This window comes from Streptomyces tremellae, assembly GCF_039540215.1.
GTDB classification, from domain to species: Bacteria; Actinomycetota; Actinomycetes; order Streptomycetales; family Streptomycetaceae; genus Streptomyces; species Streptomyces tremellae.
Map to the genome: position 1 here is coordinate 1 of NZ_BAABEP010000035.1, position 56,722 is coordinate 56,722.

The 56,722-nt window shown below is 72.0% G+C and carries 49 protein-coding genes and 4 pseudogenes (1 of these 53 cut by a window edge); 27 read left to right on the forward strand and 26 right to left on the reverse strand.

Annotated features, from left to right (window positions below; genetic code table 11):
- Positions 1-131 precede the first annotated feature (131 nt).
- A complete protein-coding gene (ppgK, locus tag ABEA77_RS21975; RefSeq protein ID WP_345650294.1) occupies positions 132-872 on the forward strand; it encodes a polyphosphate--glucose phosphotransferase in 741 nt (246 codons plus the stop codon).
- 37 nt (positions 873-909) lie between these two features.
- On the opposite strand, the gene ABEA77_RS21980 is transcribed toward ppgK, so the two are convergent.
- Positions 910-1,527 (reverse strand): DUF6542 domain-containing protein, encoded by a 618-nt coding sequence (locus ABEA77_RS21980; RefSeq protein WP_425588358.1) that lies wholly within the window; start codon positions 1,525-1,527, stop codon positions 910-912.
- A 345-nt stretch (positions 1,528-1,872) separates the two neighbouring features.
- Between ABEA77_RS21980 and ychF the strand changes: the two genes are divergently transcribed.
- The 3 genes and pseudogenes from ychF (at position 1,873) to ABEA77_RS21995 (ending at position 4,920) form a co-directional block, all read left to right on the forward strand.
- Positions 1,873-2,961, forward strand: a complete 1,089-nt coding sequence (gene ychF / locus ABEA77_RS21985; protein ID WP_345650428.1) for a redox-regulated ATPase YchF — start codon at positions 1,873-1,875, stop codon at positions 2,959-2,961.
- A gap of 441 nt (positions 2,962-3,402) precedes the next feature.
- Positions 3,403-4,199: pseudogene (locus tag ABEA77_RS21990) on the forward strand (DUF5655 domain-containing protein).
- A gap of 385 nt (positions 4,200-4,584) precedes the next feature.
- Complete coding sequence (locus tag ABEA77_RS21995; protein WP_345650296.1) at positions 4,585-4,920, forward strand: hypothetical protein; 336 nt, start codon at positions 4,585-4,587, stop codon at positions 4,918-4,920.
- On the opposite strand, the gene ABEA77_RS22000 is transcribed toward ABEA77_RS21995, so the two are convergent.
- The 3 genes from ABEA77_RS22000 to ABEA77_RS22010 all read right to left on the reverse strand — a co-directional run bounded on the left by ABEA77_RS22000 (position 4,902) and on the right by ABEA77_RS22010 (position 7,139).
- Positions 4,902-5,405 (reverse strand): hypothetical protein, encoded by a 504-nt coding sequence (locus tag ABEA77_RS22000; protein WP_345650298.1) that lies wholly within the window; start codon positions 5,403-5,405, stop codon positions 4,902-4,904. The genes ABEA77_RS21995 and ABEA77_RS22000 overlap by 19 nt on opposite strands.
- A 157-nt stretch (positions 5,406-5,562) precedes the next feature.
- On the reverse strand, positions 5,563-6,528 hold the full coding sequence (gene pip, locus ABEA77_RS22005; RefSeq protein ID WP_345650301.1) for a prolyl aminopeptidase: 966 nt from the start codon (positions 6,526-6,528) through the stop codon (positions 5,563-5,565).
- 41 nt (positions 6,529-6,569) lie between these two features.
- Positions 6,570-7,139 carry a hypothetical protein gene (locus ABEA77_RS22010; RefSeq protein ID WP_345650304.1) on the reverse strand — a complete coding sequence of 190 codons (570 nt, stop codon included), beginning with the start codon at positions 7,137-7,139 and terminating at the stop codon, positions 6,570-6,572.
- Between the two features lie 38 nt (positions 7,140-7,177).
- On the opposite strand from ABEA77_RS22010, the gene ABEA77_RS22015 reads away from it, so the two are divergent.
- A protein-coding gene (locus tag ABEA77_RS22015) for an IS3 family transposase (RefSeq protein ID WP_425588359.1) occupies positions 7,178-8,382 on the forward strand; the annotation gives its coding sequence in 2 pieces (ribosomal slippage) (positions 7,178-7,469 and positions 7,469-8,382; 1,206 coding nt in all).
- A gap of 203 nt (positions 8,383-8,585) precedes the next feature.
- On the opposite strand, the gene ABEA77_RS22020 is transcribed toward ABEA77_RS22015, so the two are convergent.
- On the reverse strand, positions 8,586-8,972 hold the full coding sequence (locus ABEA77_RS22020; RefSeq protein ID WP_345650307.1) for a hypothetical protein: 387 nt from the start codon (positions 8,970-8,972) through the stop codon (positions 8,586-8,588).
- 41 nt (positions 8,973-9,013) lie between these two features.
- Between ABEA77_RS22020 and ABEA77_RS22025 the strand changes: the two are divergent.
- Positions 9,014-9,827, forward strand: a pseudogene (locus ABEA77_RS22025) (IS5 family transposase).
- Between the two features lie 7 nt (positions 9,828-9,834).
- On the opposite strand, the pseudogene ABEA77_RS22030 reads toward ABEA77_RS22025, so the two are convergent.
- The 3 genes and pseudogenes from ABEA77_RS22030 to ABEA77_RS22040 all read right to left on the reverse strand — a co-directional run.
- Positions 9,835-10,587 (reverse strand): annotated as a pseudogene (locus ABEA77_RS22030) (amidase); the annotation flags it as partial.
- A 385-nt stretch (positions 10,588-10,972) separates the two neighbouring features.
- Positions 10,973-11,290, reverse strand: coding sequence for a hypothetical protein (locus ABEA77_RS22035; RefSeq protein WP_345650310.1), 318 nt, complete (start codon positions 11,288-11,290; stop codon positions 10,973-10,975).
- Between the two features lie 286 nt (positions 11,291-11,576).
- The gene (locus tag ABEA77_RS22040; RefSeq protein WP_345650313.1) at positions 11,577-11,975 is read right to left on the reverse strand and encodes a DUF5997 family protein; all 399 of its coding nucleotides are present in this window, start codon (positions 11,973-11,975) and stop codon (positions 11,577-11,579) included.
- 59 nt (positions 11,976-12,034) lie between these two features.
- Between ABEA77_RS22040 and ABEA77_RS22045 the strand changes: the two genes are divergently transcribed.
- Positions 12,035-12,796 carry a LysR family substrate-binding domain-containing protein gene (locus tag ABEA77_RS22045; RefSeq protein ID WP_345650316.1) on the forward strand — a complete coding sequence of 254 codons (762 nt, stop codon included), beginning with the start codon at positions 12,035-12,037 and terminating at the stop codon, positions 12,794-12,796.
- Between the two features lie 79 nt (positions 12,797-12,875).
- Here ABEA77_RS22045 and ABEA77_RS22050 read toward each other — a convergent pair whose 3' ends face one another.
- A complete protein-coding gene (locus tag ABEA77_RS22050) occupies positions 12,876-14,087 on the reverse strand; it encodes a serpin family protein (RefSeq protein WP_345650318.1) in 1,212 nt (403 codons plus the stop codon).
- Positions 14,088-14,360: 273 nt separating this feature from the next.
- On the opposite strand from ABEA77_RS22050, the gene ABEA77_RS22055 reads away from it, so the two are divergent.
- From ABEA77_RS22055 to ABEA77_RS22095, 9 genes are all read left to right on the forward strand, one after another.
- Complete coding sequence (locus ABEA77_RS22055; RefSeq protein WP_345650320.1) at positions 14,361-15,113, forward strand: GntR family transcriptional regulator; 753 nt, start codon at positions 14,361-14,363, stop codon at positions 15,111-15,113.
- Positions 15,114-15,420: 307 nt separating this feature from the next.
- Positions 15,421-15,603, forward strand: coding sequence for an SPOR domain-containing protein (locus ABEA77_RS22060; RefSeq protein ID WP_345650323.1), 183 nt, complete (start codon positions 15,421-15,423; stop codon positions 15,601-15,603).
- Positions 15,604-15,613: 10 nt separating this feature from the next.
- Complete coding sequence (locus ABEA77_RS22065; RefSeq protein ID WP_345650326.1) at positions 15,614-16,060, forward strand: (deoxy)nucleoside triphosphate pyrophosphohydrolase; 447 nt, start codon at positions 15,614-15,616, stop codon at positions 16,058-16,060.
- A 501-nt stretch (positions 16,061-16,561) separates the two neighbouring features.
- Entirely contained in the window at positions 16,562-16,981 is a 420-nt protein-coding gene (locus ABEA77_RS22070) for an ATP-binding protein (protein WP_345650434.1), read from the forward strand.
- A 171-nt stretch (positions 16,982-17,152) separates the two neighbouring features.
- Positions 17,153-19,720 (forward strand): SpoIIE family protein phosphatase, encoded by a 2,568-nt coding sequence (locus ABEA77_RS22075; protein ID WP_345650436.1) that lies wholly within the window; start codon positions 17,153-17,155, stop codon positions 19,718-19,720.
- Positions 19,721-19,913: 193 nt separating this feature from the next.
- On the forward strand, positions 19,914-20,933 hold the full coding sequence (locus ABEA77_RS22080) for a glycoside hydrolase family 18 protein (protein ID WP_345650438.1): 1,020 nt from the start codon (positions 19,914-19,916) through the stop codon (positions 20,931-20,933).
- A 113-nt stretch (positions 20,934-21,046) separates the two neighbouring features.
- The gene (locus ABEA77_RS22085) at positions 21,047-21,490 is read left to right on the forward strand and encodes a MarR family winged helix-turn-helix transcriptional regulator (protein ID WP_345650329.1); all 444 of its coding nucleotides are present in this window, start codon (positions 21,047-21,049) and stop codon (positions 21,488-21,490) included.
- Between the two features lie 242 nt (positions 21,491-21,732).
- Positions 21,733-23,106, forward strand: coding sequence for an MFS transporter (locus tag ABEA77_RS22090; protein WP_425588360.1), 1,374 nt, complete (start codon positions 21,733-21,735; stop codon positions 23,104-23,106).
- 82 nt (positions 23,107-23,188) lie between these two features.
- Positions 23,189-23,743 (forward strand): isochorismatase family protein, encoded by a 555-nt coding sequence (locus ABEA77_RS22095; RefSeq protein ID WP_345650335.1) that lies wholly within the window; start codon positions 23,189-23,191, stop codon positions 23,741-23,743.
- Positions 23,744-23,832: 89 nt separating this feature from the next.
- Here ABEA77_RS22095 and ABEA77_RS22100 read toward each other — a convergent pair whose 3' ends face one another.
- The gene (locus ABEA77_RS22100) at positions 23,833-24,060 is read right to left on the reverse strand and encodes a hypothetical protein (RefSeq protein ID WP_345650338.1); all 228 of its coding nucleotides are present in this window, start codon (positions 24,058-24,060) and stop codon (positions 23,833-23,835) included.
- A 290-nt stretch (positions 24,061-24,350) separates the two neighbouring features.
- Between ABEA77_RS22100 and ABEA77_RS22105 the strand changes: the two genes are divergently transcribed.
- From ABEA77_RS22105 to ABEA77_RS22145, 9 genes and pseudogenes are all read left to right on the forward strand, one after another.
- Positions 24,351-26,795, forward strand: coding sequence for an ABC transporter family substrate-binding protein (locus ABEA77_RS22105; protein ID WP_345650342.1), 2,445 nt, complete (start codon positions 24,351-24,353; stop codon positions 26,793-26,795).
- A gap of 480 nt (positions 26,796-27,275) precedes the next feature.
- Entirely contained in the window at positions 27,276-29,150 is a 1,875-nt protein-coding gene (gene typA, locus ABEA77_RS22110) for a translational GTPase TypA (RefSeq protein WP_345650345.1), read from the forward strand.
- Between the two features lie 542 nt (positions 29,151-29,692).
- The gene (locus ABEA77_RS22115; RefSeq protein WP_345650348.1) at positions 29,693-30,724 is read left to right on the forward strand and encodes an ABC transporter permease; all 1,032 of its coding nucleotides are present in this window, start codon (positions 29,693-29,695) and stop codon (positions 30,722-30,724) included.
- 109 nt (positions 30,725-30,833) lie between these two features.
- Complete coding sequence (locus tag ABEA77_RS22120; RefSeq protein WP_345650351.1) at positions 30,834-32,636, forward strand: ABC transporter substrate-binding protein; 1,803 nt, start codon at positions 30,834-30,836, stop codon at positions 32,634-32,636.
- A gap of 132 nt (positions 32,637-32,768) precedes the next feature.
- Positions 32,769-33,746, forward strand: coding sequence for an ABC transporter permease (locus ABEA77_RS22125; protein ID WP_345650354.1), 978 nt, complete (start codon positions 32,769-32,771; stop codon positions 33,744-33,746).
- 11 nt (positions 33,747-33,757) lie between these two features.
- Positions 33,758-34,819, forward strand: a complete 1,062-nt coding sequence (locus tag ABEA77_RS22130; protein WP_345650357.1) for an ABC transporter ATP-binding protein — start codon at positions 33,758-33,760, stop codon at positions 34,817-34,819.
- A gap of 25 nt (positions 34,820-34,844) precedes the next feature.
- A complete protein-coding gene (locus tag ABEA77_RS22135) occupies positions 34,845-35,966 on the forward strand; it encodes an ABC transporter ATP-binding protein (protein WP_345650360.1) in 1,122 nt (373 codons plus the stop codon).
- 160 nt (positions 35,967-36,126) lie between these two features.
- The gene (locus ABEA77_RS22140; protein ID WP_345650363.1) at positions 36,127-37,470 is read left to right on the forward strand and encodes an FAD-dependent oxidoreductase; all 1,344 of its coding nucleotides are present in this window, start codon (positions 36,127-36,129) and stop codon (positions 37,468-37,470) included.
- 105 nt (positions 37,471-37,575) lie between these two features.
- Positions 37,576-37,770 (forward strand): annotated as a pseudogene (locus tag ABEA77_RS22145) (TetR/AcrR family transcriptional regulator); the annotation flags it as partial.
- Positions 37,771-38,090: 320 nt separating this feature from the next.
- Here ABEA77_RS22145 and ABEA77_RS22150 read toward each other — a convergent pair.
- Together ABEA77_RS22150 and ABEA77_RS22155 are read right to left on the reverse strand one after the other, a co-directional pair.
- Complete coding sequence (locus tag ABEA77_RS22150; RefSeq protein WP_345650366.1) at positions 38,091-39,041, reverse strand: SDR family oxidoreductase; 951 nt, start codon at positions 39,039-39,041, stop codon at positions 38,091-38,093.
- On the reverse strand, positions 39,038-39,280 hold the full coding sequence (locus ABEA77_RS22155) for a hypothetical protein (protein ID WP_345650368.1): 243 nt from the start codon (positions 39,278-39,280) through the stop codon (positions 39,038-39,040). Before ABEA77_RS22155 ends, ABEA77_RS22150 begins: the two co-directional genes overlap by 4 nt.
- Positions 39,281-39,681: 401 nt before the next feature.
- Here ABEA77_RS22155 and ABEA77_RS22160 point away from each other — a divergent pair, with 401 nt between their 5' ends.
- Complete coding sequence (locus tag ABEA77_RS22160) at positions 39,682-40,356, forward strand: Sua5/YciO/YrdC/YwlC family protein (protein WP_345650371.1); 675 nt, start codon at positions 39,682-39,684, stop codon at positions 40,354-40,356.
- 144 nt (positions 40,357-40,500) lie between these two features.
- On the opposite strand, the gene ABEA77_RS22165 is transcribed toward ABEA77_RS22160, so the two are convergent.
- From ABEA77_RS22165 to ABEA77_RS22205, 9 genes are all read right to left on the reverse strand, one after another.
- Positions 40,501-41,115 carry a response regulator transcription factor gene (locus tag ABEA77_RS22165; protein ID WP_345650374.1) on the reverse strand — a complete coding sequence of 205 codons (615 nt, stop codon included), beginning with the start codon at positions 41,113-41,115 and terminating at the stop codon, positions 40,501-40,503.
- A gap of 13 nt (positions 41,116-41,128) precedes the next feature.
- Positions 41,129-42,232, reverse strand: a complete 1,104-nt coding sequence (locus ABEA77_RS22170) for a sensor histidine kinase (RefSeq protein ID WP_345650441.1) — start codon at positions 42,230-42,232, stop codon at positions 41,129-41,131.
- 98 nt (positions 42,233-42,330) lie between these two features.
- Complete coding sequence (locus ABEA77_RS22175; protein WP_345650376.1) at positions 42,331-43,086, reverse strand: ABC transporter permease; 756 nt, start codon at positions 43,084-43,086, stop codon at positions 42,331-42,333.
- Positions 43,083-44,006 (reverse strand): ABC transporter ATP-binding protein, encoded by a 924-nt coding sequence (locus ABEA77_RS22180; protein WP_345650379.1) that lies wholly within the window; start codon positions 44,004-44,006, stop codon positions 43,083-43,085. The genes ABEA77_RS22175 and ABEA77_RS22180 overlap by 4 nt, the downstream gene beginning before the upstream one ends.
- Positions 44,007-44,283: 277 nt before the next feature.
- The gene (locus ABEA77_RS22185) at positions 44,284-46,527 is read right to left on the reverse strand and encodes a hypothetical protein (protein WP_345650381.1); all 2,244 of its coding nucleotides are present in this window, start codon (positions 46,525-46,527) and stop codon (positions 44,284-44,286) included.
- Positions 46,528-46,727: 200 nt separating this feature from the next.
- Complete coding sequence (locus ABEA77_RS22190) at positions 46,728-47,120, reverse strand: DUF6113 family protein (protein WP_345650382.1); 393 nt, start codon at positions 47,118-47,120, stop codon at positions 46,728-46,730.
- Positions 47,117-48,013 carry an N-acetyl-1-D-myo-inositol-2-amino-2-deoxy-alpha-D-glucopyranoside deacetylase gene (gene mshB / locus ABEA77_RS22195; RefSeq protein WP_345650384.1) on the reverse strand — a complete coding sequence of 299 codons (897 nt, stop codon included), beginning with the start codon at positions 48,011-48,013 and terminating at the stop codon, positions 47,117-47,119. Before mshB ends, ABEA77_RS22190 begins: the two co-directional genes overlap by 4 nt.
- A gap of 553 nt (positions 48,014-48,566) precedes the next feature.
- Positions 48,567-48,887: a divalent-cation tolerance protein CutA gene (cutA, locus tag ABEA77_RS22200; RefSeq protein ID WP_345650444.1), complete on the reverse strand. Its 321-nt coding sequence runs from the start codon at positions 48,885-48,887 to the stop codon at positions 48,567-48,569.
- A gap of 218 nt (positions 48,888-49,105) precedes the next feature.
- A complete protein-coding gene (locus ABEA77_RS22205; RefSeq protein ID WP_345650387.1) occupies positions 49,106-49,300 on the reverse strand; it encodes a hypothetical protein in 195 nt (64 codons plus the stop codon).
- A 343-nt stretch (positions 49,301-49,643) separates the two neighbouring features.
- Here ABEA77_RS22205 and ABEA77_RS22210 point away from each other — a divergent pair, with 343 nt between their 5' ends.
- Positions 49,644-51,779, forward strand: a complete 2,136-nt coding sequence (locus ABEA77_RS22210) for a S9 family peptidase (protein WP_345650390.1) — start codon at positions 49,644-49,646, stop codon at positions 51,777-51,779.
- Here ABEA77_RS22210 and ABEA77_RS22215 read toward each other — a convergent pair.
- From ABEA77_RS22215 to ABEA77_RS22235, 5 genes are all read right to left on the reverse strand, one after another.
- The gene (locus tag ABEA77_RS22215) at positions 51,762-52,907 is read right to left on the reverse strand and encodes an ABC transporter ATP-binding protein (protein ID WP_345650392.1); all 1,146 of its coding nucleotides are present in this window, start codon (positions 52,905-52,907) and stop codon (positions 51,762-51,764) included. The genes ABEA77_RS22210 and ABEA77_RS22215 overlap by 18 nt on opposite strands.
- Positions 52,891-53,874: an ABC transporter ATP-binding protein gene (locus tag ABEA77_RS22220; protein ID WP_345650394.1), complete on the reverse strand. Its 984-nt coding sequence runs from the start codon at positions 53,872-53,874 to the stop codon at positions 52,891-52,893. The genes ABEA77_RS22215 and ABEA77_RS22220 overlap by 17 nt, the downstream gene beginning before the upstream one ends.
- A gap of 9 nt (positions 53,875-53,883) precedes the next feature.
- Positions 53,884-54,867, reverse strand: coding sequence for an ABC transporter permease (locus ABEA77_RS22225; protein ID WP_345650396.1), 984 nt, complete (start codon positions 54,865-54,867; stop codon positions 53,884-53,886).
- Positions 54,860-55,783, reverse strand: a complete 924-nt coding sequence (locus tag ABEA77_RS22230; protein WP_345650398.1) for an ABC transporter permease — start codon at positions 55,781-55,783, stop codon at positions 54,860-54,862. Before ABEA77_RS22230 ends, ABEA77_RS22225 begins: the two co-directional genes overlap by 8 nt.
- 133 nt (positions 55,784-55,916) lie before the next feature.
- Positions 55,917-56,722: the 3' portion of a peptide ABC transporter substrate-binding protein gene (locus tag ABEA77_RS22235; protein ID WP_345650447.1), read on the reverse strand. Its footprint extends 829 nt past the window's final position; 806 of the gene's 1,635 nt are visible here — the last part of the coding sequence; the start codon falls outside the window, past its right edge — the gene reads right to left on this strand; its stop codon occupies positions 55,917-55,919.

The following is a 56,722-nucleotide window of genomic DNA, read 5'->3' on the forward strand; positions in this document are numbered from 1 at the left end:
CTACGACCCACAGCCCGCCCCATCAGCTTGACGAAACCCATAGGGGCACCCCCCCAGCCCGCGCCCCGCACCGTGCCGGAATCCGATGGTCCGGCCGTGCGCCCCGGTTGCCGGGCCTTAACGTGGTCTTCATGAACGTCTTCGGAGTGGACATCGGCGGCTCTGGCATCAAGGGCGCACCCGTCGACCTGGACCGCGGCGACCTGGCGCAGCCCCGGCACAAGGTACTGACCCCGCACCCCGCGACGCCGGACGGCGTACTCGAGGGCGTCGTGGAGGTCGTACGGCACTTCGACTGGTCCGGCCCGATCGGGGTCACCTTCCCCGGCGTGGTCACCGGCTCGGTCATCAGGACCGCGGCCAATGTCGACACGTCGTGGGTCGACGTCGACGCGGGCGGCCTGATCGGCGACCGCCTCGGCATGCCGGTCACCGTCATGAACGACGGCGACGCCGCCGGGGTCGCCGAGATGGAGTTCGGCGCGGGCCGCGGCCGCAGGGGCGTCGTGATGCTGCTGACGTTCGGTACGGGCATCGGCAGCGCCCTCTTCAGCGACGGCGTCCTCGTACCCAACACCGAGCTCGGCCACGTCGAGCTGCACGGCCACGACGCGGAGAAGCGCGCGTCGTCGAAGGCCAAGGAGGACGAGGACCTCAGCTGGAGCCACTGGGCGCGCCACCGGGTCCAGAAGTACCTGGCCCACCTGGAGATGCTGTTCTCGCCCGAGTTGTTCATCATCGGCGGCGGCGTGAGCCGCAAGTCCGAGAAGTTCCTGCCGCACATCGAGGGCATCAGGGCCCAGATCGTCCCCGCGCAGCTCCAGAACAACGCGGGGATCGTCGGCGCGGCGATGACGGCGGCGCGGCAGTAGCCCGTACGGGCGGGGCGCGGCCCGTGCGGCTGCGGACTCAGCCGCGCCGCGGGGCGCGTACGGGGGCGCGGACCGCGCGGCCGGGCTCCGCCGCCTCCGCCGCCCGCGCCGCCGCGTCACGCTCCGACTGCCGACGCCCCATCTGCCGGATCTTGCGCACGGTCGCGATGACACCGGCGATCAGGGTCCCGCCGTACAGCCACCCCGCGTGCATCGCCAGCGACGTGACCACGGCCATCGCCTGCGCGGCGAAGCCGCCGGTGCCGCCGGAGACCGGCACCGTCCCCAGCGCGAACGCGATCGGCACGCCGATCGGCGCCGTGACCAGGTCGGCGGTGCGCACCCACAGCGCCGTCGCGGCGCTGACCGGCAGGAACATCGCACCGAAGAACGCGGGCGAGCTGCCGAACAGGAAGCTGTCCACGAAGCCGAGGAAGACCATGGAGACCGTCGCGAACAGGCCCGCGCCGAGGCCGGTCAGGCGCGGGTTCGGCAGCGCGCGGAGCGCGGCCGCGACGGGCGGCACGCGCCCCGAGGGCGCGGAGGCGCCCCGCGCGACGGGCGTGCGGTAGCCGCCCGCGGGCTGGGCCAGGGCGCCGCGCGACACGGAGGAGGAGGTACGGCGCTGAGGCTGACGTGTCCTGTACTGGTCCACCGGACCAACGTAGGTGCCGGAGGGTGAGAAAACGGGCACGGGACACGCCCTTTGGCCGACCTTGGCGCTGCGTTCGAGCCCGCCGCCCGACGCGCCAGGACGCCCCTGCGCTCCGGCGGCGGCCGAAGGCTCCCGCGGCCCGGCGGCCGAACGCTCCGGTGACCCCGGGGTCGAACGCTCCGGCGGGCCGGCAGCCGAAGGCGCCCCCTGCCCGGCGGCCTCCCGGCGCCCCTGTGGCCCGGGGGCGCCGCGTCCGCCCGTAGAATCGCAAGCTGACATCCCCATCCCCCACCCGTGCCCCCGATCACGTCCTCCACCCACCCGCACCCACCGGAAGTCGCCACCGTGTCGCTCACGATCGGAATCGTCGGTCTGCCGAATGTCGGCAAGTCGACCCTGTTCAACGCCCTGACCAAGAACGACGTGCTGGCGGCCAACTACCCGTTCGCCACGATCGAGCCCAACGTCGGCGTCGTCGGGGTGCCCGACCCGCGCCTCGACAAGCTCGCCGAGCTGTTCGGCTCCCAGCGCACTCTCCCGGCCACCGTCGACTTCGTCGACATCGCGGGCATCGTGCGCGGTGCCTCCGAGGGCGAGGGCCTCGGCAACAAGTTCCTCGCGAACATTCGCGAGTCCGACGCGATCTGCCAGGTCATCCGCGCCTTCAAGGACGAGAACGTCGTCCATGTCGACGGCAAGGTCTCACCCAAGGACGACATCGAGACCATCAACACCGAGCTGATCCTCGCGGACCTCCAGACCATCGAGAAGGTCCTGCCCCGCCTCCAGAAGGAGTCGCGGATCAAGAAGGACATCCAGCCGAAGGTCGCCGCCGTCGAGGAGGCCCAGTCGATCCTGGAGTCCGGCCAGACCCTCTTCGCCGCGGGCATCGCCCAGGGCACCGAGCGCGCCGAGCCGCTCCACGACCTGCACCTGCTGACGACCAAGCCCTTCCTCTACGTCTTCAACGTGGACGAGGAGGAACTCACCGACGACGCCTTCAAGGCCGAGCAGCGCGCCCTCGTCGCCCCCGCCGAGGCGATCTTCCTCAACGCCAAGCTGGAGGCCGACCTCGCCGAGCTCGACGACGACGAGGCCCTCGAACTCCTCCAGTCCGTCGGCCAGGAGGAGCCCGGCCTCGCCACCCTCGCCCACGTGGGCTTCCGCACCCTCGGTCTCCAGACCTACCTCACGGCAGGCCCCAAGGAGTCCCGCGCCTGGACCATCAAGAAGGGCGCCACCGCCCCCGAGGCCGCCGGCGTGATCCACACCGACTTCCAGAAGGGCTTCATCAAGGCCGAGGTCATCTCGTACGAGGACCTCCTGGCAACCGGCTCGGTAGCCGAAGCCCGCGCGGCCGGCAAGGCCCGCATGGAGGGCAAGGAATACGTCATGCGGGACGGCGACGTGGTGGAGTTCCGCTTCAACGTGTAGCCGCTGACATATCACCACGTCGCTGATCTGGCAAACGCCCAGGTCGGAAAGGGCCCGGCTCCTCGGAGTCGGGCCCTTGGTTTTTCCCCGTGCTGGGATGGTGCTGGGATAGCTGACCCCTCGTCACCTGTCATCACCCCTGCTCATCCGTACCGTGCTCGGATCGTGCTGGGATGGGATGGGAACGCCCGTGCTGGATTTCGGACAGTGTGCTGCCCGGTGCAACGGGTGGGCAGGGAGGGGATTCCATCTACACGCTTTCTTCACGGCCTCATGGTCTCGTGCGGAAACAAATCTGCACCTGCCCGACGTTGTCGATCTCCTAGCCGAGGGGGGAAGTCGGGCGTGAAGCTGTTCCACACAACGAAAGGCGGCGTGACTGAGGTCACGCCGCGTCTTGCCGATGTCGAGGCGGATGTTCAGAGCCTTATCGAGGCGCACATGGAGACGATGCTGGGGGTGCGGTTCCTGGCGAGCGAGTACGTGATCGACTGCGTCGAGGGCGGGCGGATCGACTCGCTCGGGATAGATGAGAACGGCGCGCCGGTCATCGTTGAGTACAAGCGCGGCACGGATGCCGGCGTAATCAACCAGGGCCTTTACTACCTGTCGTGGCTCACCCGGCACCGGAGCGCCTTCGACAGGCTGGTCCGCGACAGGCTCGGAGTACCGACCGCAGCGCAGGTCCTGTGGAGCGCCCCCCCCGCCTAATCTGTGTTGCCGGTGACTTCACCCGCTACGATGCGCACGCTGTGCGCGAGCACCGTCGTAGCATCGACCTGGTTCGCTATCGGTACTACGGTAGCGACCACGTCAGCCTGGAGATGGTGGTCTCCGTCACCGGCAAGTCGGCCGCGGCGAACCGGCGCACTCGCCGTCACGCGCACATGGAGGCGCCACAGGCGCTCCAGCGGCAGACCGACGCGATGGCTGAGCTGGCCGTGGCCGCGGACGAGACGCTCCGCGGTCTGGGAGATGTCATCACGCGAGTTCAGCGAAAGCAGTACGCCGCCTACCAGCGGCGGCGGAATTTTGCCTGCGTCATCCCGCCCCAGCAGACCAAGTTGCTCGTCTACCTGAAGGCCGACCCGAAAAGCGTCGATCTCACTCCCGGATTTACCCGGGACGTGACGGGGCTCGGGCACCACGGCACGGGCGACCTGGAGGTGCAGCTGCGCACTGAAAGGGACCTGGAGCGTGCTCAGGACCTGTTCCGGCTGAGCTACGCCGCGGCGTGAACGAGTAATGGCCCCCAAGTCCAGGTGCGCTTGCCTGATCAAGTTGTCGTCTGTCGCGATGCGCCCCTTCAAAGTGGCGGTCAGGTAGTGGCGGTGGAGCTATAAGTATTCGGTGGATCCCCGGTTTCGGTAACCGGGGATCCACCGCTACATTGCCGCCCAGATCTACCGAAGCCCGCCGAACAAGGCGACGTGAGCGGCCTGCGCGCTCGCCCAGTAGTGGGCGAACTGTTCCTCGTTCAGCCTCCGTACCGCGTATCCGGCGCATTTGCTGCACCAGCCCGAGCCTGTCCAATCGCCGTGGGGGCTGTGTGGGAAGGACCCGAACCCTGTTGTCGGGAGTGGCAAGCTCGGCTCGCAGCTGTCGGTTCTCCACCGTGAGTTGGTGCACGATGCGCACGAGTCCCTCGCGGTCGGCCTGCAGCTGGGCGATTTCGGCTTTGTCATTGGCCCGGAGTTCCTTGAGCTTGACGATCTGCTGCCGCAGCCGCCTCTCGCTGTCCGGTATCTGCCCGCGCTCCCGGACCTTGGCATAGAACTCGTTCTTGAGGTCCAGGTGGCGCTGGGTGAGCGCGTTGCGCGGGAGCTGGGCCTCCTGGGCCAGTGCGACGATCGTCAGGGCTCCGTTGGAGTGTTCAGGCATCCCCGCCAGGATGCGGTCCATGGCGGCGCGGATGCGGCCTCGTTCGTCCAGGACGGGGGTCATGGGGTGTTCTCCTGAAGGGTGATGCGGGTGCGGTCGTGCTCGTCGGCGAGCGTGCGGAGCCTGTCGGCGTTGTGGCACAGGCGGTCGCCGATGGGATCGGGCCGGCGGCCGGCCCGCTTGTCCAGCGCGTCGGCGTGCTGGCGGAGTTGTTCGGCGTGATGGTCGGTCCAGGCGATGTTCGCGCAGGAGCTGACGCAGCGGTCCAGGCTGGGGCTGGGAGTGTCGGTGTCGCGGTGGCACAGGGCCCGGTCCCCGTTGTAGACGTACATCAACAGCGTGTTGGGGTTGTCGTAGACGGCCAGGTCGGCGTTGGCGAGGATCTTGCGGGCCGTGCGGGTGGTGATGGCTGTGCCCTGGAACTGCGGGGCGGTGGCGGCGGCGTTGATCGCGCGGCGGGCTGCCGGGCCGGAGATGCCGATGCCGTCGTCCAGGTCCTCCTGCAGGTCGGTGATGGTGTCGATGGTGGCGCGAGCGGTCTTGTAGACGTGGCCGTAGATCATGTGCTGGGGCAGGTCGCCGTCTTCGTCCGGTTCGGGGTCGGGACAGCAGCCGCTGCGCAGCCCCAGAACTACTGGCGGGAGGGGGTTATTCCGACCGTGCGCTATTCCTGTCCTCGGGCTCTCTCGTGGGGCGAGAGAGCCCGGCATAGCGGTCCAATCACCGTCCGCTCTTGCCGAACCGTGCGATCGCCTCCAGGACCGCGTCCTGCATCGTGGGACTGCCTGTGTGTCCGGAGTCGTCGATCACTTTCAGCTCCGCGTCTGGCCACGCTTTGGACAACTCCCACGCGGTCTTCAATGGGCTGCCTAGGTCGAGTCGGCCGTGGATCAGCACTGCTGGGATACCGGCCAGCCGATGTGCGTCACGGAGCAGTTGTCCATCTTCAAGCCAGGCATCGTTCGCGAAGTAGTGCGCGCAGATCCGAACGAATGCCATCAGTGCGCTGTCAGTCTTGTCACTGTAGGCGCCCGGATGACCAAGTACCTCGTGGGCGATGACAGCGTCCTCCCAAGCACACCAGTCCCGTGCCGCCCTCTCCCTGATCGCCTCATCAGGGCTGTTCAGCAGCTGGTTATAGGCGGCCACGAGATTGCCGCTCCGGTCCGCTTCGGGAAGTGCGTCGCGGAATGTCTCCCAGGGGCCTGGCAGCAGGCGTCCGACGCCGTGGTAGAGCCAGTCGGTCTCCTCCGGCCGGGTCATGGTGACGCCGACGATGACAACCTCGGAGACTCGCTCGGGATAGCGCTCAGCGTAGGCGAGGATCAGTGTTGAGCCCCAGGAGCCGCCGTAGAGGAGCCAGTGCTCGATGCCCAGGTGTTCGCGTAGCCGCTCCATATCCTCGATGAGGTGGTCGGTGGTGTTGGGATCGAGGCTGACGGACCGGTCGGAGGCGTGAGGCCGGCTCTCACCGCAGCCACGCTGATCGAACAGGACGATCCGGTAGACTTCGGGATCGAACATCTTGCGACTGCCACGACGCCCCCCGCTGCCGGGCCCGCCGTGCACGCACAGAGCCGCCTTTCCACTGGGATTCCCGCTGGTCTCCCAGTAGATCTGGTTTGCGTCGCCGACATCGAGGAGACCGTGCGCGTACGGTTCGATGGGCGGGAACGGCTGGGCCATGACGATCTCCTCCTGAAGGCGTGAAGAACAACCTCGCGAGGCTAGTCGACGGCTGGAACGACGTCTCCTGATTTGTCCTCAGCGCGCGCGGCGAGGTATTCAGCCCAGTCGCGTCGGGCATAGGCGACCCAGCGGAGTGCGGTGTGGCGGTGCATCCCGTTCACGTCGGCGAGGATTGGGCTGGGGAGATCAGCAGCGAGTGCGGCCAGCGCCGCGTTGCGGGCGGTGCGAACCGGGATGCCGTACCGGTTGAGCTTCTGGGTCATGCCGTGCGTCGAGATCGGCTTGCCCGGGACCATGCCCGGGAAGAGCCACCGAGGCCCTGGGCGGACTCGTGAGAGCTGCGGTCGCAGCTGGGGCTGTTCGGCAAGTTGACGGAGCAGTTCGGCGAGCCTCGGCGGCAGCAGGACGGGGTGGCGGCCCAGCGTGAGGTAGGCGTGCTTGTCGTCGAACTTGAGGTGCTCGGGCGTCAGATGGCAGAGACGTTCGGTGGACGGACCGAACAGCAGGGTGATCGCACCGGCAGCTCGGACGTCCGTGGGCAGGGCATCGTCGGTCAGGCAGCTTTGAAGGAGGGGCCATCGGGTCTTGACCCCTGGTGTTGGACACACGAGGCACCGGATCCTGAGGATCTGAGAACGGACATCTCGTGGTCATGAAGAACTGTCCGCCGCAGTTCAAGGCGGACGCGGTCGCGCTGTACGAGTCGCGGCCCGATGCGACGATCAGGTCGGTCGCCGCCGATCTGGGGATCAATCCGGAGACCCTGCGGAACTGGGTGCGGGCTGCCGGGGCAAGCCGTCCACGGGGACGCCGGACGCAGGAACCGGCCCAGCCGCCGGCACCGCTGGAGGCGGAGAACGCGGCTCTGCGGAAGAAGGTCCGCGAACTCGAGGAGGAACGCGAGATCCTGCGGAAGGCCGCCAGGTATTTCGCCGGGGAGACGCGCCGGTGAACCGCTTCCCGTGTGTCGCCGACCATCAGCGCCGTTACGGCGTGAAGCGGCTCTGCAGCATCCTCGGCGTCAGCCGCTCGAGCTTCTGCTACTGGCGCCGGACAGCTGCGGACCGGGCCGCCCGGCAGGCGGCCGACGCACAGCTTGCCGCCCGGATACGGGCGGTGCACCGCGAATCGGACGGCACCTATGGCGTCCCCAGGATCACCGCCGAGCTCCGCGAGACGAACGGTGAGGCGGTCAGCCACAAGCGGGTCGCCAGGATCATGCGAGAGTCCGGGATCGAAGGGGTCCGGTTGCGCCGCCGGCACCGCACCACCGTCCCCGATCCGGCTGCGGCCAAGGCTTCGGACCTGATCCGCCGGGACTTCACCGCGGGCAGGCCGAACACGAAGTACGTCGGCGACTTCACCTCCCTGCCCATCGACGGCGGTAAGTTCTGCTACCTGGCGACCGTCATCGACCTCGCCTCGCGCCGTCTGGCCGGCCGGGCGATCGCCGGCCACATGCGCGCGGATCTCGTGACCGATGCCCTGGCCGCGGCGATCCGCACCCGCGGCAGCCTCGCCGGATCGATCATGCACACCGACCACGGAGCCCAGTACACGAGCAGGGCCTTCGCCGAAGCCTGCAGGTCAGCAGGGGTTCGGCGAAGCATGAGCCCGGTCGGGTCCAGCGCGGACAACCCACTCGCCGAGTCCTTCAACGCGGCCTTCAAACGCGAGACCCTGCAAGGACGCAAGAGCTGGCCCAACGAGCGCGAGGCCCGACTCGACGCCTTCGGATGGCTCCATCGCTACAACACCCGGCGCCGACACTCCCGCCCCGGACAGCGATCACCAATCGCCTTCGAGGACGCCTTCCACCCCACACCAACTACGCTGGCACCAGCCGCATAACCCGTGTTCAGGATTCGGGGTCAAGGCCCTCAGTAGATCGCCCCGACGTCCGCACTGGGGTTGCCGTTCATCGGGGCCCATTGGCCAGACGCTGTCGCTGTAGCGGACAGCGGGACCCGTATAGCCCTCCACGATCAGGTGCGGGGCGAAGACGGGGGCATCCGGACCGGGCAGAATTCCCCGGCCCGCACCGATGGCGAGGTTCACGCGGCCAGTCCTCCGGTCAGCAGGTCGTCGATCAAGTCCCGTTCGTCATCCGTCACTTCGGACAGTGCCTTGGTCCAGGCGGCGGGGCCGAGGCGTCTGCTCAAGTGCTCCAGGCGGGCATGGGCGTCGCCCCAGTCTGCCTGCCACAGCGCCGGGTTCATGGCGCTGCGCAGGCGCGCCAGCGCATGGTGCAGGTGGGCGAGGCGTGCATGGTGGCCAGGGTGGATGCGTGCGTTGGTGCAGCCCAGGCAGGCCAGGAACGAGGCCCCGCAGCGGCCGTCCGGGCCGGGGTAGGGGCCGTCCTCGAAGTCCCGGCAGTCCGCGGTCGCCGTCATCGCGTCACCCTCGACCGGTGCCTCGCGCAGTTCGGCCGCCAGCACCACCTGTTCAAACGTCGTTTCCTTTGGCTTGATCGTTCGTTGGTCTGAGCATGGCGAGTCTTGCTGAGCGGTTGGTGCCGGATGAGTTGTGGGAGCTGTTTCGGCGGGTGGTGCCGCCGACGGAGGTCATACGACCGCAGGGCGGCGGGCGTAAGCGGGCTGGTGATCGTGAGGTGTTGACGGCGATCGTGTTCGTGGCGACGTCCGGCTGCTCCTGGCGGCAGTTGCCACCGGTGTTCGGGCCGGCCTGGCCCACCGTCTACCGGCGTTTCGCCCAGTGGTCCAAGGCACGGGTCTGGGCCCGGCTGCATCGGGTCATCCTCGACGAACTCGGCGCGCGCGGGGAGTTGGACTGGTCGCGTTGCGCCGTCGACTCCGTCAGTGTCCGGGCCCTCAAAGGGGGCAGCTGACGGGACCGAATCCGACCGACCGAGGCAGGAACGGATCGAAAATCAACCTGATCGTCGACCGGTCGGGCCTACCGATCTCAGTGGCGATCTCTGCTGCGAACACCCATGACAGCCTCGCCCTGCAGCCCTCGTGCAGGGCACACCTCCCATCCGTAGTCGACGCGGGCCGCGGCGGCGACAGCCGCACAAGCTGCACGGCGACAAGGGCTACGACTACGACCACCAGCGGCGATGGCTCCGCGAGCGTGGCATCACGCCCCGTATTGCCCGCCGCGGCAAGGAAAGCTCCGCCCGACTGGGCCGCCACCGCTGGGTCGTCGAACGCACCATGTCCTGGCTCGCCGGCTGCAGACGTCTGCACCGCCGCTACGAACGTAAGCCGGAACACTTCCTGGCCTTCACTACGATCGCGACCAGCCTCATCAACTACCGCAGACTCACCAACTGAAACGACGTCTTACGCCCTTCAGGTCGGCGGCGCTGTCCTCACGTCGCAGGTCCGGCAGGGGCGTTGCCAGGCTGGCCGGGTCGCGCGGGTCGTGTCCCGCGACGGCGGCGGGTACGAGGGCCGCGTCCCGCACGGTGCGGGTGATCGGTCCGACGTGACCGAGCGACCAGGACAGCGACGTCACACCGTGGCGGGGGACAAGGCCGTACGTCGGTTTCAGCCCCACCATGCCGTTGAACGCCGCGGGCACGCGCATCGACCCGCCCGTGTCCGTGCCCAGCGCGAACGTGGCGGCGCCCGCGGCGACGGCCACCGCGGAACCGCCGCTCGACCCGCCCGCGATGCGCCCGGGGTCCCAGGCGTTGTGCGTCTGCGGCGTGATCAGGCCGTAGGCGAACTCGTGCGTGTGGGTCTTGCCGGGCAGCACGGCGCCCGCCTCGGCCAGGCGGGCCGCCACCGCGCTGTCCTGCTTCGCGACATGGCCCTCCCGTACCCGGGAGCTCGCCGTGGTCGGCACGCCCGCCGCGTCGATCATGTCCTTGAGCGCCATGGGGGCGCCGTGCGGCGGCCCGCGCCACCGGCGGGCCGCGATTTCGCTCCCGGCCTGCCTGGCCGCGCGCAGCGCCGCGTCCGCCGTGACGGTCACATAGGCGCAGAGCCGCGCGTCGACGGCCGCGATGCGGCCGAGCACGGACTCCGTCAGCTCCACGGGCGAGAGTTCGCGGCGCTCTACGGCCCGAGAGGCTTCGGTGAGGCTCAGCTCATATACGGCTGCATCGCCGCCGCCTCCTCCTACGGCCCGGTAGGCGGCGGCGGGCGGGGTGTCGCCGAGGTCGAGGCCGCGCAGCCCGTCGGGTACGGACCGGAAGAGGCCCGCGACCGCCGCCACCCCCGCCCGGTGCTCGTCCGCCGGGCCCTGGGCGCCTGGCCCGCCCCCTCGGCGGCGGGATCGAGCGCGTTCACAGGCTGCCCCCTCGCTCGACACACCGGCGCAGGCGGAAGGTCCCGCGCCCCGCGCATGCTAGCCGCGCCCGCACGGTCGCACAGGACCGCCTCCGCGGCCGGCGAGGGCGGCAAGTGCGGGTGGCGGCAACCTCGTTGGGCCCCGCGCGGGGCAGCGGTGACACCGCGGACGGGAGGCGGGCTCAGGCTCGGGTCTGGTAGTTCCAGGACACCGCCACATAGCGCTGCGACGAACCGCAGGAGCCGGTGGACTTCTTGTTCCACGCCACCCACGGCCCGTAGGACGTCTCGGTGTTCCCCGTGATGCCGTCCTGGCACAGCACCGCGACGCGCACCTCGCCCGGACCCTGTTTGCAGGTGATGGTCACCGACGAGGAGGTGAACGAGGTCGCATAGCAGCCGGACGGCACACTCGCGGCCGAGGCGGTGCCCGACACCGCCACCGGCAGCCCGACGGCGACAGCGCCGGCAAGCAGCAGCGAGACGGGGGTTCTCCGCATTCTCATGGCTTTCCTCTCCCAGGCTTCTCCGCGGCCGGCCGCCGGTTTTCCTCCGGTACGGCCCCGTCATTCCGTCCTGACGCGCCATGACGGCGAGTCGGACTGTGCATGCGGCGGAAAACCGCCCCTTGGCGGGGTTTTCCGGCCGAGCCGAACATAGACGCCGGCACGGGACCTGCTGCGGCCACCGATCAGCGCAGCCCGGTTTTCGCCCTGGTACGGCCTATTCCGGGCGCATCGGCTCCCGGACACGCACGGGCACGGTCCCGGCCGCGCGGGAGGAGGGTCAGGCGCCGTCGGAGTCCGCGGCGCGGTCGTGGGCGCGTTCCCTGAGGCGGGCGGTCTCCTTGCGGACCTCGGCCTGGGTGGCGCGTTCGCGCCTGAGCCACTCGGGGTCCTCCTGCTTGAGGGCCTCGATCTGGTCCGTCGTGAGGGGCTCGGTGACGCCGCCGCGGGCGAGGCCCGCGATGGAGACCTTCAGCTTCGACGCGACGACCGGGCGCGGGTGCGGGCCGTTGAGCCGCAGCTCCTTGAGCCACTCGGGCGGGTCGGCCTGGAGCGCGTTCAGCTCGCTGCGCGAGACGGTGCCCTCACGGAATTCCGCGGGGGTGGCCTCCAGGTACACACCCAGCTTCTTCGCCGCGGTCGCGGGTTTCATGGTCTGGGTGCTCTTGTGCGACGTCATGCCGTCCAGCGTAACGAGCGCGGGCGCCCCGCTCGACCACGGCCGGTTAACCTGGGGCGATGACCGCCTCGGACGTACCCTCCGCTTTCCGGCTCGCGTACGTTCCCGGGGTGACGCCCGCCAAGTGGGTGCGGATCTGGAACGAGCGCCTGCCGGATGTCCCGCTGACCCTCACCGGCGTGCCCGCCGCACAGGCGGCGGGCGTCCTGCGCGAGCGGGGCGCCGACGCCGGGTTCCTGCGGCTGCCCGTCGACCGTACGGACCTCAGCGCGATCCCCCTCTACACCGAGACGACCGTCGTCGTGGTCCCCAGGGACCACCTCGTCGCGGCGGCCGACGAGATCACCACGGAGGACCTGGCCGACGACATCGTGCTGCACCCGCTGGACGACACCCTCGACTGGGAGCGGCTGCCCGGCCGCCCGGCCGTCGAGCGGCCCGCCACGACGGCCGACGCGGTCCAGCTGGTGGCCGCGGGCATCGGCGTGCTCCTCGTACCGCAGTCGCTCGCCCGCCTGCACCACCGCAGGGACCTCACCTACCGCCCCGTCACCGACGCCCCGCTCTCCCGGGTCGCCCTGTCGTGGCGCGAGGACGGGACGACGGACCTGGTCGAGGAGTTCATCGGCATCGTCCGCGGACGCACGGTCAACAGCAGCCGCGGCAGGCCGAGGGCCGCCGCGCAGCCCGCAGAGAAGCGGAAGCCCGAGCGCACGCCCGACGCCCGCGGCAAGCAGGCCGCGGGCGGCGGCAAGCCCCAGCGGCGCTCCGGGGGAGCGCCCAGGGGCAACCGCAGGGGCAGGCCCCGCGGCCGCTCCTGACCCCGGGCCTGCGGGCGTACCGTCCGCCGTGCCCCGGCCCTCAGGCGACCCGTACCGCTCGGCCGCGCACGTACGCCGGTCAGTCCTCGACGCGGCCCGTGCCGGACGGCGCCTTCGCCACCCAGCCCGTGGCCAGGCAGAGGCCCGTCGCGCGCTGGACGGCCGCGAAGCCGAAGGGGCGGTCGAGGGTGGCGATGACGCGGGGGACCCGTGTACGCGCCGCCGAGGCCGCCCCCGCGCGCATGCCGAACGCCGTGACGGCCGCCGCCTCGAATCCCTCGGCGCCGAACTCCGCCCTCGCGGCCTGTGCCGCGGAGCCGACGGCGAGCGGCGCGGGCGAGATGCCGGGGAAGTGGCCGCGCGACGCGTCGCTCGCCGACGCGAGGCCGAACACCTCGGCGTGGCGCAGCAGGTCGTGGTGGGCCGTGAGGCGGAAGGCCGGCACGTCGAGGCGGAGGACCGGGCCCGGCGCGGGGCGCGTCGACTCGATCACGTCCTTGGCGAGGCCAGGTCCGGCCTCGGGCCCGTACGGCAGGGCGTCGGCGGGCGTCACCGCGCACCGCCCCGTGAGCGAGTCCATCGCCCCGCCGATGACCTCGCCGGGGCCCGCGCCCCGCGGGCCGACGAGGAGGTGCACGTCGATGCCGTTGTCGCCCCGCACCGGCAGCAGGGTCAGCGGGCCGTGCCGGGTGTCCGCCACGCCCGCGTCGCCGAGTCCAGGGGTGGTGCGGGTGAGGAGGGGCAGCGCCTGGCCCGCCCAGGGGCCCGCCGCCGAAGGCCGCGCCTGGCCGCCGGTGAACGGGTGCTCCCAGCGCGTCGCCAGCCGCAGCGCGCTCGCGAGGACCATCGGGACACCGGGGCCGACGTCGACCGGCATCCGGTCGATGAGGCCCCCGGTCTGCCGCGCGGCCCAGGCGTCGAGGGCGGCGCGGTCCGCCGCCGCGTCCCCGGTGAGCGCGGCGTGGCTGCCCCGCGGGAGCGTCGCGAGCCAGGCGTCGCGCAGCGGCAGCGAGCGCGCGGTCCACAGGCCGAGGGCCGCGTTCAGCCCCGCTGCGCACGGGAGTTCGGCGAGCAGCTCGCGTGCGGCGGCCGCCGCGTCCGGCGCGGGGGCGCCGACCGCCGACTCCAGTTCGCCGCGCGCGGGCCCCTCGGCGGTCTCGGCGAGCAGGGCCAGCAGCGGCCAGGCGCCGGCCGCGGAGAAGACCGTGTCGCGTGCCGCGTCGAGCCCCCGCGCCCACCGCGCGGTGAGCGCCGCCACCCCGGCCACCGCCGCCTTCTGCTCCCGCGCCATGTCCTGCCGCCCTTCTTCCTTCCGGTCGCCCGGTGCCTGCCCGCCCTGCTGCCGTGCCCCTGCCCTGCTGTCGTGCCCCTACCCGTACCCCGGCCCTCCGCCCCGGCGCCGGGGTCCCCGCGCTCACCTGGGGCAGCACCCCGCGCGCCGGGGCGGGGAGCATGCGCGGCACGGACACATGTCATCACTTCGGGTGAAACCATGGCCCATGCTTGCGATGATCAACCCTGGGTTGCCACTCTGTTGCTGTCTGTCAACGCGAGGGAGTGGCCCGTGGCATTCGGTGAGCAGCCCGCCTATCTGCGCGTCGCGAGCGATCTCCGGCAGAAGATCGTCGACGGGGTGCTGCCGCCGCACACGAGGCTCCCGTCCCAGGCCCGTATCCGCGAGGAGTACGGGGTCTCCGACACCGTGGCGCTCGAAGCCCGCAAGGTGCTGATGGCCGAGGGCCTCGTCGAGGGGCGCTCGGGGTCGGGCACGTACGTCAGGGAGCGGCCGGTGCCGCGCAGGATCGCGCGCTCCGGCTACCGGCCGGCCGCCGGCTCGAACCCCTTCAGGCAGGAGCAGGCGGACGAGGGGGCGTGCGGCACCTGGGAGTCGCGCAGCGAGCAGGAGGACGCCTCGCCCGAGGTCGCGGCCCGGCTCGGCATCGACGCGGGCGACCGCGTGATGCGCACGCGGTACGTGTTCAGGGCGGACGGCGAGCCGATGATGCTCTCCACGTCCTGGGAGCCCCTCGCGCTCACCGGGCGCACGCCCGTCATGCTGCCGGAGGAGGGGCCGCTCGGCGGCTGCGGCGTGGTGGAGCGGATGGCCGCCATCGACGTCGTCGTGGACAACGTCCTCGAAGAGGTCGGCGCGCGCCCCGGGCTCGCCGAGGAACTGCTCGCGCTCGGCGGGGTGCCGGGGCACGTGGTGATGGTGCTCCAGCGGACGTATTACGCGTCGGGGCGCGCGGTCGAGACGGCGGACGTCGTCGTCCCCGCCGACCGCTTCCGGATCGCCTACCACCTCTCCGTGCGCTGACCCCCGGGCGCCGCGGGCGGGAAGCCGCTCTCCGCGACGCCCGGGGGGTGCCGCCCCTGGCCGGTGCGCGGGGCGCATACCGGCGCGCGCCCGGCGCACCATGGGGCGGATTGAGAGGCGCGCGTGGCCGTCGCGCGACCGCTCTTTTCGGTGCATTGTTGGCCGGAAGTTGCCTCTTCGTGTATTCCCGCCTCCGGTGCGTAAGGGTCGGGCGTACGCTCTGGCATATGCGCACAGGGGTTTGCCGGGGATGCCCGGCGCGTCCGGACATAGGGGTGCCTGCGACGGCCGCCGCGGAGGTGCGGGCGTGAGCGAAGGGGGGACCGCCCTGCTGTCCTGGCAGGTCATACGGGACGACGACAACGGCAACCGCTACTGCGTCGCCTGGTGCGCGACACGGGACGAGGCGCAGCGGCTCGCGGAGGCCCTCGACGGGCACGCGCAGGGGCCGGTGTACAGCGTCGAGCGGCTGGAACGGAACCCGACATAGGCTCCGGCGCATGACGGAGCGGAAGACGGCGGCGCGCGTGGTGGTCGCGGGCGCCGTGTACGGGGGCGGGCGGCTGCTCGCCGCGCGCCGTAGCGCGCCCCCTGAGCTGGCGGGCCGCTGGGAGCTGCCCGGCGGCAAGGTGGAGCCTGGGGAGCGCGAAGAGGACGCCCTCGTACGCGAGTTGCGCGAGGAGTTGGGCATCGAGACCGTGCCGGTCGCCCGGGTGCCCGGCGCCTGGCCGCTGCCCCGCGGCCATGAACTGCGGGTCTGGACCGTACGGCTCGTCTCGGGCGAACCGCGCCCGCTCCAGGACCACGACGCCCTGCGCTGGGTGACCGCGTCCGAGGCCGCGCCCGACGGGCAGGGTCCGGCGCCGGACCCGGTGGACTGGCTGGAAGCCGACCGCCCCGCCGTACGGGCGGTGCTCGCCCTGCTCGGACCCGCGCTGACCGGCTGAGCGCCGACCGGCCGGGCGGTGGGTGGCGCGAAGAGACGGGGGTGCGGGGGTCACGAGGGTGCGGGGGCGGCGGGGGGTGCGGGGGTCACGAGGGTGCGGGGGCGGCGGGGGAGTCGTACGACCCGCGAACCCGCGAACCCGCGCCGGCCGCACCCCGGACGCGGACGCGGCAGTCACCGGAGCCGCCCCGCCCGCGCCCCCCCGGCGGCGCGCCCGTCCGCGCCGAGGCGCGAGCCGCCGCGTGCACCCGCTCCCCGGGCGAGCCTCCGCGCGCCCCCTGCGGACGCCCCACGCGCCCCCCGCGCAGCGGTGTGCCCGCGCGTATGGCACCGTCGTGCGGGCATAACGCATAGCGGGGGCGTGGCGACTTCTCTGCGGTGTTTCCGGGGAGAGCGCTCCGTCCTGCGCCGCTTCGCGCGGTAGTTCAGGGCTGATTTCGGGTATGGGCAGGTTGATCCCCGAAACAAACGAGACAGCGGGGGGCGCCGCGTGCTGTGGGAAGTGGTCGGGTTGATCGACACCGAGGACGAGTCCGCCGAGTGGATCCTGCCCGCCGAACCCGGAGCCGTGCGTGTCGCCCGCCACGACGTGCGGGACACCCTGCGCGCGTGGCGGCTGTCGCCCGGCGTCGAGGACACCGCGATGCTCCTGGTCAGCGAGCTGGTCACCAACTCGCTCACCTACGCGCCCGGCCCGATCGGCATGCGCCTCGAACTGCGCACGCTCCCGGACCGGGAGGAGGTGCTCCTCGTGGAGATCTCGGACCAGCGGCCGGAGGCGCCCATCGTCCAGCGCACTCCGGGCCCCGAGGACGAGCGCGGACGGGGGCTGCAACTGGTGGCGCGTTCCGCCCGCCGCTGGGGCACGCGACGCGGGAAGACAGGTAAGACCGTGTGGTTCGAGCTGCCTCTCCATGGTTAGAAGTCACAAGGGACGACGGTCACAGCGGGTTTCGCGCAGGTACGGAGAGAACGAGACCGTGCTGTGATCGTGAACGCCGTGTCAGCCGGGCCCGCGGTGCTGAATACTGCGGGGCAGGGTCGGTCCGGTGTGTGAGCTGGAGGGGACGGTCGCGTGAGCGAGACACCAGAGATGCCAGAGGCGACGGGCGATGACGTCGTGTGGCAGAGCAGCCCGCCCGGCTCCCTCTACGAGCACATCAGGGTGGCTTCCTTCTCGATCGGCGCCGACGGCCTGATCGACCAGTGGAGCGGCCGTGCGGCCGAGTTGTTCGGCTTCACGGCCCGTGAGGTCAGGGGCAAGGACCCCCTTGAGGTCTTCGTACCTCCCGAGTTCCGCGCGAAGGGCTACCGCAAACTCAGCGAGATCCTGGACGGCAAGGAGTGGACCGGCATGGTCCCCTATGTCCTGCCGTCGGGCGCGGGCGGGCCCGACGGCAGGCAGCACGGCCTCGCCGAGGTCTACGTGATGCCCAGTGAGACGGACCAGGGCGAGCGGGGCGCGCTGTGCGTGGCGGTCGACGTGCGCGCACTGCGCCGGATCGAGACCGATCTCGCCTCTTCGCAGGCTATTTTCGGTCAATCTCCTTTCGGTTTCATCCTCTTCGGTACGGACTTTGAAGTGCAGCGGGTCAACCAGCGCTTCGCGACCGTCTTCGGCGGCCGGCCGTCCCAGCACCGGGGCAGGACCGTGTACGACTACCTCAAGCTCGGCGAGGCCGAGCGCCTCGAAGCGGCCCTGCGCCGCGTCCTCACCACGGGCGACCCGGTCACCGAGTTCAAGGTCGTCGGCGACCGTCCCGGCGCCGGCGGCCCCGAGCGCCGCCACTGGTCGCTCAACCTCTACCGGGTCGGCAGCGGCACGGGCCGCACGCTCGGCATCGCCGCCATCGCGACGGACATCACCCATCGCCATGTCGCCGCACGCGAGGCCGCGAGCGCCCGCCGCAATCTCGCCCTGCTCAACGAGGCCAGCGCCCGCATCGGCAACTCCCTCGACCTGGAGACCACCGCGCGGGAGCTCCTCGGCGTCGCCGTGCCCAACTTCTGCGACACGGCCTCCGTCGACCTGTACCAGTCCCTGCTGACCGGCGAGGAGGCACCGCCCGGCCGGTGGGCCTCCTCCGAGGAGTCCGGCGGCGGCACGGCGCGACTGCGCCGCGTGGCCTTCGCCAGCGCGGTCTCGGACGGCCCGCTCTCCGGCCCCGGCGAGCTGCACGACGGCTACACCTCGCCCGAGGTCGGCGCCGTGCACCGCTTCCCCTTCAGCTCGCACAGCGCGGGCGCCCTGCGCAGCGCCCGGGTGCGGTCGATACCCGGCGAGCCGGGCAGCCTCATCCAGTCCACGCTCGCCGTGCCGATGGTCGCGCACGACACCGTCGTCGGACTCGCGCAGTTCTCCCGCGCCAAGGGCAGCGAGCCGTTCGGCGACCGCGACCGCGCGCTCGCCGTGGAACTCGCCGCACGCGCGGCCGTCTGCATCGACAACGCGCGCCTCTACCGCCGCGAGCACGAGCGGGCCCTGATCCTCCAGCGCAGCCTGCTGCCGCCGGGCGACCCCGAGGCAGCCGGCCTCGACATCGCCTGCCGCTACCTCCCGGGCAACGCGGCCACCGAGGTCGGCGGCGACTGGTTCGACGTCATCGAGCTGCCGGGCCACAGGACCGCGCTCGTCGTCGGCGACGTGATGGGGCGCGGGCTGCGCGCCGCCGTCGCGATGGGTGAACTGCGCACGGCGGTACGGACGCTGGCGCTGCTCGACCTGGAGCCCGCCGAGGTGCTCGGCGCGCTCGACGAGATCGCGAACGGCCTCGGCACGCCCAACGGCAGGCAGCAGGCGACCCGCACCGCGCACCGGGCCGCGGACGCCGACCTCGCCGAGGTCTACCTCGCCACCTGCGTCTACGCGGTCTACGACCCGGTCACCCGGCGCTGTACGTTCGCCAACGCCGGCCACCCGCCGCCCGTGGTCGTCGAACCGGGCGAGAAGGCGCTCCTGCTCGACGTGCCGCCCGGGGTGCCGCTCGGCGTCGGCGGCGAGCCCTTCGAACAGGTCGAGGTCGAGCTCTCGGAGAACTCGCTCCTCGCGCTCTACACGGACGGCCTCGTCGAGTCCCGCGACCAGACCCTCGAAGAGGGCCTCGCCGCGTTCCGCGCCTCGCTCGGCCACGCGGAGCAGCCCCTCGAAGACGTCGCCGACCATGTGCTCGCCACCCTGGAGACCGGTCACGGCCAGGACGACATCGCCCTGCTGATGGCCCGGATCCAGGGCCTGCCCGCCGAGTCCGTGGGCGACTGGCGGCTGCCGCGCGAGCCCCGCTCCGTCGGCAGGGCCAGGGAGTACGCGCGGGCCCAGCTCGTCGCCTGGGACCTCGAACCCCTCGTGGACACCGTCGAGTTGCTGGTGAGCGAACTCGTCACGAACGCGATGCGCTACGGCGAGGGGGAGATCAGGCTCAGGCTGCTGCTCGACCGGACCCTGGTGTGCGAGGTGTGGGACGCGGGCCTCGTGCAGCCGCGCAGGCGCCGCGCCCGCGACACCGACGAGGGTGGCCGCGGCCTCCAGCTCGTCGGCATGCTCAGCTCGGCCTGGGGGTCGCGGCGCACCCCGCGAGGCAAGACGGTCTGGTTCGAGCTGGCCCTGCCGGGCGGTGCGAGCGCCGCCGAGCCGACGGTGGAGCAACTCCTCAGCATGTTCTGAGCCGTCCGAGCGGTGGCGCCGCGACCCGGCAGGGGCCCGCGTGTCCCGATCGCGCACCGTTCGCCGCGGGTCCCGCCGGCGCCGTACGCCCCGCCCGTACGCTGAGTCCCCTTCGCGGCCCTCGGGCCGCGCCTCGGGGAAGGGGACCGCGGTGCCGGAACGTACACGTGGGCGGCGGGCCGCCGTCGCACGGATGTGGCGCGGCAGGCTGCCGCGCGGGATCGCGGCGGCCCTCGCCGTGCTGGTGGTCCTCCCCGTCGTCACCGCGGGCGCCGCGCTGCGCCTCGCCTACACCGGCGACCTCAAGGACGGCACCCGCACCCGCGGCAGGGACGCCGTGTGGCTGGGGCACGCCTGGGTCGACGGGCGCAAGGACGACAAGGACCTCGCCGCCCTCGCCCGGCGGATCGAGGGCACCGGCGTGCGCGACCTGTACGTCCACGCGGGGCCGCTCGAACACGACGGGACGCTGCCCGCCGGCCGCTACCCGCGCGCGGCCTGGCTGATCGCCGCCGTCCACCGTGCCCTGCCCGGGGTACGGGTGCACGCCTGGCTCGGGGACGTCCTCGCCGGCGAGGGCCCCGACGGCCTGCGGCTCGCCCGCGCAGCGACCCGCGAGGCCGTGCGGCGCTCGGCCGCGCAGGTGCTCGACGCCGGATTCGACGGCGTCCACGTCGACCTGGAGCCCCTGCACTCGGGCGACCGCGACTTCCTGCTGCTCCTCGACGAACTGCACGCCCTGACCCGGGGGCGCGCCGCGGCGCTCTCGGTGGCCGCCGCGCAGATCGACCCGCTGCCCGCGCTGCACACCGCTGCCGGTGCGCTGACCGGTAACCCCAAGTGGTGGTCGCAGGCGTACTTCGCACGCGTGGCCCGCAGGGTCGACCAGATCGCCGTCATGTCGTACGACACCGCGATGCCGCTGGCCTCGCTCTACGGCGGCTATGTCGCCCAGCAGACCTCGCTCGCCCTCGCCGCGGTGCCCGCGGGCACTGACCTCCTGATGGGACTGCCGTTCTACCGCGAGGAGGACATGAGCCACCACGGGTACGCGGAGACCCCGGCCGCCGCAATCCACGGCCTGCGCCTCGCGCTGGGGCGCGGCGACGCCCACCGGGAGCGGTTCGGCGTCGGCCTCTACGTGGACTTCGCCGCCACGGAGAGCGACTGGGCGGCGTACCGCGCGGGCTGGGGCGAGACGGCCCGCGCCTGACGCGGGCCGCAGGCCGCGGGCGGGTGGTGAGCCCGCGCGGCACGCGCCGTGGTGACGCACGGAACAGCAGGCAAACTTGCAAGGCTGCCTGTCGAGTTCGTACGCTCGAAGTCATGGCCGAACCGCAGGCAGAACCCACGCCCGAGCAGGTGGCGACGGATATCGCCACCGCCGCCGGGCTGCTGGCGCGCCGCCTGAGGTACGCGGCGCCCGCGGGCGGCCTCACCGCGTCCCAGCGCTCCGCCCTGGTGCGGATCCACGACGAGGGCCCCGCCACCACGGCGGCCCTCGCCCGCGCCGAGCACATCAAGCCGCAGTCGATGCGGCTGACGCTCGGCGCGCTCGAAGGGCAGGGGCTCATCGAGCGGACCCCCGACCCGACCGACGGCCGTCAGTCCGTCGTGTCGGTCACCGGCCACGGCCGCGCCGTCCTCGAAGGCGTGCGCGCGGCCAAGCAGACCTGGCTGTCAAAGGTGATCGCCGAAGAACTCGACACGGACGGGCGCCGCACCCTGGCCGACGCGGCGGCCCTGCTGCGACGCCTGACCGAGAAGTGAGCACGGCCCACGTGAGCACCACCGACACGCGCCACCCACGCACGGACGGAGGGGACGACACGACATCGCGCACCCCCGGGACCACCGGCCCCGAACCGGGCCCCGAGACGGCGAGCGCAGGGGCTGAGAGTGCCGAGAGCGCCGCGGCTGGGAGTGCCGGCGCCGCCGGTCCCGGCCCCGGGGGCCCCGACGCCGCCGAGACCTCCGGCGCGGCCCCCGCGGGCCGGGGCTTCGCCGGGCGGCTGACCCTGCCGCTGCTGATGGGGTCGCTGCTCAACCCGCTCAACACCACCATGATCTCCACGGCCCTGGTGTCGATCGGCCGCGACTTCGGGGTCGGCGCCGCCGACACGGCCTGGCTGATCTCGGTCCTCTACCTCGCGAGCGCCGTCGCCCAGCCCGTGCTCGGCAAGCTCGCCGACTCGCTCGGCCCGCGCCGCGTCTTCCTCGGCGGCCTCGTCGTGGTGTTCGCCTCGGGGCTCGTGGGCGCGCTCGCGCCGTCCTTCGGCTGGCTGCTCGTCTCGCGCCTGCTGCTCGGCATCGGGACCTCGGCCGCGTACCCGGCCGCCATGTCCGTGCTGCGCGACGAGGGCCGCAGGGTGGGCCGCACCCCGCCCCGCCCCGTACTCGCCCGGCTGTCCTTCGCCGGCCTCGGCAGCGCCGCGGTCGGCCCGACCCTCGGCGGCCTGCTCGTCGGCGCCTTCGGCTGGCGCGGCATCTTCGCCGTCAACCTGCCCGTGGCGCTCGCCGCCTTCGTCCTCGCGCTGGTCTTCGTGCCGAAGGACGGTACGGGCGCCCAGCGCGCCGCGGCCCGTGCCGCCGACCCGGCCGCAGGGGCGCAGAGTTCCGTGTGGCGGTCCGTCGACCCGCTCGGCATCGGCCTGTTCACCACCGCGCTGACGCTCCTCGCCTTCTTCCTGCTCGACCTCGGCCACCCGGTGTGGTGGCTCCTCGCGCCGTTCGCCGTCACCTCGCTGGTCCTCGCCCGCTGGCAGCTGCGCGCCAAGCAGCCCTTCATCGACCTGCGGATGCTCGCCGCCAACGGCGCGCTGGCCCGCACGTACCTCAGGCACGGCATCAGCTACCTGCTCATCTACTGCGTGATGTACGGCTTCACGCAGTGGCTCGAGGACGGCCGTGGCTACTCGTCGAGCACGACGGGCCTGCTGATGCTGCCGATGTCCCTCGCCGCGCTCGTCTGCTCGCTGCTCGGCGCCCGTACGAAGGGGATCCGCGGCCCGCTCACCCTCGCCGCCCTCCTGCTGCTCGGCGGCGCGAGCCTGCTCGCCTTCATCGGCGGCGGGACGCCGCTCGTGGTGCTGCTGGTCGCGGGCGCCTGCTTCGGCGTCCCGCAGGGCCTCATCGGCACCAGCAACCAGGCGGCCGTCCAGTCGTACTCGCCCGCGCACAGCATCGGCTCCGCCGCAGGCCTCCAGCGCACCGCCCAGTACATCGGCGCCATCGCAGCCTCCAGCCTGATCGCCCTCGCCTACGGCCAGAAGGCCAGCGACAGCGGCCTGCACCTCATGGCCGCGGTCTCCACGGGCCTCGGGGTGCTGCTGATCGCCGTGACCCTCACGGACCGGGCGCTGCGCCGCGGCACCCGGACGGCGTGAGCCCGCGGGCCCCAAGCCCCCCAAGACCCCCACGCCACCGATCGCCACCGACGCGGCACCAGCGCAAGGAGAACAGCCTCACATGACCGCCACCACGCTCGACCCGAAGACCGCCCTGGTCGTCGTCGACCTCCAGAAGGGGATCGTCTCCCTGCCCACCGTCCACCCCGCGGACGGGGTGGTGGAGCGGTCCGCGCGGCTGGCCGCCGCCTTCCGCGCCAAGGGCCTGCCCGTCGTGCTCGTGCGCGTCACGGGCGGCGCGCCCGGCCGCACCGAGCAGGGCGGCTCCGGCGGCGGGCAGCCGCCCGCCGACTGGGCCGACCTGGTCGAGGGGCTCGGCAAGCAGGACGGCGACATCGTCGTCACCAAGCAGGTCTGGGGCGCCTTCCACGGCACCGACCTGGACCTCCAGCTGCGCCGCCGCGGCGTCACCCAGGTCGTCCTGACCGGCATCGCCACCAGCATCGGCGTCGAGAACACGGCGCGCGCCGCCTACGAGCACGGCTACCACGTCACCGTCGCGACGGACGCCGTGACCGACATGGACGCCGAGACCCACCGCAACGCCGTGGAGCGGATCTTCCCGCGCCTCGGCGAGACGGACACCACGGACGCGATCATCAAGCTCCTCGGCTGACCGCTCCCGCCCGCCGGGCCCGCGCCCGCCCTCCACGGCGGTCGCGGGCCCCGCCGCACCCCGGCCCACCGGCCCGCGGGCTCCTGCGGCTACGGCGCCCGGCGGTCGCGGGCGCCGAGGCCCTCGTCGTCCGAGTCCGTCCACAGCGCGCCGTCGTACGGCGTGTCGGGGATGGCCACCAGGTCGACGCGGTCCGCCGCGGGCGCCCCGAGCGGGTCCCTCGGCAGGCGCGCGATGCTCTGCTCCAGCCGTCCGACCGTGCGGACCAGGTCGTCGAGGCTGCGTCGTACGGCTGCCAGTTCTTCGTGCAGGGACATCGGCCGTGCCCTCACTTCCGCGCCGTGTGCGTACGGGGTCCCCGGGGGTGCGGCCCCGGGCGGCTCTCTGCGCGTCGAAAAGTGTTCCGTGCCTCCACCCTTTTTGGGAAGAGCGCGTGCGCCGGGAGCCCGGCGCACGCGGGACCGGCACCCCGACTGGGCCGCACGAGTGGCCTGCTGAGCCCCTACCGACGTGTCTCCCCCCTCCCGCCCCGCATGGCCCCTTCAGTGGACAGACATAGGTGTGATCATCTCTAAAATCCACGAACCAGGATGAAGGGGTACAAGTCATGTCCCAGGTCGGCGCCCCGCGCGGGAGGACGTGCTCCGGGAGGACATGCCCCCGGACATTCCGCTCCGTCGCTCTCCTGACCACCGGTGTCCTCGCCCTGCCGGTCCTGTCCGCGTGCAGTTCGGACCACGACAACGGCAAGGCCGCGGCCGCGGACATCTCCCCGGCCGCCCGCGACGCGCTCGCCCAGGGCGGCACCCTGAAGTGGGCCGTCGACTCCGTCCCGGCGACGCTCAACGCCTTCCAGGCGGACGCCGACGCCACCACCGGAACGATCGCGGGGGCCGTGCTGCCCTCGCTGTTCACCCTCGACAAGAACGGGCAGCCGCGGGCCGACCCGGACTACCTGGAGTCCGCGAAGATCGTCAAGCGCGAGCCGAAGCAGGTCGTCGAGTACAAGCTCAACCAGGCCGCGGTCTGGAGCGACGGCCGGGAGATCGGCGCCCCCGACTTCGTGGCCCAGTGGCAGGCGCTGCGCGGCCGCAACTCGGCCTTCTGGACGGCGCGCAACGCCGGGTACGACCGGATCGAGAAGATCCAGCGCGGCAAGGACGACCTGGACGTCAAGGTCACCTTCAGCAAGCCGTACGCGGACTGGGAGTCCCTCTTCACGCCGCTGTACCCGAAGGAGGTGACGGCCACCCCGGGCGACTTCAACGACGGCGCGCGCGCCTCCCTGAAGACCTCGGCAGGACCCTTCCAGGTCAAGTCGGTCGACCGGAAGGAGAAGGAGACCACCCTCGTACGCAACCCGCACTGGTGGGGGCAGCCCGCCAAGCTCAGCTCGATCGTGCTGCGCGCCGTGCCGATGGACGGGCGGGCCGCCGCGCTCGCCTCCGGCGAGCTGGACGTCGCCGACGTCGGCACCGGCGCCGCGCAGCGCATCTCCTCCGCGGCCGGCTCGTCGGGCTCGAAGGCCCGTCCCGCCGCGGGCGCCGAGGGGGAGAAGGCGGAGCGGGGCGCCGAGGGCGCGAACGGGCAGCAGGCGGCCAAGCTGAGCCCCGCTGAGCAGGCCGCGGAGAAGAAGCGCCTCGCGGCGGCCAGGGCGGCCACCGCCGCGCAGGCCGCGAAGCTCAAAGGCAAGGAGCTGGCCGAGTTCCGCGACGAGCAGAAGGCGCTGAAGGCGTTCTCCGTGCGCAAGTCGCTCGAACCCGCCTACACGCAGCTCGCCATGAACGGCGAGACCGGGCCGCTTGCCGACGACCGCGTACGGCGCGCCGTCGCCCGCGCGATCAACCGGCAGAAGCTCGCGGACTCCGTGCTCAAGCCGCTCGGGCTGCCCTCGAAGACGCTCGGCAGCCACCTCGCCGTCGCCGGCCAGCCCGCCTACGCGGACGCGAGCGACGCGCTCGGCAAGCAGGACGCACACGAGGCCCAGGCGCTGCTCGCGGACGCCGGCTGGACGCCCGAGGGGGCGCGCAAGGCGCCCGGGGACAGTACGAAGGCGGGCAGCGAGAACAAGAAGACCGACACCGGCAAGGGCACGGCGGGGTCGGCGGACGACACGAAGAAGCCCGGCACGAAGAAGTCGGACGAGGCGACGTCGGACGGCGAGAAGAAGTCCGACGCGAAGAAGGACGCCGCCAAGGACGACGACGGCGTGAAGAAGTCCGAGGACGGCAAGAAGTCCGACGACGCGTCCGACGACAAGCCCGCTGAGCAGCAGCCCGGCGGCATGGCCGGCGCCTACGCGCCGCGCGGCTCCGCTGCCGCATCCCAGGCCGCCGCCCCCGAGGGCGGCCCGCTCGGCAAGAACGGCAAGCCCCTGACGCTCCGCTTCGTCCTGCCGTCGGGCCAGGGCTCCGGGCAGCTGCGCGCGGTCGGCGACCGGATCGCCGGGATGCTCGACAAGGTCGGCATCAGGACCGAGATCACCAAGGTCCCCGACAGCAGCTTCTTCAAGGACTACATCGCCTCGGGCGCCTACGACCTGGCCCTGTACTCCTGGCCCGCGACCGCGTACCCGGCGACCGACGGCCGCCCGATCTACGCCAAGCCGCAGCCCGCGGCCGACGGCTCGCTGATGGTGGAGCAGAACTACACCAGGGTCGGCACGGACCGCATCGACCAGCTGTTCGACCAGGCGGCGGGTGAGCTGGACAGGAAGAAGGAGGACACGCTGCTCAGGCAGGCGGACGCCAGGATCTGGGCCGCGGCCGGCTCCATCCCGCTCTACCAGCGCCCCGAGCTGGTGGCCGCCCGCAACGACGTGCGCAACGTCGGCGCCTTCGGTTTCCAGACCCCGCGCTACCAGGACATCGGCTTCACCACCCTGAAGGGCCACGAGGGCCCGGAGGGCAAGGCTGACAAGTCGGGTAAGGCAGATGAAACCGACAAAGCAGACAAAGCCGACAAGGCGGGTAAGGGGGACAAGGGTGCCGGCAAGTCGTCGGGCGACGGCGGCGACGGCTCCGGGGACGACTCGGGCGACGGCCAGTCCTGAGCAGGCACGGCGCGCCGGGAGCCCGCCCCGCGAGCCCCCGGCGCCCGTGACCTGAAGATCCGGGGAAGGCCCGGCGACCCGGCGGCACCCCTGCGGGTAACTCCGGAAGAAGAAAACGCCCGCGTGACGACCAGACCGCGCGGCGCCCCGTAAAGAGCTTGCCCGCCGTCCCCCCGGCGGGCAAGCTCATGTCCGAGTCCCTGACCCGAGCTCGCCGCGCCACCCGTACGCCCCGCCCGCACCCCGTGTGAGCAGGCAGGCCCCGCCCCCGCTGCTCCGCGCCCCCAGCGCCGCCCACCGGGAGGCCGGCGCCCGCCCGGCGGGTTCCCGCGTACGTCCGCAGCCCCGCCCCCGCGGGCGGGGCGGGCCGCCGGTCCCCGCGCCCCGTACCATGGGGTGAGCCGTGGCGCGACGCCCGGCGGGCGGACGGGCCAGACCGGAAGCCGCCTCATCCCACGATCGAGAGAAGCCCCAGTCAGCATGCCCACGCGCCACGACATCCGTAACGTCGCCATCGTCGCCCACGTCGACCATGGCAAGACCACTCTGGTCGACGCCATGCTGAAGCAGGCGGGCGCGTTCGCCGCGCACGCGGCCGAGCACCTCGACGAGCGGATGATGGACTCGAACGACCTGGAGCGTGAGAAGGGCATCACGATCCTGGCGAAGAACACCGCGGTGAAGTACCACCCGAAGGACGGTGGCGAGCCGGTCACCATCAACATCATCGACACCCCGGGCCACGCCGACTTCGGCGGCGAGGTCGAGCGCGGGCTCTCCATGGTGGACGCGGTGGTGCTGCTGGTCGACGCCTCCGAGGGCCCGCTCCCGCAGACCCGGTTCGTGCTGCGCAAGGCGCTCGCCGCGAAGCTCCCGGTGATCCTCTGCATCAACAAGACGGACCGCCCCGACGCCCGGATCGAGGAGGTCGTCGACGAGACGTACGACCTCTTCCTCGACCTCGACGCGGACGAGGACCAGATCGAGTTCCCGATCGTCTACGCGTGCGCGCGTGACGGTGTCGCCTCGCTGACCAAGCCGGCGAACGGCACGGTCCCCGCGGACAGCGACAACCTGGAGCCGTTCTTCTCCACGCTGCTCGCGCACGTGCCCGCGCCCGAGTACGACGAGTCCGCGCCGCTCCAGGCGCACGTCACCAACCTCGACGCGGACAACTTCCTCGGCCGCATTGCTCTCCTGCGGGTCGAGCAGGGCGAGTTGAAGAAGGGCCAGACCGTCGCGTGGATCAAGCGCGACGGCAGCGTCTCGAACGTCCGCATCACCGAGCTGCTGATGACGGAGGCGCTGACCCGCAAGCCGGCGGAGAAGGCGGGTCCCGGCGACATCTGCGCCGTCGCCGGCATCCCCGAGATCATGATCGGCGAGACCCTCGCGGACCCGGAGAACCCGATTCCGCTGCCGCTGATCACGGTGGACGAGCCCGCGATCTCGATGACCATCGGCACCAACACCTCGCCGCTCGTCGGCAAGGGCGGAAAGGGCCACAAGGTCACCGCGCGCCTGGTCAAGGACCGCCTCGAACGCGAGCTGATCGGCAACGTCTCGCTGCGCGTGCTGCCCACGGAGCGCCCGGACACCTGGGAGGTGCAGGGCCGCGGCGAGCTGGCGCTCGCGATCCTGGTGGAGACCATGCGCCGGGAGGGCTTCGAGCTGACCGTGGGCAAGCCCGAGGTGGTCACCAAGGAGATCGACGGCAAGCTCCACGAGCCCGTGGAGCGCATGACGATCGACTCGCCCGAGGAGCACCTCGGCGCCATCACGCAGCTGATGGCGGCCCGCAAGGGCCGGATGGAGACCATGACGAACCACGGCTCCGGCTGGGTCCGCATGGAGTGGCTCGTGCCGTCGCGCGGCCTGATCGGCTTCCGTACGGAGTTCCTCACGCAGACCCGCGGCACGGGCATCGCGCACTCGATCTTCGAGGGGCACGAGCCGTGGTTCGGCGAGCTGCGCACCCGCAACAACGGCTCGCTGGTCGCGGACCGCGCGGGCGTCGTCACCGCCTTCGCGATGACCAACCTCCAGGAGCGCGGCGTGCTGTTCGTGTCGCCGACGACGGAGGTCTACGAGGGCATGATCGTCGGCGAGAACTCCCGCTCCGACGACATGGACGTCAACATCACCAAGGAGAAGAAGCTCACCAACATGCGCTCCTCCACGGCCGACGTGACCGAGTCCCTGGTCCCGCCGCGCCTGCTGTCGCTCGAGCAGTCCCTGGAGTTCTGCCGCGACGACGAGTGCATCGAGGTGACCCCGGAGACGGTCCGCATCCGCAAGGTCGTCCTCGACCAGAAGGAGCGCGGCCGGGCCGCGGCGCGCGCCAAGCACTCCTGATTCGCCGGGGCGGCCCCGGGCCGCCCGGACGGGCCTGAAAGGGCGTCGGCCCGGCTTCGCCGCACGCGCGGCGGGGCCGGGCCGTTCCCGTGCGGGACCAGCCGTTTTCCGTGCGGGAACGGCGCGGTCCGCAAGCCATTTTTCCTTGAACGCCGTCCGGAATGCGGACGTCGCGCTCCGGAACACATGTTAACGGTCCGTTTCGGGGGTGTCTGTCTGTGCTTACTTTGTCCGGATTTCGGGCGGACACCCCTGGGTGATGTTGTCAAAACGAGACCCTTTAAGTGTGGTTTACGGCCCGGGCGTACTTAATAGTTGGCTCCATTGAGCTCGGGTCAATGGGTCATGCGCTGTGGGGGGCGACGGCTCACGAGCACACTGAGGGCGGGCAACTGGTGCGTCGACACCGCTGAGTCAGCGCGCGTAGAAACCGCCCTTCTCGCAAGTGACAAGTGGACTCATGAGGAGGACCCCATGCGCGGTGCCATAAGCACCACACGGGTCGGGCGCGCGATGGTGATCCCCACGGGGGAAGTGCGATCGTGACAAGTCCAGTTCAGACCGAGGACACCTCGGCCCCAGGCGGGCCGGGTCCCGACGCCGTCACCAAGGACGGGGCCCAGGAGGCGAAGGCCAAGGAAGGTCTCTCTCCCGGCCAGTTGATGTGGCGCCGGTTCAAGCGCGACCGCACCGGGGTCATCTCCGCCTGTGTCGTGATCTTCTTCGTCGTGATCGCGCTCCTCGCCCCGCTCATCAGCAAGGTGTACGGCAAGGACCCGTACACGCTCTACGGGCAGAACAGCCTCACGCTGCTCAACGAGTTCAACATGCCCTCGGGCTCCTTCGGCGGCGCGTCCGGCAGCTTCTGGTTCGGCATCGAGCCGAACCTCGGCCGTGACGTGTTCACGCAGCTGCTGTACGGCATGCGCACGTCGATCTTCACGGCCCTCGGCGCCACCGTGGTCGTCGTGATCCTCGGTGTGCTGATCGGCCTGGTCGGCGGCTACTTCGGCGGGGTCGTGGACTACTGGCTGGGCAGGTTCACCGACCTGCTGCTCGGCTTCCCCTCGCAGCTGTTCATGATCGCCTCGATGCCGGTCATCACGGCCGCGTTCGTCAAGCCGGACGAGAACACCCCGGTCTGGCTGCGCGCCGCCGCGATCATCTTCGTCACCGGCATCCTGGGCTGGATGGGCCTCGCCCGGCTGATCAGGGCCGCCACGCTCACCCTGCGCGAGCGCGAGTTCGTGGAGGCGGCGAGGATCTCCGGCGCCTCGCCCTGGCGCATCATCCGCAAGGAGCTGCTGCCGAACCTGTGGTCCCCGATCCTCGTGCAGGCGACGCTCCAGCTGCCCTCGAACATCCTGAGCGTCGCCTTCCTCTCCTTCGTCGGAGTCGGGTTCGTCGAGCCCACCCCGGACTGGGGGCGGATGTTCGCCAACGGCGCCCAGTACATCGAGCAGGACCCCTGGTACATGCTCTACCCGGGTGTCGCCATGGTCATCTTCGTGGTGGCCTTCAATCTCCTCGGCGACTCGGTCCGAGACGCATTCGACCCGAAGTCCGGGCGCTGACCGACCAGTCGGCACCGAGCTGAGGGGACTGCTGCCACCCCGGGCGTGGATTCAGGCCGCGCACAGGCAGCACAGCCCGATCACTACTGACAGATAGGTACTCACCACCATGAGGATCTTTGGCTCGCGCAGAGCCCAGGCCGCGGTCATAGCCGTAGCCGCGGGATCGCTGGCGCTCACCGCGTGCGGTGGCAACGACGGGGGCAGCAAGGGGCAGCCCAAGACGCAGACCCAGCAGGACGCGAAGAAGCTGAGCCAGCCGGTCGCCTTCGGCAACGCGCAGCAGTCGACGGGACCCGCTCCCGCGGTCGCCGGCGCCCACAGCGGCGGCACCATGCAGGTCTACCAGCAGGCCGACTTCTCGCACCTGGACCCGGGCCAGACCTACGTCAGTGACGGCAAGGTGCTCGACCGCCTGCTCCAGCGCGGTCTGACGCAGTACTCCCAGGACGCCAGCGGCAAGCTCACCGTCGTCGGCGACCTCGCCACCGACTCCGGCAAGCAGTCGGACGGCGGCAAGACCTGGACGTACACGCTGAAGGACGGGATCAAGGACCAGAACGGCAACGCGATCACGTCGGCGACCATCCGCCACTCGATCGAGCGCCTGTACGCGTCCTTCGAGACGGACGGCCCGACCTACATCCAGCAGTGGCTCTCCGGCGACGGCACCGCGTACCGCAAGGCCCTGCCGGGCGGCGGCTACGACGGCAAGCACCTGCCCGACTCGGTGCTCGCCACGCCCGACGCGAAGACCATCGTCTTCCACTTCAAGCAGGCCGAACCCGACCTGCCGCAGGCGCTCACGATGCCCGGCTACTCGGCCGTGCCGATCAAGGGCGACACCAAGCAGAAGTACGACCAGATGCCGCTGTCGACCGGTCCCTACAAGATCGCCGACTACAAGCCCGGCAAGTCGATGACGCTGGTCAAGAACCCGCAGTGGGACCCGAAGACCGACTCGGTCCGCCACCAGTACGTGAACGGGTTCAACATCCAGACCAACGTCCAGAGCGAGGACCAGACCAAGTCGATCCTCGCCGACCGCGGCACGGACAAGAACGCCATGCAGTGGACCGGCGCCGTCGCGACCACCCAGGTCCCGAACGTGACCGGCGACAAGGCTGCCATGGCCCGCACGATCCAGGGCTACCAGCCCTACGTGTGGCAGATGAACTTCAACATGGACCGCATCAAGGACAAGCGGATCCGTGACGCCATCGCGTACGCCATGCCGAGCGCGCAGGTCGCCAAGCTCGACGGCGGCTCCTTCGGCGGCGAGGTGGCCAACAGCCTGCTGGCCCCGACCCTGCCCGGCTTCGACGCGAAGTACGACCCCTTCGGCAAGCTGAAGAAGCCCAACGGCGACATCGCCAAGGCGAAGCAGCTCATCAAGGAGGCGCACGCCGAGGGCAAGAAGATCGTCTACGCGTACGCCAACACCCAGATCCGCCAGCAGCAGTCGGTGGTCATCACCAACATGCTGAAGCAGATCGGCCTCGACCCGGTGACGAAGGAGATCGACAACGCCACCTGGTACGAGCAGATGGGCAAGCTCAAGAACGGGATGGACATCTACATGACCGGCTGGGGCCAGGACTGGCCGTCCGCCTCCACCGTCATCCCGCCGACGTACGACGGTTCGAACCTCCAGGACGGTTCGTCCGACTACTCGCACGTCAACGACCCGAAGGTGAACGCCGCCATCGCCAAGGCGGAGAAGATCACCGACCCCGCGCAGGCCCAGGCCGCGTGGACGACGATCATCAAGGACATCATGGAGCGGATCAACCCGGCCGCCCCCGTCTACTACACCAAGACGTTCCAGATCTTCGGCTCGAACGTCGGCGGCCTGCGCTACTCGAACGACTCGAACGAGGTCGACGTGACGCGTGTCTTCCTGAAGAAGTAACCCTTCAGGAAGGGGACAGCCCGCAAGACCGGTCCCGGTGGTGTGCACCCGGCGGAGTGCGCACCACCGGGGTGCCGGTTCCCTCGTTACGACACCTCACAGCAGCCGCCGTCCTGAGAGCAGCGACCAGCCATGCTTCAATTCCTCATTCGCCGGACGTTCGGCGCCGTACTGATCCTCATCCTGATCAGCGCGATCACGTACTTCATGTTCTTCGCCATCCCGCAGGACCCCGCTCTGCTGGCGTGCGGCAAGAACTGCACCCCGGACGCGCTCGCCATCGTCCACAAGAACCTCGGGCTCGACCAGCCCCTCCCGGTGCAGTACTGGCACTACGTCGTCGGCATCGTGATGGGCCGGGACATCCAGGGGAGCCACTGCTCGGCGCCCTGCCTCGGGGTCTCCTTCGCCAACGGCCAGAACGTCTGGTCCACCATCCTCGACCGGTTCCCGCTGACGCTCTCCCTGATGGTCGGCGGCGCCGTCGTCTTCCTCGTGGTCGGCCTCGGCGCCGGCATGCTCGCCGCCTGGAAGAAGGGCACGACGGTCGACAAGGTCTTCAGCGGCGGCTCGCTGGTGCTCAGCTCGCTGCAGATCTACTTCCTCGGCCCGCTGGTCATGCTGTGGCTGGTCTTCTCCACCGGCTGGCTCGCGAAGCCCTCGTACACGCCGATCAGCGAGAACCCGGCCGCCTGGTTCGCGGGACTGATCATCCCCTGGGCCGTGATGGCGACCATCTTCACCGGGCAGTACACCCGTATGGCCCGCTCGTCGATGATCGAGCAGCTCCAGGAGGAGCACGTCAGGGCGGCCCGCGCCAAGGGCATGGCCGCCAGGTACGTCTTCTTCCGCTACGCCTGGCGCGGCTCGCTGATCCCGATCGTCACGATCCTCGGCATCGACATCGGCGCCCTGCTCGGCGGCGGCATCGTCACCGAGATCACCTTCGACCTCTCGGGCGTCGGCAGGCTCGCCCAGCAGTCGGTGATCCAGAAGGACCTGCCCACGACCCTGGGTGTGATGCTGTTCAGCTCCGCCTTCATCCTGCTGTGCAACATCGTCGTGGACGCGTGCTACGCGATCATCGACCCGCGCGTACGGCTGTCCTAGGAGTAACGACAGTGACCACACTCACCAAGCCCGAGGGCGCCCCGGTGCCGACCGCGTCCGACGCGTTCCTCTCGGTGCGCGACCTCAACGTGCGCTTCTCCACCGAGGGCGGCATCGTCAAGGCCGTGAACGGACTCTCCTTCGACCTGGAGCGCGGCAAGACGCTCGGCATCGTCGGCGAGTCGGGCTCCGGCAAGTCGGTGACCAACCTGTCCATCCTCGGCCTGCACGCGCCCGAGACCACCACGGTCGAGGGCGAGATCTGGGTCGACGGCCAGGACGTCACGGACCTCTCGCGCCGGCAGCTCGAAGACCTCCGCGGCAACAAGATCGCGATGATCTTCCAGGACGCGCTCACGGCGCTCTCCCCGTACTACACGGTGGGCCGGCAGATCGCCGAGCCCTTCCGCAAGCACACGGGGGCGTCCAAGTCCGAGGCACGGGCCAGGGCCATCGAGATGCTGGGCAAGGTCGGCATCCCCGACCCCAAGAACCGCGTCGACGACTACCCGCACCAGTTCTCCGGCGGTATGCGCCAGCGCGCGATGATCGCCATGGCGCTGGTGTGCAACCCGGCGCTGCTGATCGCGGACGAGCCGACCACGGCGCTCGACGTGACCGTGCAGGCGCAGATCCTCGACCTGCTCAAGGATCTCCAGCAGGAGTTCGGCTCGGCGATCATCCTGATCACGCACGACCTGGGCGTCGTGGCCAACACGGCCGACGACATCCTCGTGATGTACGCGGGGCGCGCCGTCGAGCGCGGCACCACCCGCGAGGTCCTGAAGTCGCCTCAGCACCCGTACACCTGGGGTCTGCTCTCCTCCATGCCGGGTCTGAGCGGCAACGTGGACGAGCCGCTGCGGCCCATCCCCGGATCCCCGCCCAGCCTGCTCAACCCGCCGCCCGGCTGCCCGTTCCACCCGCGGTGCGAGTTCGTCGACCTGGTCGGGGGCGAGCGCTGCTCCACCGAGCGGCCCGCGCTCCCACTGGGACGCGGTTCCGCCTGCCACCTCACGGCGGAGCGGAAACGCCAAGTGTTCATCGAGAAGATTCAGCCCCGGCTGGGCTGACGTACCGGCGACTGGGGCCAAGACCATGAGCGAGAACAAGACGACCGCGGTCGTCACAGAGAAAGCCACACCGGCCGAGAGCAGGCCGCTGCTTGAGGTCAAGAACCTGACCAAGCACTTCCCGATCTACGGCGGGTTCCCCTTCAAGCGGCAGGTCGGCGCGGTCCAGGCGGTGGACGGCGTCACCCTGGACGTCTTCCCCGGCGAGAGCCTCGGTCTGGTGGGCGAGTCCGGCTGCGGCAAGTCCACCACCGGCCGGATGCTGACGCGGCTCATGGAGCCGACGGACGGCACGATCACCTACCAGGGCCGCGACATCACGCACGCGGGCCGCAAGCAGCTCGCGCCCATCAGGTCCGAGATCCAGATGATCTTCCAGGACCCGTACGCGTCGCTCAACCCGCGCCAGACGGTCGGCAAGATCATCTCGGGTCCGATGGAGATCAACGGCATCAACCCGCCCGGCGGCCGTGAGGCCCGCGTGCGGGAGCTGCTCGCTACCGTCGGCCTCAACCCCGAGCACTACAACCGCTTCCCGCACGAGTTCTCCGGCGGCCAGCGGCAGCGCATCGGGGTCGCGCGGGCGCTCGCCCTCGAACCGAAGCTGATCATCGCGGACGAGCCGGTCTCCGCGCTCGACGTGTCGATCCAGGCGCAGGTCGTCAACCTGCTCCAGGAGTTGCAGCGCGAGCGCGGCATCGCGTTCGTCTTCATCGCTCACGACCTGTCCATCGTGCGGCACTTCTCGCAGCGCGTCGCCGTGATGTACCTCGGCAAGGTCGTCGAGATCGCGGACCGCGACACGCTGTACAGCGGCCCCCGCCACCCGTACACGCACGCCCTGCTGTCCGCGGTGCCGGAGACCGACATCGACGCGCAGAAGCGCGAGCGCATCCGGCTCGTCGGCGACGTGCCGTCGCCGATCATGCCGCCGTCCGGCTGCCGCTTCCGCACCCGGTGCTGGAAGGCGCAGGACAAGTGCGCCACCGAGGAGCCGCCGCTGGTGCAGATCAGCGGCAACAAGGAGGGCCACCTCACGGCCTGCCACTTCCCCGAGGACCCGACCATCGCCGCGGCCGACCGCAAAGAGGACGTGGTCATGGACCCGGCCCTGCGGTCGCTGGAGAAGGACCTCAAGAAGAGCTGACCTACCGTCACCCTCGCGCCACGGCCCCGCCGCCCGGACACCCGGGGGAGCGGGGCCGTGCCGCACCCGGATCCGCCATGGCCTGAACTCGGCTCCACAACGCGCGCGTTGAACGCTTTTGTGGCGGGAGACGTGTCAGGGGCGGAGGGACGGTGGGAGTGTGGCTCAGCGTCATGCGGTCGTTATCGGGGCGAGCGTCGGCGGGCTGCTCGCGGCACGGGCACTCAGCGACCACTACGAGCGGGTGACGGTCCTCGACCGGGACCGCCTGCCCGGCCGGGCCGCGCCCCGGCGGGGCGTTCCGCAGGGCCGCCATGTGCACGCGCTGCTCTCCAGCGGCGGCACCGCGCTCGACGCGCTGTTCCCCGGGTTCCTCGACGAGCTCGCGGCCCGCGGCGTGCCCAGCGGCGACAGCCAGGGCGACCACCACATGTACCTCGACGGCCGGCTCATGGCGCCCGCCGACTCGGGTCTTGTGCTGCACGGCGTCACCCGGCCGCTGCTCGAACTGCTCGTGCGCGCCCGGGTTTCCGTACTGCCCGGCGTCACGATCACCGACGGGTGCGAGGCGACGGGTCTTGCCGGCACCGGGCCCGCGGCGCGCTCCCCGGCCCGGGTCACCGGCGTCCGCGTCCGCGAACGCGCGGGGCGCGCGCGGGAGAGCGTCCTCGGCGCCGATCTGGTGGTGGACGCGGCGGGCCGCGGCTCCCGGGCGCCGCAGTGGCTCGACGCGCTCGGCTGCCCGCGTCCCGCGGAGTCGGCGGTCGACGCGCACGTCGTCTACGCCACCCGCCACTACCGCTACGAACCCGGGCTGCTCGGCGGCCGGTTGGGCACCACGATCGTGCCGTACCCGGGCTGTCCGCGTGGCGGGGTCGCCGTACGGCAGGAGGACGGCCTGTTCGCCGTGGTCCTCGTCGGGGTGTTCGGCGAGGAACCGCCCGCGGACGGCGCCGGGTACGCCGCCTACGCCAGGTCGCTCGCCGCGCCGGACGTCGCCGAGGCCGTGGAGAGCGCCGAGCCGCTCGGCGAGCCCGCGCGCACCCGCTACCCGCGCGGCGTCCGCCGCCACTACGAGCGGTTGCCCGCCCACCCGGCGGGCTTCCTCGCCCTCGGGGACGCACTGTGCGGCTTCAACCCCGTGTACGGGCAGGGCATGACGGTCGCGGCCCTTGAGGCGGACCTGCTCGGCCGGTTGCTGCGCCGGGCCCCAGGACCCGATCCGGACACCCCCGAGTTGCCGCGGCGGTTCTTCGCCGAGGCGGCCGCGCTGGTCGACCGGCCGTGGTCCCTGGCGGCCGGCAGCGACCTCGCGTTCCGGTCCGCGTCCTCCCGGCCGGCCCTGCTCGACCGCTACCTGGCCCGCCTGCGCGCCGTCTGCGCGGCCGACCCGGCCGTCGCCACCCGCTTCCTGCGCGTCGCCCACCTCCTCGACCCGCCCTCCGCCCTTCTCGCCCCCGCCGTCGTCCTGCGCGTCGCCCGCGCCCGGCGGCCGGGGGGCTGAACCGCCGTCCCGGCGGTGGGCGGGGTCCGGGAGGGCTTCAACACCGCAATTCCCAGGAGGAGATCGGCTTACGGCGGGGACACCGCTTACCGGGCAGCCCCTAGAATGACGTCCGTGAGCACTCCAGGAAAGCGCCGAATCGACGAGATCGGCAACGAGAGCCGCCGGCGTATTCTCGACGCGGCGGAAGGTCTGTTCGTCGAGCGCGGTTTCGAGCGCACTTCTTTCGCCGAAATCGCCGAGCGTTCCGGTATCAGCCGGGGATCCATCCCGTGGCACTTCAAGAACAAGCACGGACTGTTTCTCGCGGTGGTCGAGCGCGCGATGAACCGGGCCATGGCCCCGGAGCTGCGCACGTCCTTCCCGACCCTTCCCGAGCTGGCCGAGGAGTTCGGGGCCTGGGTGCGCGACGGCGACTCGGCCCTGGTGTTCATGGCGCTGACCGAGGCCATGAACAGCTCGGGCGCGGTCCAGGGCCAGTACCAGGAGTTCTTCGCGCGGCACCGGCACGGCCTCGAACGCTGGCTGCGCGCGCAGCGCCCCGAGACGGCCGACGAGGGCGTCGCCTCGAAACGTGAGCGCGCGTTCGCCGTCGCCTTCACAGGAACGCTTTTCGGTATTCACCTGCAGGCGCTCGTCGACCGGGACGGCGTCGATTTCGAGGAGGCCATCCGTCTGGTGGCAGCCGAGTTCCAGAAAAACCTCGCCACTCTGTGGGAGACACCGGATTCCGCCGATCCCGGCGCCCGTCCCTGAGCTTTCCTCCCCCGCTTACTGCGAGGGGAACGATGCAAGGAGGGCCCCCTCCTCGCCTTGAGCGCGGGGCGCACGAAAGCGTCCGTGTCGATCCGCAGGGACCCGGCCCCCATGGCGGCGACAACCCGTTCACCGGCGGCATCGATACTCGTCCCTTCCTTGAGGTACTTCTCGGTGCGGCCGGGAGCCTGTCCGCGCCGCACCACGGCGACGCCCTCATCGACGGCACGGGTGTTGTGCAGGATCCCGGTGTCGACGGGCCCGGGGCAGAGCACGTTCACGTCGATGCCGCAGGGGCCCAGTTCGCGCCGGAGCGACTCCGAGAGCTCCGCCACCGCGAACTTGCCCGTCGTGTACAGCACGCTCCCATGGGGGATCAGGCCCGCGCCCGGGGCCGTGTTCACCACGTATCCGCCCCCGCCGCGTTCGATCATGCGGGGAACGAACGCCTGCAGGCCGTTGACGACGCCGTCCAGACTGACGCCGAGGGCCGTGTCCCACTTCTCGTACGTCCACTCGGCGACCGGCGCGTGCGGCGCGATGCCCGCGTTGTTGAACAGCAGGCCGACCGGTCCGAGCCCCGCCTCGGCCGCGTCGGCGGCGGCTGCGTACGCCGCGCGGTCGCGGACGTCGAGCAGCAGCGGCTCGACGTCGGTGAGGCGCGAGAGCTCCGCCGCACTCCTGTGCAGTGCCCGCTCGTCGATGTCCGTCAGCGCGAGGCACACCCCGCGACCGGCGAGCGTCCGGGCGATGCCGAGGCCGATTCCCCGACCACCGCCGGTGACGAAGGCGACGGAACCCTTCCACGTGTTCATCGGACGGCCTTTCCTCGATGCCGGTCGGCCGGAGCGGCGCGGTCACGCGCCTCCTGGCGCGGCGGAACCCGCGGCGCGGCGCCGATCAGATGCAGTACGGCGGACGCGACGGCCGACTCGGCCACGTAGGACGGGCTGTCGAGCGTCCTGACGTCCTCGCCGGGCGATGCGGCGTGCAGGACGGCGACCACCCCGGCGGCGACCGCTCCGGCGAAGATCCGCGCGCCGCGGCCGACCACCCGTGCCCGTGCTCGCGTCCGGCGGGGACGGCGCAGAACAGGCCGACGACCTGGAGCGTCCGCCAGGCCGCCGGCGACCACTTCAGCGTCAGACCGGCGACGACGCCGAACAGGGCGGGCGCCGCGAACAGGGCGCACGCCTGCCTGCGGGAGGCGTCGGCCGGCAGGGGCGCTTCACTGCCAGGACCCCGGTCAGGCGGCGTCTTCGGCGCGTGTTCCAGGGGCACGTTCTCGGGCCTCCTCGGGGCGGGAGGGGCTCCCGCCCTCTCCTTTCTATGTTGATAACATAGGCTCGTGCAAGGGTATAGGGAGGCGGGCTGTTCCGGCTGCGGAGCCGGCACGGCCGCTCCGCCGGGCGCGGTCGCTCGCGACGGGCCCGGAACGCGAAAGGGGAATGTTCCATGACCGTCCTGCCGATCGGGGACCGTGCCGTCTCGGGAGCCGTGGCCGCGCTGCGGGCGGGAGCGCCCCTCGCGATCCCCCTGCCGTCACCGATGCCCTACACGGTCACCGGCACGGACGCCGCGGCCGTCAACGGCGCGAAAGGGCGCCCGGCGGACCAGTCGGTCGGCCTCACCGTCGAGGACATCGACGTGGTGGCCCCGTATCTCGACATCACCGACGAGGCGCTGCGGCTGGCCCGCTGGCTGGGCACGTCGGAGCGGGTCAGCCTGCTGGCGCCGGTCAGGTCGTGCGGTCCTGGCTGGCTGGCGCCCGCGACCCGTGACGGCATGCTCTTCTTCACGTCGATGCCGTGGCTTCCCGGACTCGCCAAAATCCTGGGCGCGTTCGGCCACCTGTACATGAGCAGCGCGAACCTCACCGGCGGCCGGCCCGCCACGACGGCCGCCGAGGCCGAGGCCGCCCTCGGCGGCCGGCTGCTCGTGCTGGACGGCGACGGGCTGCGTGACGGGACACGGCCCCACGGCTCCACCACCATGGTCCGGATGAGCCGCCTCGGCGAACTGGGCGTCGCCAGGTCCGGCATCAACAACGCGGCCTTCGGAAGCGACGAGGCGGCTTACGCGGCCGACCTGGCCGCGCGCTGGCGCTCGCGCGCGGACACCTCCCTGTAGCGGCAGGGCCGCGCGGGTCCCGCTCGCGGAGGCCGGGAACACCCCGTCGCGCAGGGCGCCCAGCGGCCGGTCGGGGGTGGGCGCCGTGTGCCGTGCCCGCTCCGCGGGGGCCGGCGTGGTGGCGTGCCGAGGGCTGAGGCGCCCTCAGAGCCAGCCCTTCCCGCGGGCCGCGTTGACCGCCTCAGCGCGGTTGCGGACCGCCAGCTTCTGGATCGCCGTGGAGAGGTAGTTGCGCACGGTGCCCTGGGAGAGGTGCAGGGACGCGGCGAGTTCCGCGTTGGTCGCGCCGTCGGCCGCGGCGGCCAGCACCTCGCGCTCCCGCTCGGTCAGCGGGTTCGCGCCTCCGGCCAGCGCCGCCGCGGCCAGCGTCGGGTCGATGACGTGCTCACCCGCCAGCACCCGGCGTACGGCGTCGGCGAGTTGGGCGGCGGGCGCGTCCTTCACGAGGAACGCCCCTGCGCCCGCCTCCATGGCCCTGCGCAGATACCCGGGCCTGCCGAACGTCGTCAGCACCACCACCCGCACCCCGGGCAGCTCGGCCGCGAGCTCCGCCGCCGCCTCGATGCCCGTGGCCCCCGGCATCTCGATGTCGAGCAGCGCCACGTCCACCGCGTGCTCCCTGGCCGCGGCCACCACCTCGTCGCCGCGCGCCACCTGCGCGACCACGGCCATGTCGGGTTCGAGGCCGAGCAGCGCCGCGAGCGCCTCGCGCACCATGGACTGGTCCTCGGCGAGGAGGATCCTGATCTGCCCGCTCATGTCCGCGATCCTGTCAGACAGCGTCGCCGCGGGCGGCCAGCGGGACGCGCACCGTCAGTGCCACGCCCGGCCGCGAGGACCGCAGGTCCAGCGTGCCGCCGGCCGCGTCGAGGCGTTCGCCCAGCCCGGTGAGGCCGTTGCCGCGCGGCGCGGTGCCGAGACCCCGCCCGTCGTCCTCCACGGTGAGCTGGAGGAACAGGCCGTCGAGCGTCTGCCGGGGCGCCAGCGCCACCGCGCAGTTCCGCGCACCGCTGTGCCGTACGACGTTGGTGACGGCCTCGCGCAGCGACCAGGCGAGCGCCTCCTCGGAGCGGGGCGCGAGCGCGCCCGGCAGGTCGCCGGGCACGGCGTCGGGCAGCCGGGCCGCGATGCCCGCGACCGCGAGCGTGGTGCGCGCGCCCGCCAGCTCCCCCGGGAGCGTCAGCCTGCGGTAGCCGCTGACGGCCTCGCGTACGTCCGTGAGGGCCTGTCTGCTCACCCGCTCGATGTCCTCGACCTGCTCGGCGGCCCGGCCCGGATGGTCGGGCAGCATCCGGCCGGCGAGCTCGCTCTTGAGGGTGATCAGCGAGAGCGAGTGGCCCAGCAGGTCGTGCAGGTCGCGGGCCATCCGCAGGCGCTCCTCGTTGGCGGCGAGCGTCGCGACCGTGGCCCGCGCCTGCCGCAGCTCGACCATCGTGCGCACCAGCTGGCTCACCCCCACCATGGCGAAGCCGCCGAGCAGCGCGGGGGCCGCGAGCGCGAGCACATACCCGTCGTCGCCCCGCGTCTGCGTGCCCACCAGCGCGAGCGCGCCCACCGCCACCGGGATCGCCACCGCGGACTGCCGGGCCGGCAGGGCCGCGCCCGCCGACACCGACACGTACACGAACAGGACCAGCCACGGCGACCCCATGGTCAGGGCAAGGCAGGCGGCGAGCGCGAACACCCCGGCGAGCAGCGCCCGCACGGTGCCGGCACTGTAGGCGCGCCCGGTGTGCCGGAAGACCAGCGCCAGGTACACCGCCACGAACGCCGCGAGGCCCGCGGAGCCCAGGGCCACGGCCGCGGTGCCGTGCCCGCCGTCACCGAGGTCGGAGACCGGCGCGCCGAGGTAGGCCAGCCAGATGCCGGTCCACATCAGCTTGACCAGTACCTGCCTGCGGTTCTCCGGGGGCCGGCCGATCGGCACGCCGGGACCGACCTCGTGCGGGCGGTCGTCCGTGGTCCGCACCCCGCTCACGCCTTCCGGGTGTCCTTCCGGTACAGCCACGCGGCGGCGACCGCGAAGACGAGGAAGTACCCGACGATCAGCGCCACGTCCTTGGCGTGCGGCGCGCCACCCAGCTCGATGGCCTGGCCGAGGCCCGCGTAGGCGTGGGTCGGCAACCACGAGGTGACGTCCTGGAGCCACCGCGGGTAGGCCGTGGTCGGCAGCCAGAGCCCGCCGAGGATGGACAGGCCGAAGTAGATGATCATCGTGATCGGCCGTACGGCGTCACCGGTGGCGAGGTAGCCGATGGCCACGCCCAGCGCGGCGAAGCACAGGCTGCCCGCCCAGATCACGCCCGTGAGCGCGAGCCACTGCCAGGGCTCCAGGTGGATGTGCTTGATGGCCGCGGCCACCAGGAACACGATGATGATCGACGGCAGGCTGACCACCGCGGCGCTTGCGATCTTCGCGAGGACGTAGCCGCGGCCCGGCAGCGACGTCAGCCGCAGCTGCCGCACCCACCCCTTCTCCCGCTCCTTGGCGATGCGCTCGCTGTTGCCCATCAGTACGGCGGTGAGCGCGCCGAAGGACGCCATCGCGACCATGTAGAACGCGCCGAGCGTGAGCCCGCCCGTGCCGGAGATCGTGGTGTCGTCCTGCGGGCCCGCGATCACCAGGAACAGGCCCGCGGGGTAGATGACCGAGAAGAACATGAACTTCTTGTTGCGCAGCGTCCGGGTGATCTCCAGCCGGGTCAGCGCGCCGTAGGTGAGCCTGCTCATGCGGTCCTTGCCTCCTCGGCCTCGGTGATGGCGACGAATGCCTGTTCGAGGCCGAGTCCCGCGACCTCCAGGTTGCGGGGGTAGAGCCCCAGCCCGTACAGGGCGTGCACGGTGGCGTCCGCGTCGTGCGACTGCATGCGCACCGTCGTCCCCGACACGGTCAGCGAGCTGAGGAACGGCAGGCCGCCGAGCGCCCGCTCGTCGATCGGGCCCTCCAGGTCGAAGGCGATGCGCCGCGCGCCGGCCTTCGCCTTGATCTCCGCCGCGGTGCCGTCCGCGAGGAGCCGCCCCTTGTGCAGCACCAGGACCCGGTCGGCGATCGCGTCGGCCTCCTCCAGGTAGTGCGTGGCGAACAGGACCGTACGGCCCCGGCCCGCCTCCTCCCGCATGGTCGACCAGAACGCCTGGCGCGCCGTGACGTCCATGCCGGTGGTCGGCTCGTCCAGCACGATCAGGTCGTTCGCTCCGGCCGTCGCGAGTGCGAACCGTACGCGCTGCTCCTGGCCACCGGAGAGCTTGTCGACCATCCGGTCGGCGACCTGGGCGATGCCCGCGCGGTCCAGTACCTCCTCCACCGGGTGCGGCCGCGGGTGCAGGTCGCAGGCGAGCTTGACGATCTCCCTGACCTTCACGCCCTCCATCAGGCCGCCGGTCTGGAGCATGGCGCCGACGTGGCCCGTGGCGATCGCGCCCTGCGGCGTGGACCCGAAGACCGTGACGGTCCCGGTGTCGGGCGTGCGCAGCCCGAGCAGCAGGTCGAGGGCGGAGGACTTCCCCGCGCCGTTGGGACCGAGCAGCGCGACCGTCTCGCCGGGGTGCAGGTCGAGCGTGAGCCCGTCCACGGCGCGTACGGTGCCGTACGACTTCGTCACGTTCGCGAACGCGACGACGGCGGTCGCGGCGGGAGCTGGTGTCTTCATGGCTCCCATCCTGGCAAGCGGGCCGGTCCGCGTGGCAGTGCCGAATGTGGGAGACCCGGCATGACAGATGTCATGCCGGGTCCGTGACACTCCCGCGGCGCGGCCGCTGGTGGCGCGCCGCGCGCGCCGCGCGCACCGGGTCACCGGGTCCGGCGCCGGCCGGTCGGCAGGGCGCGGCCTGTCGGGCACGGCGCAGGCCGGTCGGCAGGGCGCGGCCTGTCGGGCACGGCGCAGGCCGGTGGGCACGGCGCCGGGCGCGCCGTCGCCGCACGCGGTCTCAGCCGGTCAGTCCCGAGGTGGGGGCGCCGATCTCCCGCACCCGCTGCTCAGGGGTCTTGCCGCGCAGCGCCACCCGCAGCTGGTCCGCGACGTCCTGCGGGGTCACCGCCGTGCTCGAACCGTCGGCCCGCTTGACCGTCACGCCGTCGAACGCGGAGCCGTACGCCTCCTTGAGCGCCTTGAGGTCGTAGCTGTCCACCAGCTTCCCGTCGACGGCCTTCATCGAGAGGATCTTCGGCAGCGAGACCTGGCCGAACTGGATGGACGCGCCGCCCGCCTTGATCGTGACGAGGCCGGACATCGCGGGCTCCGCGAAGTCCTTCATGGCCCGGTCGATCTCCGCCTCGCTTATCGTCGGCCGCTGCTCGACCGTCGGCAGCGTCAGGCCGGCCGCACGGCCGGTCTGCACCTGGTTGCGGAAGGCGTCCCGCACGGACTGCTTGGCGCGGGCCACGTCGAGCCCCGTGCCCGCCTTGCCCGGCACGGCGACCGGCTTGCCGGTGTCGAAGGTGATGGTGCCCTCGCGGGCCGAGCCGAGGGACTGCGCCATGCCGCTGAGCGCGGCGGTCAGCTTCTCGTCGTCCACCGGCATCACCGGGTCGACGGGACGCTCCCTGCCGAACAGCGAACCCATCACGTCGACCGGGTCGTAGTCGGGTCCTGAGGCCGCCTCGACGGTGGCCTGGTCGTCCAGCGTGAGGCCCGCGTTCTGCGGCGAGAGCGACTCGCTCTTGTCGCCGACCGTCAGCTTCAGCGGCATCTCCGCCCGCTCGCCGAGCTGCTTCTCCAGCGTGTCCAGGGCCTGGTCCTTGGTGCTGCCGCCGATGGGGACGCCGAGGACGGTGGTGCCCTTCGGGACGTCCGCGTGGTTCATCACCAGGCCCGCGCCGTACAGACCGCCGGCCACCACGAGCACCGCCACCACCGCGAGGACCAGCTTGGAGCGGCCCTTCTTCTTGGCCGCGGGCCTGGCCGCCGCGGCGGGCGCGGCGGGCGCGGCGGCGGGGGTCTGCGCGGGACCCGCCGGGCCGTCCTGGCCGGTCGGTGCCGGGGGCCGCGCGTCGAGACGGGGCGTCAGGTCGGGGCGCGGGCGCGCCCCCTGGTCCTCGGCCCGGCCGGAGCCGGGGAAGGGCTGTGTGCGCCCCTCCGCCGAGGTGGCCGGGACGCCGCTGGAGAGCGTCGAACCCGACACGTGTCCGCCCTGCTCCGCGCCTGGCTCGGGCACCAACTGCTGGGGCGTCAGGATCGCGGTGTCGTCCGACATCCGCGGCGGCCCCTCCTGCCCCGGCGCCCCCGAGCCCGGGGTGCCGTGCGCGGGCGTGCCGTGGACCGGCGTCCCCTCGGGGCCGGCGGCCATCTCCGGCGTGCCGTACGGCGGGGTGTGGCCGGGACCTGTCGGCAGCCCGGAGCCGAACGTGGAACCGCCGGTGGCGGGGCCCGCGGTGGGGCCGTTGGGCACCTCGCCGGGGCCCGGCACCGGCGCGGAGCCGTACGGCGGGGTGCCGCCGTCGGCGGGCCGACCGCCGCCGTCGTACGCGGCGCCGTACGGGTCCTGGCGTGCGGCGTCCTGGTACGGCGACGAGACCGGGCCCTGCTCGCCCGCTCCGGGAGCTCCCGCGCCCGGAGCCGTGCCGCCGGGAGCCCCCGTGCCGGGAGCCGCGCCGCCGGGGCCGGGAGCGGCGCCCTGGGCGCCGGGTCCCGCCGGCTCCTCGCCCGCCGTGGCGGCGGCGCCCGCGCCCATCGCGCCGCCCTTCGCCATCGGCTTGCGCGGCGCGAACCAGTCGCTCGTCTTCTTCTCGGGCGCGGGCGCGGGCTCCCTGGCCTGGGCCTGCCCGCCCGCGGGGGCCTGGGCCCCTCCGCCGGGCGCGGGCACCTGGCCCGTGCTCTCGGCGCCGCCGCCGTCCTGGGCCGCGGCGGCGATCCCGCGGCCGTTCGTGCCCTCGCCGCGTTCGCCGCCCCCGCCGTCCGCGCCGTCCGCGCCGTTCTCGGCTCCTTCGCCCAGCGGCGTCCTGACGACGACCGGCGGGATGGGCCGCGACCCGGGGATGTTGATCCGGATGCGGGTGGTCAGCGTGGTCTCGGTTCTGGGCTCGCCCTGCCGCGGGCCCGTCGCACCGGTCTCGCCGGCGTCCTGCTGAGGCCCCGGCTCCTGGCGCGATCCGTACGGCGGGGTTCCCGAGGGGTACGGCGAAGCGCCGCGCCCCTGGGGCCCGGAAGGCGAACTGTCAGTTTCACGACTCAAAGCAGGTTCTCCCGGTTGGCTCCGCCGCCCGATCTCACTGATACGCGACTGTCCAGATTCCCGGGCCGCAGGCCGGGGGACGGTCCGGAGCGCGCACCACCATACTGGGCCCGGCGGACGTGTACCCGACGACCGGGGGAAGCCGCCGGTCCCGCACGGTATCTATGGGGTCAAAATCCACCACGGCGTGCCCGGGCGCCTCACCGGCCGCGGACCCCTGGCCGCGCGGCGGACGCGGTGGGGCGTGCGACGGTGGCGCAGATCACAGCGATCACCATCCCGCCCAGCAGGTAGACGAGCGGCCCGACGCCGGCGGCGAACGCCCCGTCACCCTCCGGGCGGCCCATGCTCAGCAGGACGACGGAGGCCACCCAGCCGAGAACCGCGGCGCCGAGCCCCAGTTGGCTGCTCGTCGCGCGCTGTCCGCCGAGGAACACCGCGGCGGTCGCGACCAGCGCGAGCAGCAGCCCTCCGGGGAAGAGGCCGCCCTGCACCAGGGCGCCCGCGACGCCCACGGCCGCGCCGAGCACCACCAGGCCGGCGCACCCGGCGAGCACGCCGGGACCCGGCCGCCCCGGGCCCGGCCCGCTCACGCGTCCGTCCAGGAGAGGCCCGCGAACAGGTCGCTCTCCCGCTCGCCCGGCGGCGCGCCCGCCGTGCCGCGCACCAGTTCGTAGTACTCGGTGGCGAACAGCGGCTGGCCCAGGTCGTTGGAGAGCGCGAAGAAGGGGCCGTCCACCGCGATCTGGGTGGCGTGGGCGCGCATCGCGGCCGTCTTGTGCCCCGTGTAGGGGCCGCCGTCGACGGCGGCCGTGATCACGTCGTCCTCCACCACGCCCGGCAGGTCCGCCACGTCCGCGACGCCGGGGAACTGCGCGCCGCTCGCCCGCAGCCTGGCGAAGCCCTCCTCGGCCGCCGAGCGCGGCACGCGGTTCCAGTACACCTTGGCGACGGTGTGCGCGGGCCCGAGGTCCGCGCGGTAGTCCGGGTCGGCGGCGAGGTCGACGGCGCGCATGGCGACCCGGTGCGCCTGGATGTGGTCGGGGTGCCCGTACCCCCCGTCGGGGTCGTACGTGACCAGGACCTGCGGGCGCACGGAGCGCACGATCTCCACCAGGTACGGCGCGGCCGTGTCGACGTCCGTGTGCCAGAACGCGCCCTCGCGGTCGTTGGTGGGCAGGCCCATCATCCCGGAGTCGCGGAAGCGGCCGGGGCCGCCGAGGAAGCGGTGGTCGGTGACGCCGAGCGCCTGCATCGCCGCCGCGAGCTCACCGATGCGGTGGGTGCCCAGGGTGTCGTCCCGGTCGGCCGCGAGGTGCGCGAGCTCGGGCGGGATGACCTCGCCCTCCTCGCCGAGCGTGCAGGTCACCAGCGTCACGGAGGCGCCCTCGGCCGCGTACTTGGCCATGGTGGCGCCGTTGTTGATCGTTTCGTCGTCGGGGTGCGCGTGGACGAGCAGCAGCCGGCGGTCGGACGGATCGGTCATGGCACCAGCCTACGAGCCGCCGCCGCGCCCCTGCGCGACGGCTCATGAGTCCGCATGCGGTACGCCCTGTGCGCGTGCTCGTCCGGCCGCCGGCCGGTGGGGCCCGGCCGGTCCGGTGCATCGCCGCAAGCACCGGCCTCGGCTCCTCAGGGGTCCTGACGCTCGTCACCCGCGCTTTCAGCTCTCTGCAGACGGAGCACGCGACCGGGCTCACGGGGCCGACGCGCGGCGCGACCAGGGCGCGCAACTCGGGAACTGTCACGGGCGGCTCGGGCATGCGAATGTGGCGTCGGTTTCGAGGCTGGCGTTGGCGGCCCTGCGGCCGGACGAGGCCAAGGTGCGGGCCGTCATCCTCGGAGATGTCGCCACGGCCCTCGTGGCGGGCGGCGACTACGACCAGGGCATCGCCGTGGCGCGCGAGGCCCTGGCCGTCACCTTCGAGACGGAAGCCACACTCGGGCGGCGGCGCTTGGAGACGCCCATGGCCCAGCTCCGGCCGGGAACAGCGCGGCACGGGAGCTGGGAGCCGAACTGGGGGCGGCCCTGGGACAGATCACTCGGCGGTCTCGTCGCGGATCCAGGACAGGTAGTCGTCCCCGCCGTCCGTGATCGGCGTTGCGATGATCTCCGGGGTGTCGTAGTCGTGGACGCCGCGGATCTGCGCCTCCAGCGCGGCGAACCTGCCTGCGGTCGTCTTGTACAGGACGCGCCACTCCTGGTCGGTCTGTACGGCGCCTTCCCAGCGGTACACGGACGTGATCGGCCCGTCGATCTGTGCGCAGGCCGCCACCTTCGCACCCACGGCGGTGGCCGCGAGGTCCTGCGCCTTCTCGGCGCTGTCGGTCGTCGTCAGCACGGTGATGCAATCGGACACGGACACGGTCGGCTTCCCCTTCCTCCGGTCGGGGGACGACCGTACCGCCGCACCCGGCCTGAGCCTCGCCGTTCCTCCCTCTCGGGAGCTGCGGGACTCGTCGCCCCCTTGAGGGCACGGCGGATGGGACGCGCCCCGAGGCGGCCTGCGGCATGGCAGCGACGGTGCTGACCGTGGCGGGCAGGGCGACCGCCGGCCCGCCCCGCCGCGCGGCCCGGTCAGAACTTGATGTTCCCGATCATGCCCGCCACGCTCGACGTCAGCGAGGTGATCGTCGGGGCGACCGACGAGCTCGCGAGGAAGAAGCCCGCGAGCGCGCAGACGATGGCGTGTCCCGCCTTCAGTCCCGACTTGCGGATCATCATGACGACGATGACCACGAGCAGCACCGCCAGTGAGATCGAGAGCACCACGGTGGTTCACCTCCACAGGGCGTTTGGGCGAGAGGCCTGGGGACAGACGACATCAGCGGAGAACGATCGGTGGGAGCCCCGGTGTCGAGGGACGGCCGGCGGCAGACGGTAGGGCGGACAGCGGTCGTCGGGGGCATCGGGTCGGCGGTCATCGGGTCATCGAGTCGCTGATCTGATCGGTCCGGTCGGTCTGTTGGGTCTGGTCTGGCTGGTATGGGCGGACAGCAGGTGCCCGGCGGGTGGTTCATACCCACACGCCGCTAGGGATCATAACTATCCGTCGGAACGCATCGATCGGAGCACGGCAGCACAACGGGGGCGCACGGCCGTTAAATTCGGTGCCATGACCTTGAAGGATCAGCTTTCGTTCCCGCGACAGCACGCGAAGACCCAGCGGTTCACCCTGGGCGTACCCCGTGCCTTCACCGTCTCCCCCGACGGGGAGCGCGTGGTCTTCCTCCGGTCCTCGTCGGGTACCGATCGGGTGAACCGTCTGTGGGTGGTGGACCTCGCGGACGCCGAGGGGCCGAAGGAGCGGATCGCCGCCGACCCCGTATCGCTGCTCGGCGGCGCGCCCGAACAGCTGTCGGCGCAGGAGCGCGCGCGGCGCGAGCGGGTGCGGGAGAGCTCGGCGGGCATCGTCGGGTACGCGGTCGACGCGGCCGTGCGGACGGCCGCCTTCCCACTGTCGGGGCGCCTGTTCACCGCCTCGCTCACGGAGCCCGTGGTGCGGGAGCTGGACGTCCCCGGCCCGGTCCTCGACCCCAGGCCCTCGCCGGACGGCCGCAGGGTCGCGTACGTGACGCGCGGCGCGCTGCGGGTCGCGGAGGCGGACGGGGCGGGGGACAGGGAACTCGCCGCGCCGGAGAAGGACGAGGTGGCCTACGGCGTCGCCGAGTTCGTCGCCGCGGAGGAGATGAACCGCACCCGCGGCTTCTGGTGGTCGCCGGACTCGGACCGGCTGCTGGTCGCGCGGGTCGACACCGCGAGGGTCCGCAGATGGTGGATCTCCGACCCGGCCCACCCCGACAGGCCGCCGGCCTCCGTGTCGTACCCGGCGGCCGGCACGCCCAACGCCGACGTGACGCTGTTCCTCATGGGCCTCGCGGGGGAGCGCACCGAGGTCGTCTGGGACCGGGTGCGCTTCCCCTACCTCGCGCGCGTGCACTGGTCCGAGGCCGGGGCGCCGCTGCTGCTCGTCCAGTCCCGCGACCAGCGCCGCACCCAGTACCTCGGCGTCAACACGGTGACGGGGGAGACCCGGATCGTGCACCAGGACGAGGACCCGGCCTGGCTCGAACTGCACCCGGGCGTGCCCGCCTGGGCGCCGGACGGCCGTCTCGTGCGGATCGCCGACGAGGGCGGCGCCCGCGTCCTCGTCGTCGGCGACCGGGCCCTGACCGGGCCCCAGCTGCACGTGCGGGCCGTGCTCGACATCGACGTGCGGGACATCCTGGTCTCCGCGTCCGCGGGCCCCGAGGCCGCGCACCCCGAGACCGGCGAGGTGCACGTCTACCGCGTCAACGAGCTCGGCGTGCAGCGCGTCTCCGAGGGGCCGGGCCTGCACACGGCGGTGCGCGGCGGCGGCGCCACCGTCCTGCGCACCGCGGGCCCCGACCCGAGCGGGCCCGCGGCTGCCGTGCTGCGGGAGGGCCACCCGCCCGTCGAGCTGGTCTCGTACGCCCAGTACCCCGTGCTCACCGCGCACTTCGTGCTGACGGAGGCGGGGGAGCGGCGCATCCCGAGCGCCGTGCTGCTGCCGACCGGCTACCAGGAGTCGGACGGCAGGCTGCCCGTCCTGCTCGACCCGTACGCCTTCCCGCACGCGCAGCGCGCCGTCCACTCGCACCACGCGCACCTGACGTCCCAGTGGTTCGCCGACCAGGGGTTCGCGGTGGTCGTCGCGGACGGGCGCGGCACGCCGGGCCGCAGCCCCGGGTGGGAGAAGGCGATCAAGGACGAGATGGCGTCGGTGATCCTGGCCGACCAGGTCGACGCGCTGCGCGCGCTCGCCGCCGACTTCCCGCTCGACCTCGACCGGGTCGCGATCCGCGGCTGGTCGGGCGGCGGCTTCCTCGCCGCGCTCGCCGTACTGCGCAGGCCGGACGTCTTCCACGCGGCCGTCGTCGGCGCGCCCGTCACCGACCTGCGCCTCTACGACACCCACTACCAGGAGCGCTATCTCGGCGACCCGGGGGAGCGCCCCGAGGTGTACGCGCGCAACTCGCTGATCACCGATGCCGGGCTCTCGCTCGCGGCGGAGCCCGCGCGGCCGATGATGATCATCCACGGTCTGGCGGACGACAACGTGGTGGTCGCCCACTCGCTGAGGCTGTCCACCGCGCTGCTTGAGGCGGGCCGCCCGCATGAGGTGCTGCCGCTGACCGGCGCCACGCACATGACGCCGCAGGAGCAGGTCGCGGAGAACCTGCTCCTGCTCCAGCTGGACTTCCTCAAGCGCTCACTCGGGCTGTCCTGAGCCGCCTGCCCCCGCGCCGGGGCCGCCGCCCGTGCGGGGGCGGCTTCCCGCGCCGGGGCCGCCGCCCCCGGGGCCCGGGGGCGGCGGCACGATCCGCTTCTCCTCGGCGAAGTGGCAGGCCGAGGGGTGTGCCGTGGGGCCCGCGTCGGAGAGCCACGCGGGGACCGCGAGCGGGGGCTCCTCCCGCGCGCAGATGTCCTGCGCCTTCCAGCAGCGGGTGCGGAAGTGGCAGCCGGACGGCGGGTTGGCGGGGGAGGGCACGTCTCCCTGGAGCAGGATGCGCTCCCGGCGCTCGCGGGCGGCCGGGTCGGGCAGCGGCACCGCGGACAGGAGCGCCTGCGTGTACGGGTGCGTCGGGTGGTCGTAGATCTCGGTGTCGGTGCCGGTCTCCACGATCTTGCCCAGGTACATCACCGCGACCCGGTCGGAGATGTGGCGGACGATCGACAGGTCGTGCGCGATGAACACGTAGCTCAGGCCGAACTCGCCCTGCAGCCGCTCCATCAGGTTGATGACCTGGGCCTGCACCGACACGTCGAGCGCGGAGACCGGCTCGTCCGCGACGATCACCTCGGGCTGCAGCGCGAGCCCGCGCGCGATGCCGATGCGTTGGCGCTGGCCGCCGGAGAACTGGTGCGGATAGCGGTTGATGTACTCCGGGTTGAGGCCCACCACGTCCAGCAGGTCCTGCACCTTGCGCCGCCTGCTGCCCTTCGGCGCGACCTCCGGGTGGATCTCGAACGGCTCCCCGATGATGTCGCCGACCGTCATCCGCGGATTGAGCGAGGTGTACGGGTCCTGGAAGACCATCTGGATGTTGCGCCGCACCGCCTTCATCGCACGGCCGGACAGCTGGGTGATGTCCTCGCCCTTGAACGTGATCCGGCCCCCGGTCGGCTCCTCCAGGTGTACGAGCATCCTGGCGACGGTGGACTTGCCGCACCCCGACTCGCCCACGATGCCGAGCGTCTCGCCGGCCCCGAGGGCGAACGAGACGCCGTCCACCGCCTTCACCGCGCCGACCTGCCGGCGCAGGACGACGCCCTGGGTGAGGGGGTAGTGCTTGACGAGGTCGCGCACCTCCAGGACGGTCTCCGTCCCCGCGTGCGCCTCAGCCGTCGACGTCATCGAGCGTCTCCCTCCAGAAGTGGCAGGCGCTGCGCCGGGCCGCGCTCACCTCGTACAGCGGCGGCTCGTCCGTGGTGCACACGTCCCTGGCGCGCGGGCAGCGGGGGTGGAAGGCGCAGCCGGGCGGGATGTTCAGCAGGTTGGGCGGCAGGCCCCTGATCGCGTACAGGTCCTGGCCCTTCTGGTCGAGCCGGGGGATCGAGTCGAGCAGGCCGCGCGTGTAGGGGTGGGCGGGCGCCTTGTAGATGTCGTGCACGGGCGCCGTCTCCACGATGCGGCCCGCGTACATCACGGCGATCCGGTCGGCGACGTCCGCGACCACGCCCAGGTCGTGGGTGATCAGGATCAGCCCCATGTCGAGCTCTCGCCTGAGCTCCGCGAGCAGGTCCATCACCTGCGCCTGCACGGTCACGTCGAGCGCGGTCGTCGGCTCGTCCGCGATGATCAGCGAGGGTTCGAGCGCCAGCGCCATCGCGATCATGATGCGTTGGCGCATCCCGCCCGAGAACTGGTGCGGGTACTGGTTCACCCGCTCCTTCGCGGCGGGGATGCGGACCCGGTCCATCAGCTCCACGGCCTTCGCCCGCGCGTCCTTGCGGGACATGCCGCGGTGCACGGTGAACATCTCGCCGAGCTGCTGGCCCACGCTGAGCACCGGGTTGAGCGACGACAGCGCGTCCTGGAAGATCATCGCCATCTCGGCGCCGCGCACCCTGCGCCGCTCCTCCTCCTTGAGCTTCAGCAGGTCGCGGCCCTTGAAGAGGACCTCGCCCCCGGAGATCCGGCCCGGCGGCACGTCGAGGATGCCCATGATCGCCTGGGCGGTGACGGACTTGCCGGAACCGGACTCGCCGAGCACGGCGAGCGTCTCGCCCGCGTCCACCGCGTAGCTGACGCCGTTGACGGCCTTGGCGATCCCTTCGCGGGTGTGGAACTCCACGTGCAGGTCGCGCACTTCGAGCAGCATGCGGGCTCCTCAGCGCAGCTTGGGGTCGAGGGCGTCGCGCACCGCGTCGCCCAGCATGATGAACGCGAGCACCGTGATCGCCAGGGCGCCCGCCGGGTAGAGCAGCATGTGCGGCGCGTTGCGGATGTACGGCGACGCGGTGGAGATGTCGATGCCCCACGACACGGTCGGCGGCTTGAGCCCGACCCCGAGGTAGGAGAGCGTCGCTTCGAGAGAGATGTACGTGCCGAGCGCGATGGTCGCCACGACGATCACCGGCGCGATCGCGTTGGGCATGATGTGCCGCACCAGCATCCGCGTGTTGGAGGCGCCGAGGGCGCGCGCCGCCTGGACGAAGTCGTTCTGCTTGATGGTGATCACGGAGCCGCGCGCGATACGGGAGATCTGCGGCCACCCCAGCAGCACGATGAACCCGATGACCGGCCACACCGTCGTGTTGGTGATCACGGAGAGCAGCACGAGGCCGCCGAGCACCACGGGGATGCCGAAGAAGATGTCGGTGATCCGGGAGAGCACCGCGTCGCCCCATCCCCCGAAGAACCCGGCGAGCCCGCCGAGCACGGAGCCGAGGATCGCCACGCCGACCGTGGCGCACACGCCGACCGTGACCGAGGCGCGGGCGCCGTACACGGTGCGCGTGTAGACGTCGCAGCCCTGCCCGTTGAAACCGAAGGGGTGGCCGGGTGCCGGGCCGTCCTGTGCCTTCGCCAGGTCGCAGGAGAGCGGGTTGCCCGACGCGATCAGCGACGGCCAGATCGAGATGACGACGAGGAAGAGGATCACCAGCGACGAGATGATGAAGACCGGGTTGCGGCGCAGGTCGTGCCAGGCGTCCGACCAGAGGCTGCGCGCCTCGCCCGACGCGCCGCCGCCCTCCGGCGCGCCCGGCGGGCCGCCGGGGCCCGCGCCCTCGGTCGCGATGTCCATCGCGCCGCCCGCGCCGGTGGGCGCGATGGCGCCGTCGCCCGCGTTCCTCGGGAGTTGTTCAGGCATACCGAATCCTCGGGTCGAGTACGGCGTACAGGAGGTCGACCAGCAGGTTGGCGACGAGGAAGACCAGCACGAGCACGGTCACGAAGCCCACGACGGTCTGCGAGTTCTGCCGCAGGATGCCCTGGTAGAGCTGGTAGCCGACGCCGTGGATGTTGAAGATCCGCTCCGTGACGATCGCGCCGCCCATCAGGCCGCCGATGTCCGTGCCGATGAAGGTGACCACCGGGATCAGCGAGTTGCGCAGCAGGTGGCGCACGATCACCCGGCGGCGCGGCAGGCCCTTGGCGGTCGCCGTGCGCACGTAGTCGGAGCGCCGGTTCTCCGCGATGGAGGTGCGGGTGAGCCGGGTGACGTACGCGAGCGAGACCGAGGCGAGCACGAGGCCCGGCATGATCAGCTGGTCGAACGGCGCCTCGGGGGAGACCGAGGGCTGGATCAGGCTCCACTTCACGCCGAACAGCAGTTGGACGATCAGGCCGGTGACGAACGTCGGCACGGAGATCACCACCAGCGTCAGCAGCAGCACCGTGGTGTCGACGGGGCTGCCCCTGCGCAGGCCGGTCGCGACGCCAAGCGCGATGCCGATGATGATCTCGAAGACGATGGCGATGACCGTCAGCCGGATCGTGACGGGGAAGGCGTCGCCCATCAGCTCGGTCACCGGCTGCCCGTTGAAGGCCGTCCCGAAGTTGCCCTCGAAGACATGGCCCATGTACGTCAGGTACTGCTGCCACAGGGGCTTGTCGAGGCCGAACTCACTGCGCAGCTGCGCCGCCGTCGCGGGGTCGCACGCCTTGTCGCCGCACAGCCCCTGGACGGGGTCGCCCATGACGTTGACCATCAGGAAGATCAGCAGCGTGGCGCCGATGAACACGGGGATCATCTGGAGCAGCCGCCGGATCACATAGCGTCCCATACCGGCCTCCGCGGGTCGTCGGGCCTTCGGGGTGCGGTGGCGCCCGGGTGCAGCGGCGCCCGCGCCCCGTACGGGAGCCCGGCGCGCGGGTGCGCGCCGGGCCGTGGGTGGCGCTCAGGGTCTTTCGTGCGGGTCACTTGACCTTGATGTCCCCGTAGACCGGGACGCTGAAGGGGTTGAGCCGGACGTCGGAGACGCGGTCCGAGTAGCCCGCGCTGCCGTTCTGGTACCAGAGCGGGATGGCCGCCATCTGGTCCCGCACGACGCCCTCGGCCTGCTGGAACAGCTGCACGGCCCGCTGCCTGTCCGTCTCCCCGTTGGCCTGGTTGACCAGCTTGTCGAACTGGGGATTCGAGAACTTCCCGTCGTTCGAGGAGGCGTCGGTGTAGTACAGCGGCTGCAGGAAGTCCTGGATGAGCGGGTAGTCCATCTGCCAGCCGGCGCGGAACGGCCCGGTCATCTTGTGCTGCGTGATCTTGCTGCGGAAGTCGGCGAAGGTGCCGACGGGCGCGCCGACGCACGCCTTGTCGTTGTGCAGCACGTTGTTGATGCTGTTGCAGGTGGCGTCCACCCACTCCTTGTGGGAGCCGGTGTCGGCGTTGTACGAGATCGTCATCCGCCCGCCGGGGATGCCGCCGCCCTGCTGGATGAGCTTGCGGGCCTCCGACGGGTTGTACGCGCACGCCTTGCCGCACAGCCCGCTCCGGTAGCCACCGGAGGAGCCGAGCACCGGCGAGGTCCAGTCGGTCGCGGGCGTGCGGGTGTTGTTGAAGATCGTCTTCGTGATCTGCGCGCGGTTGATGGCCATCGAGAGGCCGGTGCGCAGCTTCACCGCGTTCTTGTTGTTCCAGCGCTTGTCGTAGAACGGGAACGCGAGGGTCTGGATGATGCCCGCGGGGGTGTTGATGTACCGGCCGCCCAGGTCGGACTTGGCGTTCT

Excerpts from the sequence above, each read along its gene's own strand:
- ABEA77_RS22120 (WP_345650351.1), top strand. The coding sequence starts at position 30,834 with ATGAGGATCTTTGGCTCGCGCAGAGCCCAGGCCGCGGTCATAGCCGTA.
- ABEA77_RS22160 (WP_345650371.1), top strand. The coding sequence starts at position 39,682 with ATGACCGTCCTGCCGATCGGGGACCGTGCCGTCTCGGGAGCCGTGGCC.
- ABEA77_RS22170 (WP_345650441.1), bottom strand. The coding sequence starts at position 42,232 with ATGTGGACCGGCATCTGGCTGGCCTACCTCGGCGCGCCGGTCTCCGAC.
- ABEA77_RS22175 (WP_345650376.1), bottom strand. The coding sequence starts at position 43,086 with ATGAGCAGGCTCACCTACGGCGCGCTGACCCGGCTGGAGATCACCCGG.
- ABEA77_RS22100 (WP_345650338.1), bottom strand. The coding sequence starts at position 24,060 with ATGTCCCTGCACGAAGAACTGGCAGCCGTACGACGCAGCCTCGACGAC.
- ABEA77_RS22000 (WP_345650298.1), bottom strand. The coding sequence starts at position 5,405 with ATGATCTACGGCCACGTCTACAAGACCGCTCGCGCCACCATCGACACC.
- mshB (WP_345650384.1), bottom strand. The coding sequence starts at position 48,013 with ATGACCGATCCGTCCGACCGCCGGCTGCTGCTCGTCCACGCGCACCCC.
- ABEA77_RS22165 (WP_345650374.1), bottom strand. The coding sequence starts at position 41,115 with ATGAGCGGGCAGATCAGGATCCTCCTCGCCGAGGACCAGTCCATGGTG.
- typA (WP_345650345.1), top strand. The coding sequence starts at position 27,276 with ATGCCCACGCGCCACGACATCCGTAACGTCGCCATCGTCGCCCACGTC.
- ABEA77_RS22150 (WP_345650366.1), bottom strand. The coding sequence starts at position 39,041 with ATGAACACGTGGAAGGGTTCCGTCGCCTTCGTCACCGGCGGTGGTCGG.
- ABEA77_RS22210 (WP_345650390.1), top strand. The coding sequence starts at position 49,644 with ATGACCTTGAAGGATCAGCTTTCGTTCCCGCGACAGCACGCGAAGACC.
- ABEA77_RS22180 (WP_345650379.1), bottom strand. The coding sequence starts at position 44,006 with ATGAAGACACCAGCTCCCGCCGCGACCGCCGTCGTCGCGTTCGCGAAC.
- ABEA77_RS22085 (WP_345650329.1), top strand. The coding sequence starts at position 21,047 with ATGGCCGAACCGCAGGCAGAACCCACGCCCGAGCAGGTGGCGACGGAT.
- ABEA77_RS22075 (WP_345650436.1), top strand. The coding sequence starts at position 17,153 with ATGCCAGAGGCGACGGGCGATGACGTCGTGTGGCAGAGCAGCCCGCCC.
- ABEA77_RS22080 (WP_345650438.1), top strand. The coding sequence starts at position 19,914 with ATGTGGCGCGGCAGGCTGCCGCGCGGGATCGCGGCGGCCCTCGCCGTG.
- ABEA77_RS22135 (WP_345650360.1), top strand. The coding sequence starts at position 34,845 with ATGAGCGAGAACAAGACGACCGCGGTCGTCACAGAGAAAGCCACACCG.
- ABEA77_RS22230 (WP_345650398.1), bottom strand. The coding sequence starts at position 55,783 with ATGGGACGCTATGTGATCCGGCGGCTGCTCCAGATGATCCCCGTGTTC.
- ABEA77_RS22105 (WP_345650342.1), top strand. The coding sequence starts at position 24,351 with ATGTCCCAGGTCGGCGCCCCGCGCGGGAGGACGTGCTCCGGGAGGACA.
- ABEA77_RS22225 (WP_345650396.1), bottom strand. The coding sequence starts at position 54,867 with ATGCCTGAACAACTCCCGAGGAACGCGGGCGACGGCGCCATCGCGCCC.
- ppgK (WP_345650294.1), top strand. The coding sequence starts at position 132 with ATGAACGTCTTCGGAGTGGACATCGGCGGCTCTGGCATCAAGGGCGCA.
- ABEA77_RS22095 (WP_345650335.1), top strand. The coding sequence starts at position 23,189 with ATGACCGCCACCACGCTCGACCCGAAGACCGCCCTGGTCGTCGTCGAC.
- ABEA77_RS22215 (WP_345650392.1), bottom strand. The coding sequence starts at position 52,907 with ATGACGTCGACGGCTGAGGCGCACGCGGGGACGGAGACCGTCCTGGAG.
- ABEA77_RS22065 (WP_345650326.1), top strand. The coding sequence starts at position 15,614 with ATGACGGAGCGGAAGACGGCGGCGCGCGTGGTGGTCGCGGGCGCCGTG.
- ABEA77_RS22035 (WP_345650310.1), bottom strand. The coding sequence starts at position 11,290 with ATGCGGAGAACCCCCGTCTCGCTGCTGCTTGCCGGCGCTGTCGCCGTC.
- ABEA77_RS22050 (WP_345650318.1), bottom strand. The coding sequence starts at position 14,087 with ATGGCGCGGGAGCAGAAGGCGGCGGTGGCCGGGGTGGCGGCGCTCACC.
- ABEA77_RS22125 (WP_345650354.1), top strand. The coding sequence starts at position 32,769 with ATGCTTCAATTCCTCATTCGCCGGACGTTCGGCGCCGTACTGATCCTC.
- ABEA77_RS22040 (WP_345650313.1), bottom strand. The coding sequence starts at position 11,975 with ATGACGTCGCACAAGAGCACCCAGACCATGAAACCCGCGACCGCGGCG.
- ABEA77_RS22220 (WP_345650394.1), bottom strand. The coding sequence starts at position 53,874 with ATGCTGCTCGAAGTGCGCGACCTGCACGTGGAGTTCCACACCCGCGAA.
- pip (WP_345650301.1), bottom strand. The coding sequence starts at position 6,528 with ATGGCCCAGCCGTTCCCGCCCATCGAACCGTACGCGCACGGTCTCCTC.
- ABEA77_RS22045 (WP_345650316.1), top strand. The coding sequence starts at position 12,035 with ATGACCGCCTCGGACGTACCCTCCGCTTTCCGGCTCGCGTACGTTCCC.